This is a genomic window from Curtobacterium sp. VKM Ac-2852 (genome assembly GCF_013205045.1).
Classification (GTDB): domain Bacteria; phylum Actinomycetota; class Actinomycetes; order Actinomycetales; family Microbacteriaceae; genus Curtobacterium; species Curtobacterium flaccumfaciens.
Genome location: NZ_JABMLI010000001.1, coordinates 755,205 through 811,618 on the forward strand (window position 1 = coordinate 755,205; position 56,414 = coordinate 811,618).

52 protein-coding genes and 3 tRNA genes (2 of these 55 cut by a window edge) are annotated in these 56,414 nt (G+C 69.2%); 30 read left to right on the top strand and 25 right to left on the bottom strand.

Annotated features, from left to right (window positions below):
- The 4 genes in view from HQQ79_RS03725 to HQQ79_RS03740 are tightly spaced (at most 24 nt apart) and all read right to left on the bottom strand, a layout consistent with a single transcriptional unit that may run on beyond the window.
- Window positions 1–788, bottom strand: the 5' portion of a protein-coding gene (locus HQQ79_RS03725; protein WP_173032543.1) for an ABC transporter permease. 145 nt of this gene lie to the left of the window's left edge; the window shows 788 of its 933 coding nt (coding positions 1–788); the start codon lies at window positions 786–788; its stop codon lies beyond the left edge, outside the window.
- The gene (locus tag HQQ79_RS03730; RefSeq protein ID WP_216852163.1) at window positions 785–2,005 is read right to left on the bottom strand and encodes a spermidine/putrescine ABC transporter substrate-binding protein; all 1,221 of its coding nucleotides are present in this window, start codon (window positions 2,003–2,005) and stop codon (window positions 785–787) included. The genes HQQ79_RS03725 and HQQ79_RS03730 overlap by 4 nt, the downstream gene beginning before the upstream one ends.
- A complete protein-coding gene (locus HQQ79_RS03735) occupies window positions 2,002–3,189 on the bottom strand; it encodes an ABC transporter ATP-binding protein (RefSeq protein ID WP_173032544.1) in 1,188 nt (395 codons plus the stop codon). Before HQQ79_RS03735 ends, HQQ79_RS03730 begins: the two co-directional genes overlap by 4 nt.
- Window positions 3,190–3,213: 24 nt before the next feature.
- Complete coding sequence (locus HQQ79_RS03740) at window positions 3,214–4,668, bottom strand: gamma-aminobutyraldehyde dehydrogenase (RefSeq protein WP_173032545.1); 1,455 nt, start codon at window positions 4,666–4,668, stop codon at window positions 3,214–3,216.
- A gap of 145 nt (window positions 4,669–4,813) precedes the next feature.
- Here HQQ79_RS03740 and HQQ79_RS03745 point away from each other — a divergent pair, with 145 nt between their 5' ends.
- The 9 genes from HQQ79_RS03745 (at window position 4,814) to HQQ79_RS03785 (ending at window position 15,566) form a co-directional block, all read left to right on the top strand.
- Entirely contained in the window at window positions 4,814–5,284 is a 471-nt protein-coding gene (locus tag HQQ79_RS03745) for an Lrp/AsnC family transcriptional regulator (protein ID WP_173033097.1), read from the top strand.
- Window positions 5,281–6,723: an aspartate aminotransferase family protein gene (locus HQQ79_RS03750; protein WP_173032546.1), complete on the top strand. Its 1,443-nt coding sequence runs from the start codon at window positions 5,281–5,283 to the stop codon at window positions 6,721–6,723. The genes HQQ79_RS03745 and HQQ79_RS03750 overlap by 4 nt, the downstream gene beginning before the upstream one ends.
- 2 nt (window positions 6,724–6,725) lie before the next feature.
- Window positions 6,726–8,090 (top strand): FAD-dependent oxidoreductase, encoded by a 1,365-nt coding sequence (locus HQQ79_RS03755; RefSeq protein WP_173032547.1) that lies wholly within the window; start codon window positions 6,726–6,728, stop codon window positions 8,088–8,090.
- Window positions 8,090–9,433, top strand: coding sequence for an NAD(P)/FAD-dependent oxidoreductase (locus HQQ79_RS03760; RefSeq protein ID WP_173032548.1), 1,344 nt, complete (start codon window positions 8,090–8,092; stop codon window positions 9,431–9,433). The genes HQQ79_RS03755 and HQQ79_RS03760 overlap by 1 nt, the downstream gene beginning before the upstream one ends.
- A 43-nt stretch (window positions 9,434–9,476) precedes the next feature.
- The gene (locus tag HQQ79_RS03765) at window positions 9,477–10,130 is read left to right on the top strand and encodes a DUF1345 domain-containing protein (protein WP_173032549.1); all 654 of its coding nucleotides are present in this window, start codon (window positions 9,477–9,479) and stop codon (window positions 10,128–10,130) included.
- Window positions 10,131–10,589: 459 nt separating this feature from the next.
- Window positions 10,590–11,624 carry a nitrilase-related carbon-nitrogen hydrolase gene (locus HQQ79_RS03770; protein WP_173032550.1) on the top strand — a complete coding sequence of 345 codons (1,035 nt, stop codon included), beginning with the start codon at window positions 10,590–10,592 and terminating at the stop codon, window positions 11,622–11,624.
- On the top strand, window positions 11,621–12,631 hold the full coding sequence (locus HQQ79_RS03775) for an agmatine/peptidylarginine deiminase (protein ID WP_173032551.1): 1,011 nt from the start codon (window positions 11,621–11,623) through the stop codon (window positions 12,629–12,631). Before HQQ79_RS03770 ends, HQQ79_RS03775 begins: the two co-directional genes overlap by 4 nt.
- A gap of 133 nt (window positions 12,632–12,764) precedes the next feature.
- Window positions 12,765–14,177: an APC family permease gene (locus HQQ79_RS03780; protein ID WP_051597034.1), complete on the top strand. Its 1,413-nt coding sequence runs from the start codon at window positions 12,765–12,767 to the stop codon at window positions 14,175–14,177.
- A gap of 21 nt (window positions 14,178–14,198) precedes the next feature.
- Window positions 14,199–15,566 carry an NAD-dependent succinate-semialdehyde dehydrogenase gene (locus HQQ79_RS03785; protein ID WP_173032552.1) on the top strand — a complete coding sequence of 456 codons (1,368 nt, stop codon included), beginning with the start codon at window positions 14,199–14,201 and terminating at the stop codon, window positions 15,564–15,566.
- Window positions 15,567–15,646: 80 nt separating this feature from the next.
- Here the strand turns inward: HQQ79_RS03785 and HQQ79_RS03790 are convergent, their stop codons facing one another.
- The 4 genes from HQQ79_RS03790 to gabT form a co-directional block, all read right to left on the bottom strand.
- The gene (locus HQQ79_RS03790) at window positions 15,647–15,805 is read right to left on the bottom strand and encodes a hypothetical protein (protein WP_155896911.1); all 159 of its coding nucleotides are present in this window, start codon (window positions 15,803–15,805) and stop codon (window positions 15,647–15,649) included.
- Between the two features lie 60 nt (window positions 15,806–15,865).
- Window positions 15,866–17,236 (bottom strand): NAD(P)/FAD-dependent oxidoreductase, encoded by a 1,371-nt coding sequence (locus HQQ79_RS03795; RefSeq protein WP_173032553.1) that lies wholly within the window; start codon window positions 17,234–17,236, stop codon window positions 15,866–15,868.
- Window positions 17,233–18,693, bottom strand: a complete 1,461-nt coding sequence (locus HQQ79_RS03800) for an NAD-dependent succinate-semialdehyde dehydrogenase (RefSeq protein ID WP_216852252.1) — start codon at window positions 18,691–18,693, stop codon at window positions 17,233–17,235. The genes HQQ79_RS03795 and HQQ79_RS03800 overlap by 4 nt, the downstream gene beginning before the upstream one ends.
- A gap of 95 nt (window positions 18,694–18,788) precedes the next feature.
- Window positions 18,789–20,150, bottom strand: a complete 1,362-nt coding sequence (gene gabT, locus HQQ79_RS03805) for a 4-aminobutyrate--2-oxoglutarate transaminase (protein WP_173032554.1) — start codon at window positions 20,148–20,150, stop codon at window positions 18,789–18,791.
- A gap of 92 nt (window positions 20,151–20,242) precedes the next feature.
- Here gabT and HQQ79_RS03810 point away from each other — a divergent pair, with 92 nt between their 5' ends.
- Both HQQ79_RS03810 and HQQ79_RS03815 read left to right on the top strand, forming a co-directional pair.
- Entirely contained in the window at window positions 20,243–21,778 is a 1,536-nt protein-coding gene (locus tag HQQ79_RS03810; RefSeq protein WP_173032555.1) for a PucR family transcriptional regulator, read from the top strand.
- 20 nt (window positions 21,779–21,798) lie between these two features.
- Window positions 21,799–22,416, top strand: coding sequence for a TetR/AcrR family transcriptional regulator (locus HQQ79_RS03815; RefSeq protein ID WP_173032556.1), 618 nt, complete (start codon window positions 21,799–21,801; stop codon window positions 22,414–22,416).
- On the opposite strand, the gene HQQ79_RS03820 is transcribed toward HQQ79_RS03815, so the two are convergent.
- A complete protein-coding gene (locus tag HQQ79_RS03820; protein WP_254066141.1) occupies window positions 22,399–22,731 on the bottom strand; it encodes an NUDIX domain-containing protein in 333 nt (110 codons plus the stop codon). The two genes, HQQ79_RS03815 and HQQ79_RS03820, sit on opposite strands and share 18 nt — an antisense overlap.
- Before the next feature lie 86 nt (window positions 22,732–22,817).
- Between HQQ79_RS03820 and HQQ79_RS03825 the strand changes: the two genes are divergently transcribed.
- Entirely contained in the window at window positions 22,818–23,297 is a 480-nt protein-coding gene (locus HQQ79_RS03825) for a hypothetical protein (protein WP_173032557.1), read from the top strand.
- Between the two features lie 76 nt (window positions 23,298–23,373).
- Here the strand turns inward: HQQ79_RS03825 and HQQ79_RS03830 are convergent.
- A tRNA-Leu gene (locus HQQ79_RS03830) sits at window positions 23,374–23,460 on the bottom strand.
- 86 nt (window positions 23,461–23,546) lie between these two features.
- Between HQQ79_RS03830 and HQQ79_RS03835 the strand changes: the two genes are divergently transcribed.
- The 7 genes from HQQ79_RS03835 (at window position 23,547) to pknB (ending at window position 32,678) form a co-directional block, all read left to right on the top strand.
- Window positions 23,547–24,227 carry a DUF3662 and FHA domain-containing protein gene (locus tag HQQ79_RS03835; RefSeq protein WP_138802202.1) on the top strand — a complete coding sequence of 227 codons (681 nt, stop codon included), beginning with the start codon at window positions 23,547–23,549 and terminating at the stop codon, window positions 24,225–24,227.
- The gene (locus HQQ79_RS03840; RefSeq protein WP_110861913.1) at window positions 24,224–24,775 is read left to right on the top strand and encodes an FHA domain-containing protein; all 552 of its coding nucleotides are present in this window, start codon (window positions 24,224–24,226) and stop codon (window positions 24,773–24,775) included. The genes HQQ79_RS03835 and HQQ79_RS03840 overlap by 4 nt, the downstream gene beginning before the upstream one ends.
- 6 nt (window positions 24,776–24,781) lie before the next feature.
- Complete coding sequence (locus tag HQQ79_RS03845) at window positions 24,782–26,134, top strand: Stp1/IreP family PP2C-type Ser/Thr phosphatase (protein WP_071248673.1); 1,353 nt, start codon at window positions 24,782–24,784, stop codon at window positions 26,132–26,134.
- The gene (locus tag HQQ79_RS03850) at window positions 26,131–27,564 is read left to right on the top strand and encodes an FtsW/RodA/SpoVE family cell cycle protein (RefSeq protein WP_027466931.1); all 1,434 of its coding nucleotides are present in this window, start codon (window positions 26,131–26,133) and stop codon (window positions 27,562–27,564) included. The genes HQQ79_RS03845 and HQQ79_RS03850 overlap by 4 nt, the downstream gene beginning before the upstream one ends.
- On the top strand, window positions 27,561–29,015 hold the full coding sequence (locus tag HQQ79_RS03855) for a penicillin-binding protein 2 (protein ID WP_027466930.1): 1,455 nt from the start codon (window positions 27,561–27,563) through the stop codon (window positions 29,013–29,015). The genes HQQ79_RS03850 and HQQ79_RS03855 overlap by 4 nt, the downstream gene beginning before the upstream one ends.
- Entirely contained in the window at window positions 29,012–30,760 is a 1,749-nt protein-coding gene (locus HQQ79_RS03860; RefSeq protein ID WP_173032558.1) for a serine/threonine-protein kinase, read from the top strand. Before HQQ79_RS03855 ends, HQQ79_RS03860 begins: the two co-directional genes overlap by 4 nt.
- Before the next feature lie 121 nt (window positions 30,761–30,881).
- Entirely contained in the window at window positions 30,882–32,678 is a 1,797-nt protein-coding gene (pknB, locus tag HQQ79_RS03865; RefSeq protein WP_301602450.1) for a Stk1 family PASTA domain-containing Ser/Thr kinase, read from the top strand.
- Between the two features lie 80 nt (window positions 32,679–32,758).
- Here the strand turns inward: pknB and HQQ79_RS03870 are convergent, their stop codons facing one another.
- Window positions 32,759–33,403, bottom strand: a complete 645-nt coding sequence (locus HQQ79_RS03870) for an aminodeoxychorismate/anthranilate synthase component II (protein WP_111057335.1) — start codon at window positions 33,401–33,403, stop codon at window positions 32,759–32,761.
- Window positions 33,404–33,484: 81 nt separating this feature from the next.
- On the opposite strand from HQQ79_RS03870, the gene HQQ79_RS03875 reads away from it, so the two are divergent.
- Window positions 33,485–33,739, top strand: a complete 255-nt coding sequence (locus HQQ79_RS03875; protein WP_027466926.1) for a cell division protein CrgA — start codon at window positions 33,485–33,487, stop codon at window positions 33,737–33,739.
- Between the two features lie 339 nt (window positions 33,740–34,078).
- Here HQQ79_RS03875 and HQQ79_RS03880 read toward each other — a convergent pair whose 3' ends face one another.
- A complete protein-coding gene (locus HQQ79_RS03880; protein ID WP_254066060.1) occupies window positions 34,079–34,720 on the bottom strand; it encodes a rhomboid family intramembrane serine protease in 642 nt (213 codons plus the stop codon).
- Window positions 34,721–34,958: 238 nt separating this feature from the next.
- Complete coding sequence (locus tag HQQ79_RS03885) at window positions 34,959–35,498, bottom strand: peptidylprolyl isomerase (protein ID WP_027466924.1); 540 nt, start codon at window positions 35,496–35,498, stop codon at window positions 34,959–34,961.
- 115 nt (window positions 35,499–35,613) lie between these two features.
- Between HQQ79_RS03885 and HQQ79_RS03890 the strand changes: the two genes are divergently transcribed.
- Window positions 35,614–36,189, top strand: coding sequence for a hypothetical protein (locus HQQ79_RS03890; protein WP_051597033.1), 576 nt, complete (start codon window positions 35,614–35,616; stop codon window positions 36,187–36,189).
- A 465-nt stretch (window positions 36,190–36,654) separates the two neighbouring features.
- Here the strand turns inward: HQQ79_RS03890 and HQQ79_RS03895 are convergent.
- The 10 genes from HQQ79_RS03895 to dnaA form a co-directional block, all read right to left on the bottom strand.
- Window positions 36,655–36,727, bottom strand: a tRNA-Ala gene (locus tag HQQ79_RS03895).
- A 56-nt stretch (window positions 36,728–36,783) separates the two neighbouring features.
- Window positions 36,784–36,860: transfer RNA gene (locus HQQ79_RS03900), tRNA-Ile, on the bottom strand.
- Between the two features lie 75 nt (window positions 36,861–36,935).
- Complete coding sequence (locus HQQ79_RS03905) at window positions 36,936–37,343, bottom strand: DUF3566 domain-containing protein (RefSeq protein ID WP_027466922.1); 408 nt, start codon at window positions 37,341–37,343, stop codon at window positions 36,936–36,938.
- Window positions 37,336–39,993 (bottom strand): DNA gyrase subunit A, encoded by a 2,658-nt coding sequence (gene gyrA, locus HQQ79_RS03910; protein ID WP_138802195.1) that lies wholly within the window; start codon window positions 39,991–39,993, stop codon window positions 37,336–37,338. Before gyrA ends, HQQ79_RS03905 begins: the two co-directional genes overlap by 8 nt.
- Window positions 39,994–40,107: 114 nt before the next feature.
- The gene (gene gyrB, locus HQQ79_RS03915) at window positions 40,108–42,111 is read right to left on the bottom strand and encodes a DNA topoisomerase (ATP-hydrolyzing) subunit B (RefSeq protein ID WP_071248645.1); all 2,004 of its coding nucleotides are present in this window, start codon (window positions 42,109–42,111) and stop codon (window positions 40,108–40,110) included.
- A 133-nt stretch (window positions 42,112–42,244) separates the two neighbouring features.
- Window positions 42,245–42,745 (bottom strand): DUF721 domain-containing protein, encoded by a 501-nt coding sequence (locus HQQ79_RS03920; protein ID WP_027466919.1) that lies wholly within the window; start codon window positions 42,743–42,745, stop codon window positions 42,245–42,247.
- The gene (gene recF / locus HQQ79_RS03925) at window positions 42,745–44,037 is read right to left on the bottom strand and encodes a DNA replication/repair protein RecF (RefSeq protein ID WP_173032560.1); all 1,293 of its coding nucleotides are present in this window, start codon (window positions 44,035–44,037) and stop codon (window positions 42,745–42,747) included. The genes HQQ79_RS03920 and recF overlap by 1 nt, the downstream gene beginning before the upstream one ends.
- 31 nt (window positions 44,038–44,068) lie before the next feature.
- The gene (gene gnd, locus HQQ79_RS03930) at window positions 44,069–44,956 is read right to left on the bottom strand and encodes a phosphogluconate dehydrogenase (NAD(+)-dependent, decarboxylating) (protein WP_173032561.1); all 888 of its coding nucleotides are present in this window, start codon (window positions 44,954–44,956) and stop codon (window positions 44,069–44,071) included.
- 71 nt (window positions 44,957–45,027) lie between these two features.
- On the bottom strand, window positions 45,028–46,173 hold the full coding sequence (gene dnaN, locus HQQ79_RS03935) for a DNA polymerase III subunit beta (RefSeq protein ID WP_027466916.1): 1,146 nt from the start codon (window positions 46,171–46,173) through the stop codon (window positions 45,028–45,030).
- A gap of 407 nt (window positions 46,174–46,580) precedes the next feature.
- Complete coding sequence (gene dnaA / locus HQQ79_RS03940; RefSeq protein WP_027466915.1) at window positions 46,581–48,035, bottom strand: chromosomal replication initiator protein DnaA; 1,455 nt, start codon at window positions 48,033–48,035, stop codon at window positions 46,581–46,583.
- Window positions 48,036–48,549: 514 nt separating this feature from the next.
- Here dnaA and rpmH point away from each other — a divergent pair.
- The 9 genes from rpmH (at window position 48,550) to HQQ79_RS03985 (ending at window position 54,111) form a co-directional block, all read left to right on the top strand.
- Window positions 48,550–48,687 carry a 50S ribosomal protein L34 gene (rpmH, locus tag HQQ79_RS03945; RefSeq protein ID WP_022889115.1) on the top strand — a complete coding sequence of 46 codons (138 nt, stop codon included), beginning with the start codon at window positions 48,550–48,552 and terminating at the stop codon, window positions 48,685–48,687.
- Window positions 48,688–48,734: 47 nt separating this feature from the next.
- On the top strand, window positions 48,735–49,085 hold the full coding sequence (gene rnpA, locus HQQ79_RS03950; protein ID WP_173032562.1) for a ribonuclease P protein component: 351 nt from the start codon (window positions 48,735–48,737) through the stop codon (window positions 49,083–49,085).
- Complete coding sequence (gene yidD / locus HQQ79_RS03955) at window positions 49,082–49,462, top strand: membrane protein insertion efficiency factor YidD (protein WP_071248636.1); 381 nt, start codon at window positions 49,082–49,084, stop codon at window positions 49,460–49,462. Before rnpA ends, yidD begins: the two co-directional genes overlap by 4 nt.
- Window positions 49,463–49,470: 8 nt before the next feature.
- Window positions 49,471–50,439, top strand: coding sequence for a membrane protein insertase YidC (yidC, locus tag HQQ79_RS03960; RefSeq protein ID WP_071248633.1), 969 nt, complete (start codon window positions 49,471–49,473; stop codon window positions 50,437–50,439).
- A 48-nt stretch (window positions 50,440–50,487) separates the two neighbouring features.
- Window positions 50,488–50,940, top strand: a complete 453-nt coding sequence (locus HQQ79_RS03965) for a R3H domain-containing nucleic acid-binding protein (RefSeq protein WP_051597096.1) — start codon at window positions 50,488–50,490, stop codon at window positions 50,938–50,940.
- Window positions 50,937–51,596 (top strand): 16S rRNA (guanine(527)-N(7))-methyltransferase RsmG, encoded by a 660-nt coding sequence (gene rsmG / locus HQQ79_RS03970; RefSeq protein WP_051597032.1) that lies wholly within the window; start codon window positions 50,937–50,939, stop codon window positions 51,594–51,596. Before HQQ79_RS03965 ends, rsmG begins: the two co-directional genes overlap by 4 nt.
- Window positions 51,597–51,677: 81 nt before the next feature.
- Window positions 51,678–52,571, top strand: a complete 894-nt coding sequence (locus HQQ79_RS03975; protein ID WP_027466910.1) for a ParA family protein — start codon at window positions 51,678–51,680, stop codon at window positions 52,569–52,571.
- A complete protein-coding gene (locus tag HQQ79_RS03980; RefSeq protein WP_110862696.1) occupies window positions 52,571–53,539 on the top strand; it encodes a ParB/RepB/Spo0J family partition protein in 969 nt (322 codons plus the stop codon). The genes HQQ79_RS03975 and HQQ79_RS03980 overlap by 1 nt, the downstream gene beginning before the upstream one ends.
- A gap of 239 nt (window positions 53,540–53,778) precedes the next feature.
- The gene (locus HQQ79_RS03985) at window positions 53,779–54,111 is read left to right on the top strand and encodes an RES domain-containing protein (RefSeq protein ID WP_173032564.1); all 333 of its coding nucleotides are present in this window, start codon (window positions 53,779–53,781) and stop codon (window positions 54,109–54,111) included.
- 90 nt (window positions 54,112–54,201) lie between these two features.
- On the opposite strand, the gene HQQ79_RS03990 is transcribed toward HQQ79_RS03985, so the two are convergent.
- Together HQQ79_RS03990 and HQQ79_RS03995 are read right to left on the bottom strand one after the other, a co-directional pair.
- A complete protein-coding gene (locus tag HQQ79_RS03990) occupies window positions 54,202–55,164 on the bottom strand; it encodes a D-alanine--D-alanine ligase (protein WP_173032565.1) in 963 nt (320 codons plus the stop codon).
- A gap of 61 nt (window positions 55,165–55,225) precedes the next feature.
- Window positions 55,226–56,414: the 3' portion of a PLP-dependent aminotransferase family protein gene (locus HQQ79_RS03995; protein WP_071248622.1), read on the bottom strand. The gene runs 116 nt beyond the window's last position; 1,189 of the gene's 1,305 nt are visible here — the last part of the coding sequence; its start codon lies beyond the right edge, outside the window; the stop codon is at window positions 55,226–55,228.

The window sequence follows — 56,414 nt, forward strand, 5'->3', positions numbered from 1 at the left end:
CCGATCGTGTACGTGTTCGTGCCGCCGAGCAGGGCCGAGTTCACCGGGTCGCCGACGCTGTCGATGAAGACGAGCAGCACCCCGGCGAAGATGCCCGAGCGGGACAGCGGCAGCGTGGTGTGCCAGAACGCCCGGAACTTGCCGGCGTACAGGTCGTTGGCGGCCTCGCCGAGTCGTGGGTCGATGCGCTCGAGGGCGGCGTAGATCGGCAGCACCATGAAGGCCAGGTCGTTGTAGGCGTCGCCGAAGATGACCGCGCCGCCGGTGCCGAGGATGTGGAAGTCCTTGCCGGCCAGCCCGAGCGCCTGCAGCGTCGTGACGACCGGGCCCTGCGACGCGAGCACGAACGCCCACATGTCGGTCCGGATGATGAACGACACCAGGAAGCTGATGAACACAAGCATGAGCAGCGGGTTCTTCCACCGCGGGGACACCCGGAACGCGATGAAGTACGCCACCGGGTACCCGACGACGATGCAGGCGATCGTGGCGGCGGCGCCGTACCAGAGCGACCGGAGCAGGAACGTCAGGTAGGGCACCTGCGGGTCGACGAACAGCGAGCCGTAGATCCCGAAGTTCCAGGTGAACGTGTAGCCGTCGTCCGGGTTGCCGGTCATGAGCGAGACGATCAGCCCGGACACCAGCGGGATGACGAAGAACACGCAGAGGTACGCGGTGCCGACGAGCGCCAGGAAGAACGGTGTGCTCCGACGGCGTCCCCGCCGCACCGGCGCCGGGCCGTCGGAACCACCGGGAGCGAGCTCCGGCGCCACTCCGACCGCGCTCACGACTGCACCACCGCGTTGAAGATGCCGTTCCACTCCGAGTACTCGTCGTAGTTCTGGAACACCCGGAACTCGTGCGACTGCTCCAGCACGTCCTCAGAAGGGAACACGAGCGGGCTGTCCGCCACGGTGGCGTCGTCGAGTTCGTCCCGCACGTAGTCCTCGGCCGCGGGCACCGGGCAGACGTAGTTGACCCAGTCCTCGACGATCCCGGCGACCTTCGGCGTGTAGTAGAAGTTCATCCACTCGAGCGCCGACACCGGGTTCGCGGCCTGCCGTGGGATGAGCATGTTGTCGTGCCAGGTCATCTGCCCTTCTTCCGGCGTGACGAACTCCAGGTCGGGGAACCCGGACTGCTGCGCCTGGAACACGTCGCCCGACCACGCCTGGGTGATCCAGGTGTCGCCGTTCTCCAACCGGTTGATGTAGCTCTGGTCGTAGAAGCCCGTGACGCTCGGCCGCAGTTCGCGCAGCCAGGCCTGGGCCTTCCGCCAGTCGGCGGGCGTCGAGGTCTCCGGGTCGATGCCGAGCGCGAGCAGTCCGAGCGACCCGAGTTCGGTGTTGTCGCTCATCAGCCCGATGCGGCCCGTGAAGGCCGGGTCCTGCAGGTCCTTGAGCGAGGTGATCTTCCGCCCGGTGTACTTCGGGTTGTAGGCGAGCCCGGTGAACCCGGTCTGCCAGACGACGGAGTGCTTGTTGCCCGGGTCGTAGATGGGGTCCTTGACGGAGTCCGAGGCGTTCGCGGCGAAGTTCGGCAGCCGCGAGTGGTCGAGTTCGCACACGAACCCGTTCTTGATCATCTGGGTCAGCTCGAACCCGTTCGTCATGACGACGAGGTCGTAGCCGGTCGCACCGTGCGCCCGCAGGATCGGGGAGACGGTCGCGTAGAAGGTCGCGTTGTCCTGGATCACCGCCTGGTAGTCGACCGCGATGCCGGTCTCCTGCTTGAACAGCGCCAGGGACTCGGACTTGCCGTGGTCGGAGTCGATGTACAGCGGCCAGTTCGCGAAGTTGAGGGTGCCGGTCGCCTTCGCGTCCTTCCAGAACGCCGCCCAGTCGACGGTGTCCTCGGCGCCGGCGGCGGCGGAGCCCTTGATGCTGCAGCCGGTGAGCAGGGCGGCCAGCGCGGCGGCCCCGCCGCCGGCCAGCAGGCCGCGTCGGCTGACGCGGGCCGACGTCAGCCCGCGCAGCAGGTCCGGACCGGGCAACGCGCCGGTCACGCGAGCGATCCTGCCGTGGCGGGGACGGCCTGGAGGCCCGGGTCGTCCTGGGTGGTGACGGTCGCGCCGGACGCGGGGTGCGCCTCCAGGCCGAACCCGTGGTCGACGCCCCACGTGAGCCAGACCTCGGTGCCGGTCGCGATCCGCGGCCCGCCCTTCGAGTTCTGCGCGAACACCGAGACGCGCCCGGCGCCCGGCACGTCGACCAGGTACTGGGTGCTGACGCCGGAGAACGAGACGTCCACGACCCGACCGGGGCCGAGGATGTTCCGTCCGGCCTCGGGGGTCGGTTCGGCGGTGCGGATCTTGAGCTTCTCGGGCCGGACGCCGACGACGACGCGACCGGTCGTGGCGACGGCTCGGTCGGCCGGCACCGCGATGGAGCCGGCCGCGGTGGCGACGACGAGCAGGCCGGCGTCGTTGCCGCGGACCTCGCCCTCGAGCAGGTTCGACTGGCCGAGGAAGTTCGCGACGAACGCGGTCCGAGGCAGCTCGTACAGGTCCTGCGGGCTGCCCATCTGCTCGATCCGGCCGCCGTTCATGACGGCGACCGTGTCGGCCATCGTCATCGCCTCTTCCTGGTCGTGGGTGACGTGCAGGAACGTGAGCCCGACCTCGGCCTGGATCGTCTTCAGCTCGAGCTGCATCTGGTGGCGGAGCTTCAGGTCGAGGGCGCCGAGGGGCTCGTCGAGCAGCAGCAGGGCCGGCCGGTTCACGATCGCGCGGGCCAGGGCGACGCGCTGCTGCATGCCGCCGGAGAGCTGGGCGGGCCGCTTCGACGCCGACCCCTCGAGCTCGACGAGCCGCAGCGCTTCCGTGGCCTTCGTCATCGGGTCCGGGATCCGGCGGCGCTTCAGCCCGAACGCGACGTTGTCGAGCACGCTCATGTGGGGGAACAGCGCGTAGTTCTGGAACACCGTGTTGACGGGCCGCTGGTACGGCTTCGTGTCGGTGACGTCCTGGCCGCCGATGGTGATGGTGCCGCTCGTGGGTTCCTCGAGCCCGGCGACGAGCCGCAGGGTCGTCGTCTTGCCGCAGCCCGACGGTCCGAGCAACGCGAAGAACGAGCCGGCGGGCACCGTCAGGTCGAGGCTGTCCACCGCGGTGTGGCCGGGGAAGGACTTCGTGATCTGGTCGAGCCGGAGATCGGCTCCCGATTCGGCGAACGTTCCGGTCATTGCCATGGTGCCTCCAGGGGGTGGTCGGCCTCAGCCGATGTAGGACATGACGTGCTTGATGCGGGTGTAGTCGTCGAAGCCGTACTGGGACAGGTCCTTGCCGTACCCGCTGTGCTTGAACCCGCCGTGCGGCATCTCGGCGACGATCGGGATGTGCGTGTTGATCCACACGCAACCGAAGTCCAGGTCGCGGGCGAAGCGCATGGCACGCGCGTGGTCGGTCGTCCACACCGAGCTCGCCAGGCCGTACTCGACGCCGTTCGCCCACGTCAGGGCCTGCTGTTCCGTCGAGAACCGCTGCACGGTCTGCACGGGGCCGAAGATCTCCTGCTGCACGGCCCGGTCGTCCTGGCGCAGGCCGGCGACGATCGTGGCCTCGTGGAAGTACCCGCGGTCACCCTGTCGTGCGCCGCCGAGCTCGATCGTCGCGTGGTCGGGCAGCGTGTCCAGGAACGACTGCACGTGCGCGAGCTGGTTCGCGTTGTTGACGGGGCCGTAGTGACCGTCTGACCCGGTTCTCGCGTTGACGCGTGCCTCTGCTGCGAGCGCTGCGACGAACTCGTCGTGGATGCCCTGTTGCACGAGCAGCCGGGTGGCGGCGGTGCAGTCCTGTCCGGCGTTGAAGAACCCGGCGGCGACGATCCCGGCCACCGCCGAGGGGATGTCGGCGTCGTCGAACACGATCACGGGTGCCTTGCCGCCGAGCTCCAGGTGAGTGCGCTTGAGGTCCCCGGCGGCCGCACGGGCGACTTCCATGCCGGCACGGACGGACCCGGTGATGGACACGAGCTGCGGGGTGGGGTGGTCGACCATCGCGGCGCCGGTGGTGCGGTCCCCCACCACGACGTTCAGGACCCCCGGCGGCAGGAACTCGGCGGCGACCTCGGCGAGCAGCAGGGTCGACAGGGGTGTCGTGTCGCTCGGCTTGAGCACGGTGGTGTTCCCCGCGGCGAGCGCCGGCGCGAACTTCCACACCGCCATGTTGAGCGGGTAGTTCCACGGGGTGACCTGGGCGACGACACCGATGGGTTCACGCCGGACGAACGAGGTGTGGTCGGCCAGGTACTCGCCGGCGCTCCGGCCCTCGAGGTTCCTGGCGGCCCCGGCGAAGAAACGGATCTGGTCGACGGAGAGCAGGATCTCGTCCTCGACCAGGGTGGCGCGGGGCTTCCCGGTGTCGAGCGACTCGAGGTCGGCGAACTCCGACGCCCGCTGCTCCATCGCGTCGGCGATCCGGAACAGGGCGAGCTGCCGTTCGCCGGGGGTGGTGCGGCGCCAGGTCTCGAACGCGGTCGCGGCCGCATCGAAGGCGGCGTCGACGTCGGCGGGGGTGGACACCGGGGACGTGCCGTAGACGTGCTCGTCGGTCGGGTCGACCAGGTCGAACGTGGTGTCGGCGGTCGACTCGACCGAGGCACCCCCGACGAAGTTCCGCAGGACCCGGGTGTCGGTGTCCGCCGTCGCCGTGCTCTGTGCGTCCAGCATGGCGGTGATACTGACACGGATTCCGGCGGCACGGAAGAAGGATCCGGAGGTTGTGGAGAACCGTAACAACGGAAATCGTCGCGAAACACGGTGTTCACAACGGAATCCCTTGCGCACCCCGAACCTCGCTGCCATGCTGTCCGGCATGGCGGCAGCACCACGACGTCCGGGACCGATCGACGACACCTCGAAGCGGATCATCGAACAACTCCAGGCGGACGGGCGCCGCCCGTACGGCGAGATCGGCAAGGCCGTCGGTCTCAGTGAAGCGGCGGTCCGACAGCGCGTGCAGAAGCTGACCGAGACCGGCGTCATGCAGATCGTCGCGGTCACCGACCCGATGCAACTGGGCTTCCACCGCCAGGCGATGATCGGCATCCGGGTCAGCGGCGACACCCGAACCGTCGCCGATGCCCTGGAACAGCTGCCGTCGGTCGACTACCTCGTGATGACCGCCGGCAGCTTCGACCTGATGGTCGAGGTCGTGTGCGAGGACGACGACGACCTGATCGAACTGCTCAACGGCACCATCCGGGCCATCCCGGGCGTCGCCGGCACCGAGACCTTCGTCTACCTGCAACTCCGCAAACAGCTCTACGACTGGGGAACGCGATGACCATCTCCGACCAGAAGACCGAACAGCCCACCCGCCTCGGCTCGTACGACCCGTTCGCACCGGTCGACGACGCCGACCTGCAGCGGAAGTCCCGGGACCACCTGTGGATGCACTTCGCCCGGCACGGTGCGAACCAGGCCGGCGCCGACGTGCCGATCATGGTGCGCGGCGAGGGCCACCACGTCTACGACAGCCACGGCAAGGGGTACATCGACGGGCTGTCCGGCCTGTTCGTCGTCGCCGCCGGGCACGGGCGGAAGCGCCTGGCCGAGATGGCCGCGAAGCAGGCGGAGACGCTGAGCTTCTTCCCGATCTGGTCGTACGCGCACCCCGCGGCGATCGAGCTCGCCGACCGGCTGGCCGAGCACGCCCCCGGTGACCTCAACAAGGTCTTCTACTCCACCGGCGGCGGCGAGGCGGTGGAGACCGCCTTCAAGCTCGCGAAGTACTACTGGAAGCTCCAGGGCAAGCCGATGAAGCACAAGGTGATCTCCCGTGCGGTCGCCTACCACGGCACCCCGCAGGGCGCCCTGGCGATCACCGGCATCCCGGCGATGAAGGAGATGTTCGAGCCCCTGACCCCCGGTGGCTTCCGGGTACCGAACACGAACTCGTACCGCGCCGAGGAGATGGGCTTCCCCGGCGGCACCGAGGAGCAGTTCGGCTTCTGGGCGGCGGAGCGGATCCGCGAGATGATCGAGTTCGAGGGCCCCGACACCGTCGCCGCGGTGTTCCTCGAGCCGGTGCAGAACTCCGGCGGCTGCTTCACCCCGCCGCCCGGGTACTTCCAGCGGGTGCGCGAGATCTGCGACGAGTACGACGTGCTGCTCGTCTCGGACGAGGTCATCTGCGCGTTCGGCCGGATCGGCACGATGTTCGCCTGCGACGCCTACGGCTTCGTGCCGGACATGATCACGTGCGCCAAGGCGATGACCTCCGGGTACTCCCCGATCGGCGCGACGATCATCAGCGACCGACTGTTCGAGCCGTTCTCCAAGGGGGACACGACCTTCTACCACGGCTACACGTTCGGCGGGCACCCGGTGTCGGCCGCCGTCGCGATGGAGAACCTCGACATCTTCGAGGAAGAGGGGCTGCTCGCCAACGTGCAGCAGAACGCCCCGCTCTTCCGCGCCGAGCTCGACACCCTGCTCGACCTGCCGATCGTCGGTGACGTCCGCGGAGACGGCTACTTCTACGGCATCGAGCTCGTCAAGGACAAGGCCACCAAGACGACCTTCGACGACGACGAGTCCGAGCGGCTGCTGCGCGGGTTCCTGTCGAAGGCATTGTTCGACGCGGGGCTGTACTGCCGGGCCGACGACCGCGGTGACCCCGTCGTGCAGCTCGCACCGCCGCTGACCATCGGGCAGCCGGAGTTCCGCGAGATGACGTCGATCCTGCGGAGCGTCCTGTCCGAGGCCTGGACGAAGATCTGACCGTGGGCGGCTACCGGGGCGTCTCGTTCTGGCTCGACCAGCTCGCGTCCACCGGACGCGACGACCTGACGCCCCGGCCGCCGCTCGACGGAGACACGACGGCCGACGTCGTGATCGTGGGCGGTGGACTGACGGGTCTCTGGACCGCGTGGTACCTGCACCGGGCCGACCCGGGCCTCCAGATCGTCGTCCTGGAACGCGAGATCGCCGGCTTCGGCGCGTCCGGTCGGAACGGCGGCTGGTGCTCGGCGCTGTTCCCGCGGTCCGCCTCCGCGATCGCCGAGGAGCACGGGCGCGACGCCGCCCTGGCGCTCCGGGCCGCCATGCGCGACACCGTCGACGAGGTCGGCCGCGCCGCGGCCGAAGCCGAGGTCGACTGCGACTACGTGAAGGGCGGGACCGTCCTGTACGCACGCTCCGCCGTGCAGGAACGCGCCGCCCACGACGAGGTCGCGTCCTCCGCGGCATGGGGCGACGACCTGACGTGGCGGCCCGCTCGAGCGGGCGACGCCGCCGGAACGGCGGGTGTCGCGTGGACCCCGGACTGCGCGCGCGTGCAGCCCGCCGCGTTGGTGCGTGGCCTCGCGGCCGCCCTGGAGGCCCGTGGCGTCCGGATCGCGGAGCACACGCCCGTCTCGTCCTGGGATCGCGGGCGTGTGGTCACGTCGCGCGGCACCGTCACGGCGGGCGCTGTGGTGATCGCGGTCGAGGGCTACGGCGCCCAGCTGGAGCAGACGAAGCGGCGGATCCTGCCGCTGTACTCGCTCATGATCGCGACGGCCCCGCTGCCGGCGTCCGCGTGGGAGCGCATCGGACTCGAGCACGGGCAGACGTTCTCCGACTACCGGCACCTGCTCGTGTACGGGCAGCGCACGGCCGACGACCGGCTGGCGTTCGGTGGCCGCGGAGCCCGCTACCACTGGGGGTCCGCGATCACGCCCGGGTACGACCGGGTGCCGCGGGTGTTCGAGCACCTGCGGAGGGCCCTGGTCGACCTGTTCCCCGTCGTCGCGGACGCCCCGGTCACCCACACGTGGGGCGGACCGCTCGGGGTCCCGCGTGACTGGTGCGCCTCGGTGACCTGGGACGGCCACGTCGGCAGCGCCGGCGGGTACGTCGGTGACGGTCTGTCGACGACGAACCTGGCCGGACGGACCCTCGCCGACCTCGTGCGCGGCGAGTCGACGGCACTGACCGCACTGCCGTGGGTGAACCACCGATCGCCCGACTGGGAGCCCGAGCCGTTGCGGTTCCTCGGGGCGAACGCGGGACTCGTCGCGACCGACCTGGCCGACCGCGAAGAGGCGCTGACCGGGCGGCCGAGTCTGGCGGCCCGGCTGATGGCACCGCTGACCGGAGGACACTGATGGCTGCTGGTCTCGACGCCGACGTCGTGGTCGTCGGGGCGGGGATCGCCGGGCTCGCCGCCGCCCGGGCGCTCGCACTCGGCGGGCAGCGGGTCGTCGTGCTCGAGGCCCGCGACCGGATCGGCGGGCGCACCTGGACCGATGCGTCGCTCGGGGTTCCGGTCGACCTCGGCGCCTCGTGGATCCACGGGGTCGACGGCAACCCGCTCTGGGCCCTGGCGCCGGCGTTCGGCATCGACACCGTGGAGTTCACGGTCGGCAGCTTCCAGTTCGACGGGCGGCCGATCGCGTGGCACGACCCGTCCGGCGCCGCACTCTCCGCCGAGGACACGTCGGCGTTCGTGGCGGACCTGCACACCGTCGACGCGGCCCTCGACGCCGTCGTCGCGGGGGCGCCCCCGCCCTCGACCTACGCGGCCGCCGTCGACACCGTGCTGCGGTCGCTGCAGTGGCAGGGCGATCGGGCCGCACGGGTCCGCGAGTACACGGCCCACCGCTCCGAAGACCTCTGCGGTGCCCCCGTGACCGTCCTCGACGCGCACGGCCTCGACGAGGAGCACGTCCCCGGTGACGAGGTGGTGTTCCCCGGCGGCTACGCCCAGTACGCCCGCGCGCTGGCCGGGGGTCTCGACGTCCGGCTGTCGTCGGTCGTGCGGTCGGTGACCCAGGCCGGCGACTCGGTGACGGTGGGGCTCACCGACGGCACCACCGTGGTGGCACGGCAGGTCGTCGTCACGGTGCCGCTCGGGGTGCTGCAGGCCGGCGACGTGGTCTTCACTCCGCCCCTGTCCGCACCGGTGACCGGAGCGCTCGACCGGCTCGGGATGGGCACCTACGACAAGGTGTTCCTGCGGTTCCCCTCACGGTTCTGGGGCGACTCGTGGGTGGTCCGGCAGCAGGGGTCCGCCGGGGTCGACTGGCACTCCTGGTACGACATGTCCCGGGTGACCGGTGCGCCGGTGCTCGCTGCCCTGGTCGGTGGTGCCGGAGCCCGTCGGCTCGAGACCCTGCCGGACGCCATGGTCGTCGATGAGGGGGTGGTGGCGCTGCGGAAGATGTTCGGCGCGTCCGTCCCCCGGCCCGAGGCGTTCCGGATCACCCGGTGGGCCGAGGACCCGTTCTCGCGGGGCTCGTACTCGTACCTGCACGTCGGGGCGTCACCCGACGACCACGACCTGCTCGGCACCCCGTCCGGCCGGGTGCAGCTCGCCGGCGAGGCCACCTGGAGCGACGACCCGGCGACCGTGCACGGTGCGCTGCTGTCCGGACTGCGGGCAGCCGGGCGGTTGCTCGGCACCCAGGTCGAGCCGCTCTCGCTCGCCGACCCGCTGTCCACGCCCTGAGCGCCACACCCCCGCGGGTGTCGGCCCGTGCGACACTCGCTCCGTGACCCCGACGAGGACCCGACCGAGACACGAACACCGGGCACCGGTCGCCGTCGCGGTCCTGGTGAACCTGGCGCTGAGCCTGTTCCTGCCGGACGAGGTGCTGTTCTTCCCGTCGTGGGTGGTGCCCGTCCTGGGCGTCCTGCTGCTCGCCCCGCTCATCGTCTTCAACCCGCGGCGTCTGACGCGCGAGACCACCTGGTCACGGTGGCTGTCGTTCGCGCTCGCGGCCCTGCTCACCGTCGCCAGCCAGCTCACCGTCATCCGGACCATCACCGAGCTGCTCGGCGGGCACGCGGACGGTGCGGCCGTGCTGCTCACCGCGCTGCAGGTCTGGGTGAGCACGATCATCGTGTTCGGGCTCGTCTACTGGGAGCTCGACCGCGGGGGTCCGGTGGCACGGCGTCGCCCCGAGCTGTGGGCGGGTGCCGAGGCGGACTTCCAGTTCCCGCAGGAGACCGACCCGAAGACCGCGGACTGGCGGCCGGTCTACCTCGACTACCTCTACGTGGCGATGACGAACATGATGGCGTTCAGCCCGACGGACACGATGCCCATGACCGTCCGGGCGAAGATGATCATGGCCTACCAGGCGCTCAGCGGGTTCATCCTGCTGGCACTGGTCATCTCGCGCGCGGTCAACATCATCAGCTGAGCCTCCCGACACGACCCGACGGGCACCCCGCGCGAGATGCGTGGGGTGCCCTGGGGCTCAGCCCTTGCGCCACAGCTCGAGCAGGAACCGGGCCACGGTCACGAGCAAGCTCGCGATCCCCAACCACGGCACTCGACGGCCGCGACGCGGTTCGATGTCGTTCGACATCGGACCACCTTCGTGTCAGCGCCGGCGGACACGAGAAGCGCAGGCCGAGGGACGCAACTCGCTCGACGAGCGCGTTACACTGGCTCCGAGTTTCAGGCTCGGGACCCAGTTCGTCCCTCGTTCTCCACTCGGAGGACAAATCGAAGCCCACCACTGTTGCTGCAGTGGTGGGCTTCTTCTCTGCCCGGGCCCGCGTCCCGGCGACGACACGGAACCCGAGACCAGCATACTGATATTCGCGGGTCGAAACCGGGGTCTTGCGTCAATTGATCGTGTGATCAACAATGGCGCATGGACGTCGTCACCGCACCCTCGCTCCCGTCGCCGCTGCACGCCGACACCGGCGCACCCCGCCGGTCCCTCCGCGTCGCCCTCGTGCAGGTGCGGTGGCTCCCCGACCCGGACGAGCACCGGGCCCAGCTCGCCGACGGCATCGCGACCGCCGCAGCGCACGGAGCCACCGCGGTGTTCCTGCCCGAACTGACGCTGCGCCGCTACCCGGGCGACTCCCCGGCGAGCGGGACCCCGAAGGACCTCGCCGAGTCGCTGCAGGACGGTCCGACCGTCGCCTTCGCCCGTGCCCAGGCGATCGAGCACGGGGTGTTCGTGCACGCCTCCCTGTACGAGCGGCCGGATGACGACGACCAGCCCGACGACCCGCGCGGGTACAACACCGCCGTCCTCGTCGGGCCCGACGGCACCCTGGTCGGCCGGACCCGGAAGACCCACATCCCGATCAGCGCCGGCTACCACGAGGACACGTACTTCCGCCCGGGGACGGACGAAGACGCCTTCCCGGTGTACGAACCCGCCGGACTCGGTGCGCGCCTCGGGCTGCCGACGTGCTGGGACGAGTGGTTCCCCGAGGTCGCCCGTTCCTACGGCCTCGCCGGGTCCGAGGTGCTCGTGTACCCGACGGCGATCGGCTCCGAACCGACCTTCCCCGACTTCGACACCGCGCCGATCTGGCAGCGGGTGATCGTGGCGAACGGCATCACCGCCGGGCAGTTCATGGTCGTGCCGAACCGGTGGGGTGACGAGGGCGACATCACGTTCTACGGCTCGTCCTTCATCTCGGACCCGTTCGGCCGGGTGCTCGTCGAGGCGCCCCGTGACGCGAGCGTGGTGCTCGTCGCCGACCTCGACCTCGACGCCGGGACGGAGTGGCTCCGGCTGTTCCCCTTCTACCTGACCCGGCGACCCGACCTGTACGCCGGGCTCGTCGACCCCGTCGACGAGCAACGCCACGCGTACGGCGCACGCGACGCGATCGACGCGGCCCTGGCCGTGGAACCGGCCACCGCCGGGCGCGAGGCGCGCGCATGACGTGGGTGATGCCTCCCGAGACGGCTCCGCAGGAACGCACCTGGATGGCGTTCCCGCGCCCCGGCCTGACGCTCGGCGACGACGCGGCGAGTGCCGAGGGCGCGCGCACGGCGTGGGCGACCACGGCCAACACGATCAGCGAGCACCAGCCGGTGACCGTCGTCGTGGACCCCGTCGCACGCGCGGATGCCGGTCGCCTGCTGTCGTCCGGCGTGGACGTGCTCGAGGCGCCCCTCGACGACTTCTGGATGCGCGACATCGGTCCGACGTTCGTCGTCGACGACGACACCGGGCGACTCGGCGCAGTCGACTGGGTCTTCAACGGCTGGGGGGCGAACCCGTGGTCGACCTGGACGCGTGACGCCGAGGCCGCCGCGACGGTCGCCCGTGCTGCGGGAGCCACACGGATCCCGTCGTTGCTCGTCAACGAGGGCGGGGCGATCCACGTCGACGGCACCGGCACCGTGCTCGTGACGGAGACGGTGCAGCTCGACCCGCGTCGGAACCCGTACGCCGACCGGGAGCGCGTCGAGCTGGAGCTGGCGCGCACGATCGGCGCCACACGGGTGATCTGGCTGCCCCGCGGTCTGACGCGCGACTACGACGGCTTCGGCACCCGGGGCCACGTCGACATGGTGGCGACCTTCGCTGACCCGGGCACGGTCCTGCTGCACGCCCAGCCGGATGCGGGCCACCCGGACCACCTGGTCGTGCCCCAGATCCGGCGAGCGCTCGAGCAGGCGACCGACGCGACGATCATCGAGTTGCCCGCCCCCTCGACGCTGTCGGACGACGGTGGACCGGTGGACTGGAACTACGTGAACCACGTCGTGGTGAACGGTGCCGTGATCGCCTGTGCGTTCGGCGACCCGGTCGCTGACGACCGCGCCAGGGGCATCCTCGCCGAGGCGTACCCGGGCCGACGGGTCCGCTCGATCGACGCGCGACAGGTGTTCGCGCGCGGCGGCGGGCTGCACTGCATCACGCAGCAGCAACCGGTGGCCTGAACCACCGCCGCGGTGTACAGCCGGTACCGATCACCTGTACACCGCGGCCGGTCCGCCCACTGCCGACCCGTCGGTATGGTGCTCCGAACTGATCCGGGCGACGCTGCCCGGCCCCGAAGAGCAGGGAAGTCACATGGCATCACCGATCGCGGTCACCGCGCCGGCAGCACCGGTGCGCGGCGGGTCGCTGAAGCGGAGCCTCGGGCTCTGGGCGATCGTCGGACTCGGCCTCGGCTACATGACCCCGACGGTCGTGTTCGACACCTTCGGCATCGTCTCCGGGCAGACCGACGGCGCGGTGCCGAGCGCCTACCTCATCGCACTCGTCATCATGGCGCTCACCGCGATCAGCTACGGGAAGATGGTGCGCGTCTACCCCGCGGCCGGTTCCGCGTACACGTACGTCCGGGAGTCGATGCACCCGAACCTCGGCTTCATGGTCGGCTGGGCGTCACTGCTCGACTACCTGCTTCTGCCGATGGTGAACGCCCTGATCATCCGGCTCTACCTGGAGCAGGTGTTCCCGGGGCTGCCCCCGTGGGTGACCGTCGTCGTGTACACGGTGTTCGTGACGACGGTGATCTGCCTGTCGATGCGCGGCACGTCGAACCTCAACATGGTGCTGCTCATCGGTGCGGTCCTGGCGATGATCGCGTTCGTGGTCTTCACCGTGATCGAGCTCACCCACGGTGCCGGTGCGGGCACGATCGTCAGCGCCGAACCCTTCGTCCACGACGGCGTGACGATGTCGGCCCTGCTCACCGGGGCGACGGTGGTGTGCTTCTCGTTCATCGGCTTCGACGCCGTGACGATGTACACGGAAGAGGCGAAGTCGATCCGCATCATGCCGAAGGCGATCATGCTGACCGTCCTGCTCGGCGGCGCGATCTTCCTGGTCTCCGCCTACTTCGCCCAGCTCCGCTTCCCCACCAACGCACCGTTCGGCGAGTTCACCGACGACCCGCTCCCCCAGATCGGCCTGCTCGTCGGCGGTCCGGTGTTCCAGGCGGTCCTGGTGTCGGCCGGGTTCGTCGCCGCACTCGCCTCGGGTCTCGCGTCGCACGCCAGCGTCGCCCGCATGCTCATGGTGATGGGTCGGAACAACGTGCTGCCGAAGCGGGTCTTCGGCTACGTGCACCCCCGTACGCACACCCCGGTGTTCAACGTCGTCTTCGTCGGCGCGGTCACCCTGCTGGCGATGAGCTTCTCGCTCGACACGATCGCGGCCTACATCAACTTCGGCGCGCTCATCGCGTTCACCTTCGTCAACGCCACCGTGATCGTGCACTTCGCGATCCGGAACGGACGCCGTCACACGGCGGGCGACCGCTGGCGCTACATCGTGCTGCCGGGGGTCGCGATGCTCCTGACCGGGGTGCTCTGGTCGCAGCTCCATGCCGACGCCCTGATCGCAGGAGGAGTGTGGGCGGCGATCGGGTTCGTCTACCTGCTCGTCATCACGAAGGGCTTCCGGGTCGCACCGAAGGGCTTCGACGAGAACCAGCCCGTCACCGGTGTGAACAAGCAGCTGACCGACCAGGCCTGACCGCCACCACGAGAGGACGCCATGTACGCCGTCACCGACCCCACCACGGGCACGACCCTCGAGACCTACCCGACCATCACGGACGCCGAGCTGCACGACGCCGTCGCAGCCGCCGACCGCACCCACACCGAGTGGTCACGGACGACGACCGTCGCCGACCGCGCGGCCCTGCTCCACCGCGTCGCGGACCTGTACCGGGAGCGGCACGCCGAGCTCGCCGCCACGATCGTGCGCGAGATGGCGAAGCCGATCGACCAGGCCGAGGGCGAGGTCGACTTCTGCGCCGACATCTACGACTACTACGCGGAGCACGCCGAGGCGTTCCTGGCCGACCAGCCGATCACCCTGGCTGACGGGTCCGAGGGGTCCGCGTTCATCCGCAAGGCCTCCATCGGCGTCGTGCTCGGCATCATGCCCTGGAACTTCCCCGCCTACCAGATCGCCCGGTTCGCCGGACCGAACCTGGTCATCGGCAACACCGTCCTGCTCAAGCACGCACCGCAGTGCCCGGAGTCCGCCCTGGCCATCGAACGGATCTTCCACGATGCCGGCTTCCCGGACGGCGCCTACACGAACGTGTTCGCGACGAACGACCAGGTCGCCGACGTCATCGCCGACCCCCGCGTGCAGGGCGTCTCGCTCACCGGTTCGGCACGCGCCGGTGCCGCGGTCGCCGAGATCGCCGGCCGGAACCTGACGAAGGTGGTGCTCGAACTCGGCGGCTCCGACCCCTTCATCGTGCTGTCCACCGACGACCTGGACGCCGTCGTCGAGTCCGCCGTCACCACACGGCTCGAAGGCAACGGCCAGGTCTGCAACGCCCCGAAGCGGTTCCTGGTGGTCGACGGCCTGTACGACGAGTTCCTGGCGAAGTTCACCGCGGCGATGTCGGCGGTCGAACCGACCGATCCGAGCGTGCCCGGTGCCGAACTCGGTCCGTTGTCGTCCCCGGCCGCGGCCGACCGGCTGCAGGAACAGCTCGCTGCCGCCGTCGAGCAGGGTGCGACCGTCGTCACGGGCGGCGACCGCCGGGGCAACGCCTTCCTGCCGACGATCCTGACCGACGTCACACCGGACAACGACGCCTACCGCGAGGAGTTCTTCGGCCCCGTCGCCGCCGTGTACCGCGTCGCCGACGAGGACGAGGCGATCGCCCTGGCCAACGACACCCCGTACGGCCTCGGCTCGTACCTGTTCACCACCGACGCCGACCAGGCACTCCGGGTCGCCGACCGGATCGAGGCCGGCATGGTCTACGTGAACATCGTCGGCGCGGACAGCCCGGAGCTGCCGTTCGGTGGCGTCAAGGGCAGCGGCTTCGGCCGCGAGCTCGGCCCCCTGGGGGCCGACGAGTTCGTGAACAAGAAGCTGATCCGCATCGGCTCCTGACGCCCCGGACCCGGGTGACGGACGGACGGGAGGCGCGGTGCCAGCTGGCACCGCGCCTCCCGTCCGTCCGTGGGTCGCCGCTACTGCTGCGGGTCGGCGGGCTCGCCGCCGGAGTCCGTGTCGCTGTCCTGCTGCGGGTCCTCCGTCGCGTCGCCCGTCGGCGACCCGTCCGGCAGGTCCTCGGTGTACTGCTCCTGGTCCTTGGTGGGGTCGCTGGACCCGTTCGCTGCGTCACTCATGGCCCGGACGGTACGCGTCGGCGCCTGGACGGGGCACACAGCCGTAACCCGCCGAGGTGATTACGGTGCCGCAGTGGGCTGTGGAACGACCGCCAGGATCTCCTCGGCGACCTCGCGCCCGATGCGCACGGCACCGTCGACGTGCTGGTAGCCCTGCCCGGCCAGGTCGCTCGAGGCGAACCGGATCGGACCGACCGCGGCGCGCTGGTCGGCGCCGTAGCGGACGAGCCCGCCCAGGTCGAAGCTCGCCGCGTAGGCGCCGCGCGTCCACTCCTCGGTGCCCCAGTCGCTCTCGTAGTAGACGACGGGCGACAGGGCCTCGTCGCCGTAGTAGTGCGCCAGCGAGGCGAGCACCCGGGCCCGGCGTTCCTCGGTCGACAGCGCGAACAGGTCGTCCGCGTGCTGGTCGGAGACGAACCCGACCAGGGTCCCCTGCTCGGAACCGTGCGAGGTGTTGTCGTACGCCTCGTGCACGACCTCGTACGGGCTGAACGCGGTGCCGGACAGGCCCGCAGCACGCCAGAAGGGACGGTCGTAGACGGCGTGCACCTTGATCACGAAGCCCATCGACAGGTGCTGGTGCAGCTGGTGCTGGCGTCGGGGCAGCGGCGGCTCGTACGAGATCCGCGAGTACAGGGGCGGCGGCACCGCGACGAGTGCCTGTCGGGCGTGCACCTCGATGCCACCGTCGGCGAGCGCGACGACCCCCTCGTCGCCCCACCGCAGCGTCCGGACCGGAGCGTTCAGGTGCACGTCGTCGCCGAGGCGCTCGGCGAGCCGCTCGGACACCTGCTGCATGCCGCCGACGACCCGCTTGTCGAGGATGAAGTCGGCGTCGACCAGGTTGGTGAAGCTCCCGGCCGACGCCGCCATCAGCAGGGCCTGCAGCGCCGAGAACGCGTGCGCGGGCTTCGTGAGCATCGCGCCGGCGATGAACAGCTCGACGTTGTCGGTCGCGACCCGATCCGGGCTGAGGTCGTGCAGCCAGGCGCGGAACGAGACCTCGTCGAGGGCGGCCGCCTCCGGGGTCTCCCAGGGGCGGGCCGGGTCGACCTTCGCGACGTACTCGTCGACGACGGCGACGAGCCGTTCGATCTCGTTCGCCGTGGCCTCGGGCAGGGGGAAGATGTCGCCGGTGTACTCGGTCCGGGTGCCGTCGGCGTCGACGTAGACGCTGGAGCCCTCGCGGTACCGGTCGTACGTCTGCAGGCCGAGCTCGTCGAGGGTCTCGAGCAGTGCGGTCTGGTCGGGCGAGACCCACTGCCCGCCGATCTCCAGGGTCACCCCGTCGATGTCGTTCGTCCAGGTGCGGCCCCCCACGCGGTCGCGGGCCTCGAGCACGGCGACCCGCAGGCCGGCGCCCCGCAGGCGGTTCGCGGCGGTGAGACCGGCGACACCGGCTCCGATGACGACGACGTCCTTCTCGATCATCGAGCTGCTCCCTGTGCGGTCGTGGTGCTGTCGGTGTGCCGGAACGGGTCCGGGGTGAGCGTGTACATGGTCTCGAGGTACTCGGCGATGCCCTCGCCGCCGCCCTCGCGACCGAGGCCGGACTGCTTCACGCCGCCGAACGGGGCCGAGGCGTTCGACACGACCCCGGTGTTCAGCCCCAGCATGCCGGTCTCGAGCCGCTCCATCAGGCGCTGCCCGCGTGCCGGGTCCTCGGTGAATGCGTAGCCGACCAGACCGTACTCGGTGTCGTTCGCGGCGGCCACGGCCTCGTCCTCGGAGCGGAACGTGCGGATCGCGAGCACCGGCCCGAAGATCTCGTCGTCGAGGATCGCACTGCCGGGTCGCACGTCGGTCAGGACGGTCGGTGCGTAGAAGGTGCCGGGCCCGTCGACCGGGTGTCCGCCGGTCCGGAGCGTCGCCCCGCGCTCGACCGCGTCGGTGACCAGGCGGTGCGCCTTGTCCACGGCTCGGGCGTCGATGAGCGGCCCGATGGCCACGCCGTCCTCGGTCCCCCGGCCGACCCGCATCGCGGTGACCCGCTCGGTGACCCGGCGGGTGAACTCGTCGGCGACGTCCTCGTGCACCAGGAACCGGTTCGCGGCGGTGCAGGCCTGGCCGGTGTTCCGGAACTTCGCGGCGAGCGCGCCCTCCACCGCCAGGTCGAGGTCGGCGTCGGCGAACACCAGGAACGGGGCGTTGCCGCCGAGTTCCATGCTCGTCCGGAGCACGTTCTGTGCCGCCTGGCCGAGCAGTGTGCGTCCGACCGGCGTGGAACCGGTGAAGGACAGCTTGCGCAGGCGCCGGTCGGCGATCACGGGTGCGGAGACGTCGGCGGCCCGGGTGGTCGGGACGACGTTGACGACGCCGGCGGGCACACCCGCCTCGACGAGCAGGTCGGCGAACAGCAGGGTGGTCAGCGGCGTCAGTTCGGCCGGCTTCACGACGACGGTGCAGCCTGCGGCGAGCGCCGGTGCGATCTTGCGGGTCGCCATCGCCAACGGGAAGTTCCACGGTGTGATCAGGAACGCGGGTCCGACGGGCTTGTGAGAGACGGTGGCGCGGCCGGTCCCCTCGGGGTTGGTGCCGTACGAACCACCGATCCGGACCGCTTCCTCCGAGAACCAGCGGAGGAACTCGCCGCCGTACGCGACCTCGCCGCGGGCCTCGGCCAGGGGCTTGCCCATCTCCAGCGTCATCAGGAGCGCGAACTCCTCGCGTCGCTCCTGCAGCAGGTCGAAGGCGCGGCGCAGCACCTCGGCGCGCTGCCGCGGGGGCGTGGTCGCCCAGCCGTGCCGTGCGGCGACGGCAGCGTCGAGCGCCTTCCGGCCGTCCTCGGGCGAGGCGTCGGCGATGTGCAGGAGTGTTTCGCCGGTCGCAGGGTCGACGACGGCGAAGGTACCGCCGTCGGCCGCCGGCTGCCAGACACCGTCGACCAGGAGGCCCGTGGGGACGCGGTCGAGCACCGCCTGTTCGGCGGCTGGTCCGGTGGCGTCGGGGACGCTGGGCCACGCTGTGGCGGGGATCGTCGCGCTCACGACGCGGCCAGCCCGTCGAGGACGACGGTCAGGCCGTCGCGGAGCAGGTCGTCGTCGATCGACAGCGGCGGCAGGAAACGCACGACGTTGCCGTACGTGCCGGCCGTGAGGGCGATGACGCCGTGCTCGAACGTGTACCGCACCACCCGTCCGGTGAGCCCGGGGTCGGGATCACCGGTGGCCGGGTCGACGAGCTCCATCGCGACCATCGCACCGCGGCCGCGGACGTCGCCGATGCGGGGGTCGTCGGCCTGCGCGCTGCGCAGGGCGTCGAGCAGGACCGTGCCGATCGCCCCGGCGCGCTCGACGAGTCCGTCGTGCTCGAAGGCGTCGATGGCCGCGAGGGCCGCGGCGCAGGCGATCGGGTTGCCGCCGTACGTCCCGCCGAGGCCGCCGACGTGGGCGGAGTCCATGATCGCCGCACGCCCGGTCACACCGGACAAGGGGAGTCCGCCGGCCATGCCCTTCGCGGTCGTGACGACGTCGGGCACGATCCCCTCGTGCTCGCTGGCGAACATCGCGCCGGTGCGGGCGAACCCGGTCTGCACCTCGTCCGCGATGAACACGACGCCGTTCGCGGTGGTCCACTCGGACAGCGCGGTGAGGAACCCCGGTGCCGGGACGACGAAGCCGCCCTCGCCCTGGATCGGTTCGATCAGGACCGCGGCGGTGTTCTCGGCTCCGACCTGCTTCTCGATCTGGCTGATCGCACGCTTCGCCGCCTCGGGCCCCGACAGCCCGTCGTGGAACGGGTACGACATCGGGACGCGGTAGACCTCGGGTGCGAACGGTCCGAAGCCGTTCTTGTAGGGCTGGTTCTTGGCGGTCAGCGCCATCGTCAGGTTCGTGCGGCCGTGGTAGGCGTGGTCGAAGACCACGACGGCCTGCCGACCGGTGTGCTTCCGGGCGATCTTGACGGCGTTCTCGACGGCCTCGGCCCCGGAGTTGAACAGCGCCGTCCGCTTCTCGTGGTCGCCGGGGGTCAGACGGTTGAGTGCCTCGGCGACGGCGACGTACCCGTCGTAGGCGGCGATGGTGAAGCACGTGTGCGTGAAGGCGGCGACCTGCTCGGTGACCGCAGCGACCACGCCGGGGTGGGCGTTGCCGACCGACGTCACGGCGATCCCGGACCCGAGGTCGACGAACGAGTTGCCGTCGGCGTCGACCACGACGCCGCCACCGGCCGCGACGACGGCGATGGGCACGGCGACCCCGACCCCGGCCGCGACGGCACCGGCCTTCCGGGCGAGCAGCTCCTGCGATCGCGGGCCGGGGACTGCGGTGACGAGCCGTCGTTCCTGGGGCAGCGAGGGGCCGCCGGTGGTCGCTCGGGTCGCGGACGCTGCGGTGGAGGACATGCCGCGATGGTAGGAGCCACCACCGCGCACTCGTACTGTCCACGGCGTACATCGGCCCCCGGCCAGATCGACCCGGTGGATAGGGTGACCGCATGCCCGCAACGCTGCGCTCCCTGCTGCACCGGCGTGAACTCCACCTGCGCCCGCTCACCGACGCGGACGAGCACGCCCTCGATGCCCCGCTGTCCTGGCTGCACAGCTCGGATCTCGAGGACCCGACGCCGTTCCTCGCCGAGGGACAGGGACTGCTCACGACCGGCACGCAGTTCGGTGCCGAGGCCGAGGTGCGCGACGACGTCGCCGAGGCCTACGTCCGGCGGCTCGTGGACGGCGGTGTCGTGGCGCTCGGGTTCGGCACCGAGGTGGTCCGGGCTGGCACCCCCGACGCCCTGGTCGCCGCCTGCACCCGGAACGGACTGCCGCTGTTCGAGGTGCCCTACGAGACCTCCTTCATCGCGGTCGCGCAGGCCAACGCCGAAGCGGTCGCCCGGGACGCCAACGCACGCGGTGCCTGGGCCCTCGCGGCGCAGCGGGCCATCTCGCTCGCCGCGATGCGACCGGACGGACTCGGCGCGACCATCGCCGAGCTGTCCCGGCAGCTCGACGGGTGGGTCGGCCTGTTCGACGTCTCCGGGCGGCTCGACCGCGGACACCCCGCCGACGGGCTGCCCGCTGCCGACCTCGACCTCCTGCGGTCCGAGGCGCTGCGGCTGCTGCGCTCCGGGCAGCGGGCGAGCCTGCCGGTCGCCACGGACCGGGGCGTCGGGTACACCCTGCAGACGCTCGGCAGCGGCGGGCACCTGAGCGGCGTCCTCGCGATCGCGAACGGCGGAGCCCTCGACCGGGCCGGACGCGAGGTCGTCACGGCCGTGATCGCCCTGGCCGGCCTCGCTTTGCAGCAGAACCGCGAGCTCGCCCGTGCCCGCGGACTCCTGCGCACCGGACTCCTCACGATGCTGTCCGTCGGCGAACCCGAGGTGGTGCAGGCGACGTCACGCGAGGTGTGGGGGCCGCTGCCCGCCGAACCCGTCCGGATCGCGGCCGTCGACGTCCCCGACCACGAACTGGACACCGTGGTGGACCTGCTCGAACTGTGGGTGCAGGACCGTCCGGGGCACCTGTTCTTCGCGGTCGACGACGCCCTGTTCCTCTGCGTGAACGCGGACGACACCGGGATCGTCGCCGAACTCGTCGACCGCTTCGACCTGCGCGCCGGCCTGTCCGACGGCGCCGCGTACCGGTCGTTCGGACGCGCCCGCACCGAGGCCGTGCAGGCACTCGACCGACGCCGTGAAGGACGCCCGGGCACCACCGAGTTCGGCGACCTCGCCCGAGAGGGGGTGCTCGCCCACCTCGCCCACGTCGACGTGGACGCCGGTGCAGTCGCCCGCGCGTTCCTCGCCCCGCTGCTCGACCACGACCGCACGGCCGGCACCGAGCTCACGCGCACCGTCCGGACCTGGCTGCAGGAGAACTGCGAGTACGACCGCACCGCACGGGTCCTCGGCATCCACCGGCACACCGCCCGCGCCCGGGTGGAGCACGCCGGTCGGCTCCTCGACCGTGACCTCTCCGTCTTCTCGACCCGGGCCGACCTCTGGGCAGCCTTCGTGGTCGACGGCGCGTGACGCGCGGATACGGTGGGACGATGCCGTCGACACCGGCCCGCCGGCGCTTGAGCCCGGCCGAACGCGGATCCCAGATCACGGCGGCCGCCGTCGACCTGGCGCGTGCCGAGGGCCTCGCGGCGGTGACGCTCCGCGGGGTCGCCGCCGTGATCGGGGTCGCGCCGTCGCTCGTCGCCCACTACCGCCCGAGCATGGAGGACCTGGTCGGTGAGACGTTCCGCACCGTCGCGGTGGCCGAGGTCGCCGAGGTCCGCGCGATCGTCGCCGCTGCGCCCGACCCCGTCTCCGGCCTCCGCACCCTGCTCGACTGCATCGCCGATCCCGCGCGCGACGACGTCGCCACCCTGTGGGCCGACGCGTGGAGCATCGGCCGCACGAACGCGGCACTGGCGACTGCGGCACGGGACGTCATGGACGACTGGCAGCTCCTCGCGACCACGGTCGTCGGCGACGGGGTGCGCGCGGGCGTGCTGCACACCGACGACCCGGACGGCGTCGGACGCCTGCTCTTCGCGCTCGTCGACGCCACCAACGGGTACGCCCTGGTCGACTACCTCGACCGCCCGACCCGCGAGGGCCTGGTCCGCACGACGATCGCGCGAGCGGTGGGCCTGGACGGGTCAGCCCTGTCGGGGTGACCCCCGCCGCAGCGCCACCCACTGCAGCAGCATGATCGTCTTGCCGTCGGCGATCCGACCGTCCGCCACCATCGCGAGCGCCTCGTCGAGCTGCACCTCGAGCACCTCGATGTCCTCGCCCTCGTCCTCCACGCCGCCACCGGCCTCGACCCGGTCGGCCGGGGTGTACGCGCCGAGGGAGAAGTGGACCCGTTCGGTGACCGAACCGGGGCTCATGAACACGTCGCCCAGGTGCTCGAGCGCACCGAGCCGGATGCCGAGCTCCTCGACCGCTTCACGCCGCACCGCGGTCTCGGGATCGTCCTCGTCGAGCAGTCACCGTAGCGGGGCACCTCGGCAGGACTCCGTCCGCTCGGTACGCTCGACGTGCCGCACCAGGGAGCGGCAGAGGGCGGTGCAGCATGACCAGGACTTTCATCCTCCGACGACCGGACCGACCGCAGGTGGTCACCGTGTCCTTCGTGCTGTGGCTGGTGTGGGTGGCAGCCTGCGTCGTCGCCACCGTGCTCCAGTTCTTCGCGACGGACGCCGCGGTCGGCCAGGCACCGGTCCTCGCCGGGATCGTCGCCCTGGCGCTCTGGGCCCTGGTGACGTGGGCGGTGTTCCGGATGGCCGGAGGCTCCCGCGTCGCGCGCATCGTGCTCGTCGTCGTCGCGGCCTTCCGCGCGGTCCTGAGCCTCACCGGCGGCGAACTCGCGGTCCTGACGATCGCGCTGTCGGTCGTCGCCGCGGTCCTGCTCTTCCTGCCCAGCGCGCGCCCGTTCTTCGCCTCGCAGGAAGGACGGAGAGCCGACCACGGGTTCGACGGAACCGGCGTGTCGGGGCGGGGCCGTGCCTCCAGGCCGGATGCCGACCACACGACGGGCGCCGACCGGGCCTGACAGCCGGGAACCGCGGACGACTCCCGAGAAACACGAAAGGCCCCGGATTCCTCCGGGGCCTTTCCTGTTCTTCGCCTGGTGCGCGAGGGGGGACTTGAACCCCCACGCCGTTTCCAGCACACGGACCTGAACCGTGCGCGTCTACCAATTCCGCCACTCGCGCCAGCCCCGAAACACTACCACGCACAGACGGGTGTCAACGCCAACCACTACCATGCAGTGGTTGACGACCGACGACACGGGAGACGCATGGGCCTGCTGGACAACTTCGAGCGAGGGTTGGAACGCGCCGTCAACGGCGCGTTCGCGAAGACCTTCCGCTCCGGGGTGCAGCCCGTCGAGATCTCGAGCGCCCTGCGGCGCGAGCTCGACACGAAGGCTGCAGTGGTCTCCCGCGAGCGCATCCTCGTGCCGAACGAGTTCACCGTGCGCCTGGCACCGCCGGACTGCACGCGCATGAACGACGTCGGTCGCCCGCTCATCGACGAACTGACCCAGATGGTGCACCAACACGCCGTCGCGCAGAACTACTCGTTCTCCGGCCCGGTCACCATCCGGCTCCAGCAGGACGGCACGCTCTCGACGGGCATCCTGCAGGTCGACTCCACCACCGTGCAGCGCGACGTGGCCTGGGTCCCGGTGCTCGACATCGGCTCGCAGCGACACCGACTGCACCGCGGGCGCACGGTGATCGGGCGCGGCAGCGACGCCGACATCACCATCGCGGACACCGGGACGAGCCGGAAGCACGTCGAGGTGCTGTGGGACGGCAAGCACGCCCAGGCCACCGATCTCGGCTCCACGAACGGCTCGAAGCTGAACGGTCAGCACTTCCAGCAGGCGATCGTGGAGCCGGACTCCACCATCGAGATCGGTCGTACCCGTATGGTGTTCCGGGTGATCCCGGAGAACGACGGAGGTGCTCGATGACCACAGGCCTGACCCTGCTCGTCCTGCGCTTCGCGTTCCTCGCGGTGCTCTGGCTGTTCGTGTTCGTGATCGTGTTCGCCCTGCGCAGCGATCTCTTCGGCCAGCGCGTCCGCACGATCCCGACCGATCCCAAGTCGGCGCCGTCCGGACCGAGCACCCCCACCGTCCCGGCTGCGGCGGCCCCCGGCCCCGCCTCGAGCGGTGCGTTCACCGACGTGATCGGGCAACCCGGTGGTGCGCAACGGCCCGCCTCGCCGGCAGCGTCCCGCCTGGTCATCACCGAGGGTGCGCGCGAGGGCATGGAGATGCCCCTGGGTGGCGGCCCCATCACGATCGGACGGTCGAGCGAGTCGAACGTCGTGATCCGTGACGACTACACCTCGACCAACCACGCCCGCCTCGACCTCCGCGCCGACGGCTGGCTCCTCACCGACCTCGAGTCCACGAACGGCACCTTCGTCAACGGTCAGAAGGTGAGCGCTCCCGTCCTCGTGGCAGAGGGCACGCCCATCACGATCGGGACGACGACGTTCGAGCTGCGGCGGTAACCCGGCATGACCGCTCGCACGCTGAGCGCCGCTGTGTCCCACGTGGGGCGCATCCGCGCGAACAACCAGGACTCCGGCTACGCCGGGGCGCACCTGTTCGCGGTGGCGGACGGCATGGGCGGCCACGCCGGCGGTGACGTCGCCTCGGCGATCGCGATCCGGCGCATCCGCGAGGTCGACCGCGAGTTCCCGTCGGCGCACGACGCCGAGTTCGCGCTGCAGTCGGCCCTCATCGCGGCGAACCAGCTGATCACCGAGACCGTGTTCGAGCACCAGGAGCTCACCGGCATGGGCACCACGGTGTCCGCGATGATCCGCGTCGGCGAGCAGATCGCGATCGCACACATCGGCGACTCCCGCATCTACCGTCACCGCGACGGCGAGCTGCAGCAGATCACGTCCGACCACACCTTCGTCCAGCGGCTCGTCGACAGCGGCCGGATCACGCCGGAGGAAGCCGCGGTCCACCCGCGTCGCTCCGTGCTGATGCGCGTGCTCGGTGACGTCGACGCAGCACCCGAGGTCGACACGGCGATCATGGACATCCAGCCGGGCGACCGCTGGCTGCTCTGCTCCGACGGCCTGTCCTCGTACCTGGCCGAAGAGCGCATCCGCCACGCCCTCGCCTCGAACATGGACGCCAACCAGGTCACGCAGCGCCTGGTGAAGGAGACGCTCGACCACGGCGCCCCCGACAACGTCACCGTCGTGGTGATGGACGTCACGGACACCGAACCCGAGGACGACGACGACGCGGCCACCACGGTCGGCTCCGCTGCGGCACCGCTCACCTTCGAGGCGTCGACCGGCCGCAAGCCGATCCGCCTCCCCACGATCCTGCTGCACCCGCTCAAGGTCACCACCGCGCCCGAGGACTCGCACTTCGAGCCCGAGTCCGACCAGTTCTTCGCCGAGCTCATCGCCGAGGACCGCCGTCGCCGCATCCGCCGTCGGGTGTCCTGGACCGTCGCGCTCGTGGTCGCGGTCGCCGTGCTCGTCGGCGCGGTGTTCGTCGGCTGGCGGATCACGCAGGACCACTACTACGTCGGCACCGACCGCGGCACCGTCGCGATCTACAAGGGCGTGCAGCAGTCGATCGGGCCGTTGGCCTTGTCCGACGTGTACGAGGACACCGACATCACGGTCTCGTCGCTGCCGGACTACACCCGCGAGAACGTCCGCTCGACGATCAACGCGCAGTCCCTCACCGACGCCCGTGACATCGTCGACCGCCTGCGCAAGGCCGCCGCGACCGGCGAGGACCAGGCCGGTACCGGTGGGGACGGCGACGCCAGCTCGTCACCGTCGCCCTCGCCGACCCGATCGCCGTCGCCGAGCCCGACGCGGAGCCCGCGATGAGCAACGCCACGGCCGCCCAGTCCTTCACCCAGGCGATCACGATCAAGCTCCGGGAGCCCGCCCGCGCGCGGAACCTCGAGCTCTTCCTGCTCGTCATCGCGTGCGGCATCTGCGCGGGTGCGATGGTGCTCGTGCAGCTCGGCACCAAGGGCCGGCTGTTCGACCAGTCGGTGCTCTGGGTCGGCGGCGGCATCCTCGGGCTCGCACTCGTCATGCACGTCGTGCTGCGGGTCGTGGCGAAGAACGCCGACCCCTTCATCCTGCCGATCGCGCTCGTCCTGAACGGCATCGGCATCGCCGAGATCTACCGCATCGACGTCCACAACGGCCTGTCCGGCTGGGACGCCATCGGCGTGAAGCAGATCGTCTGGACGATGCTCGCGATGGTCCTGGCGATCATCACGCTCGTCGCCGTCCGCAACCACCGGTTCCTGCAGCGGTACCGCTACATCTTCATGGCGCTGACGATCGTCCTGCTGCTCCTGCCGATGCTGCCGGGCATCGGCACGAACATCGGTGGCGCGCGGGTCTGGATCAAGATCGGCCCGTTCTCGTTCCAGCCCGGTGAACTCGCGAAGATCACCATGGCGCTGTTCTTCGCCGGGTACCTCGTCACCGCCCGTGACTCGCTGTCGATCGTCGGCAAGAAGTTCCTCGGCATGACGTTCCCGCGTGCCCGTGACCTCGGTCCGATCCTGGTGATGTGGGGCGCCGCGATGGCCGTCCTCGTGTTCCAGCGCGACCTCGGCACCGCCCTGCTGTACTTCGGCCTGTTCCTCGTGATGATCTACGTCGCCACGGCACGCATCAGCTGGGTCGCGATCGGTCTCACGCTGTTCATCGGCGGCGCCCTCGTCGCACAGAGCGTCCTGGAGTACGTGCGCGGCCGCTTCGAACAGTGGCTCGACCCGTTCAACCAAGAGGTCTTCAGCCGCGACACCCAGGCGAGCTACCAGCTCGTGCAGGGCCTGTTCGGGTTCGCGAACGGCGGGATCACCGGAACCGGGCTCGGGCAGGGTAGGCCGTACATCACGCCGGTCGCCAACGCCGACTACATCGTCGCGTCGCTCGGTGAGGAGCTCGGCCTGATCGGCGTCTTCGCGATCCTCGCCCTCTTCATCGTGTTCGCATCGCGTGGCATCCGCGTCGGGTTCATGGCGCAGGACGACTTCGGCAAGCTGCTCGGTGTCGGCTTCGGCTTCATCATCGCCCTGCAGGTGTTCGTGGTCGTCGGCGGCATCACCCGGATCATCCCGGTGACGGGCCTGACGACGCCGTTCATGGCCGCCGGTGGTTCGTCACTCATCGCCAACTGGATCATCGCCGCGATGCTGCTGCGCCTGACCGACTCGATCCCCGCCGAACAGCGTGTCCAGCAGGGCGCGCTGCCCGCCGCGAGCGGGCGGACCAGGAAGGAGCGTCGTCGATGAACCGACAGCTCCGCGGTGTCTCGACCGTCATCGTGCTCATGTTCGTCGCACTCTTCGTGTCGACGACGTCGATCCAGTTCTTCGCAGCCGACTCGTTGCGCGCCGACTCCCGGAACTCCCGAACCATCTTGGACAGTTACTCAACCAAGCGTGGCGCGATCCTCGTCGACGGCAGCCCGATCGCCGAGTCGACCCCGGTGGACGACCAGTACCAGTACCAGCGGAAGTACACGAACGGCGACCTGTACTCGGCGGTGACCGGGTACTTCACGATCGGGCAGGGCAACACCGGCATCGAGAGCGCGGAGAACACCGTGCTGTCGGGCAACTCCGACGCCTCGTTCTTCCAGAACCTCAACTCGATCCTCACCGGCCAGGACGTCCAGGGCGACAACGTCAACCTGACCATCGACCCCGACGTGCAACAGGCCGCGTACGACGCACTCGGCACCAACAGCGGTGCCGTCGTCGCGATCCAGCCGAAGACCGGCAAGATCCTCGCGATGGTCTCGAAGCCGAGCTACGACCCGAACTCGCTCACCTCGCACGACACGGCCGAGGTGAAGCGGCAGTACGACGCCCTGCTCGGCGCCGACACCGCCCCGTTGCAGAACCGCGCCATCGGCGGTGACCTGTACACACCCGGGTCGGTGTTCAAGCTCGTGGTGGCCTCCGCGGCACTCGAGGGCGGCAAGTACAACCTCGACTCCACGTTCCCGAACCCGTCGCGACTGCAGCTACCGGGGACGAGCTCGTACATCAACAACGCCGAGGGTGGCACCTGCGGCGGTGGCGACAAGGTCAAACTCCGCACGGCCATCCAGTACTCCTGCAACATCCCCTTCGCGGAACTCGGCCAGAAGCTCGGGTACGACGCGATCAAGAGCATGGCCGACAAGTACGGCTTCGGCGACGCGATCGAGGTCCCGATGGCTGCCACCGCGAGCCAGTACCCCGACGTCGACTCGACGGCCCAGCTCATGCTGAGCGCCTTCGGCCAGGCCAGCGTCCGGGTCTCCCCGCTGCAGATGGCGATGGTGTCGGCCGGCATCGCGAACGGCGGCAAGGTCATGCAGCCGTCGCTCATCGACTCGATCACCACGAGCGACCTGAAGACGGTCGAGTCCTTCTCCCCGAAGCAGTACAGTGATCCGCTGTCACCCTCCGAGTCCGCTGACCTCACCGAGGCCATGCAGAGCGTCGTGAACGCGGGGACCGGTACCAATGCCAAGATCGACGGTGTCGACGTCGCCGGCAAGACCGGCACGGCCGAAGGTGGCACCGGCGATCCTTACACGCTCTGGTTCACGGGGTTCGCCCCCGCCAAGGACCCGGAGGTCGCCGTGGCGGTTGTCGTCGGCAACGGCGGCGGGCTCGGGCAGTCCGGAGTAGGCAACACGGTCGCGGCCCCGGTCGCGAAGAAAGTCATGGAGGCGGTGCTGAACAAATGAGACCCACCAGCGGACTCACCTTCGGTGGGCGGTACCAGCTCTCCTCCCGGGTCGCCATCGGCGGCATGGGTGAGGTGTGGCAGGCGACCGACCTCGTCATCGGCCGAACCGTCGCACTCAAGATCCTCAAGGACGAGTACCTCGGTGACCCCGGCTTCCTCGAGCGCTTCCGCGCCGAGGCCCGGCACGCTGCCCTCGTCAACCACGAGGGCATCGCCAACGTCTTCGACTACGGCGAGGAGGACGGCAGCGCCTACCTCGTGATGGAGCTCGTCCCCGGCGAGGCCCTGTCGACCATGATCGAGCGCGAGCACACGCTCCCGGTCGACAAGGTTCTCGACATCGTCGCGCAGACCGCGAACGCCCTGCAGGCCGCGCACGCGGTCGGCCTGGTGCACCGCGACATCAAGCCCGGCAACCTGCTCATCACGCCCGACGGGCGCGTCAAGATCACCGACTTCGGCATCGCGCGCATCGCCGACCAGGTCCCGCTCACCGCGACTGGTCAGGTGATGGGCACGGTGCAGTACCTGTCGCCCGAGCAGGCGAGCGGCCACCCCGCCTCGCCGTCGACCGACATCTACTCGCTCGGCATCGTCGCGTACGAGGCCCTGGCGGGTCGTCGTCCGTTCACCGGCGAGTCGCAGGTCGCGATCGCGATGGCACACATCAACGAGCAGCCGCCGCCGCTGCCCGGGGACATCCCGGAGCCCGTATCGGCCCTGGTCATCTCGTGCATCGCGAAGAAGCCGGCCGACCGTCCCGCGACGGCCGCCAACCTCGCCCGTGCAGCACAGGCGCTGCGTCGTGGTGACGTCGCCGCAGCCACCGTGGCCGTCCCCGCGATCGCGCAGAACGGCACCGTCGCGTTCAACCCGCCGCAGGGCCAGGGGAACGACGCCGCGACCGCACTCATCGGCACCCAGGCCGGCGCGGTGGCCGGCGGCCCGGGCACCCCCGGCTCGCCCGTCTCCGACGATTCCGAGGAGCCGAAGAAGAAGCGCGCCTGGATCTGGTGGGTCGTCGGTGTCGTCGTCGTGCTCGCCATCGCAGCCGTCATCGGAGCCGTCGCCCTGAACGGTGCAGGCGATCCGGACCCCGCTCCGACGAAGAGCTCGAGTTCCCCGAAACCGAGCCGGACCCCGACGCCGACGCCGACCTCCACCCCCTCACCGAGCCGGGTGACGGTGTCCCTGGCGGACTACACCGGCGTGCAGGCGACGGACGCCCAGGCGCGCCTGCAGCAGCTCGGGCTCGAGGCGACGATCGTCGACGGAGACCCGGCTGCCAACGCCGGTCAGGTCGGCACGGTGCAGTCGCTCGACCCCACCGGCAACCTCGAACCCGGCACGCTCGTGACCATCAAGGCGTACACCGCGGTGCCGACCGTCACGACCGCGCCCGATGCCCCGACCGCCGGGACGGTCTCGTCGGACGGCAAGGTGACGTTCTCGTGGAACGCCTTCACGGCGTGCCCGGCCGGCCACTCGTTGAGCGGGTACAACTACACGATCAACAACGGCACCGACGGGAAGAACCAGTCCACCGGCACCGTGACCACGACCTCGATCGAGGTCACCGGCGCCGAACCGGGCACGATCTCGCTCTCGTACACGGCGAAGTGCGGCGACCTGACCTCGCCGAGCTCGTCCACCACGAGCGCCACGTGGGAGGCCACCGACGAGCCGACCACCGACCCGACCGAGGGCAACAACCCCAGCCAGGGTCCGCAGGACCCGAACTGAACGCCCCCCGGACGGGGACTGTCGACACCGTTCGGTAACGGTTCGGTCGAGCGCGCGGTGACCAGCCTCCCACCAGGTGGGGCTGCCGTACACTAGCCCGGACCGACAGACGGAGGAGTACGTGCCAGAAGGTGTGACCGCGGGGATCACGCTCCTCGCGAATCGCTACGAGATCGGTGACGTCATCGGTCGAGGCGGCATGGCGACCGTGCACCTCGGCAACGACACCCGCCTCGGCCGCAAGGTCGCGGTGAAGCTCCTCAAGCCGAGCCTCGCGAACGACCCGGTCTTCCGCACGCGGTTCCGCCAGGAAGCCCAGGCCGCTGCGCGCATGGCACACCCGACCGTCGTCCGCGTCTACGACGCCGGCGAAGAGACGGTGTCCGAGCCGTCGGGTGCCGAGGTGCAGGTCCCCTTCATCGTGATGGAGTACGTCGAGGGGCGGCCGCTCTCCGACATCATCGCCGAGGGTGCCGTCGCCCCGGACGAGGCCGTTCGCATCACCGAGGGCATCCTCACGGCGCTCGAGTACTCGCACCGGGCGGGCGTCGTGCACCGCGACATCAAGCCGGCCAACGTGATGGTCACGCACAGCGGCCAGGTCAAGGTCATGGACTTCGGCATCGCGCGGGCCATCACCGACACCTCGGCCACGGTCGCGCAGACCACGTCGATCCTCGGTACCGCGTCGTACTTCTCCCCGGAGCAGGCCCGCGGCGAGACCGTGGACGCCCGGACCGACCTGTACTCGACCGGCGTCGTGCTCTTCGAGCTCCTCACCGGTCGCGCGCCGTTCCTCGGTGACACGCCGGTCGCGGTCGCGTACCAGCACGTCAGCGAGCAGCCCGTCGCGCCGTCCACCATCACCCCCGCGGTCTCCCCGGCGCTCGACGCGGTCACACTCCACGCCCTCGTCAAGGACCGCACCCGCCGGTTCCAGAACGCCGCCGAGTTCCGCTCGGATCTGCAGCAGGCCGCAGCCGGACACGTCCCGGCATCGACGAAGAAGTTGCAGCAGAACGCCGCGAACGACGCCTCGACGGTGTTGTTCGGGGTTGATCCGCGCATGACCTCGAACGCCGCGTCGGCCTTCCGTGAGCTCGACGACGACACCGCCGAACACCGTCCGCAGCGCACGCAGAACCGCCCGCCCGTCGCGTGGATCTGGGTCGGCGTCCTGCTGACGGTCGCCGTCGTCGTCGGGGTCGTCTTCTTCGTGGCGAACCTGCAGCCGGGCAAGCCGCCGGTGTCGTCCTCGGTCTCGGTGCCGAACGTCGCCGGGTTGTCCTACGACGCCGCCGCCGCCGCGTTGGAGAAGCGCGACCTGAAGGCGGTCCAGGTCGAGGAGAACTCCGACGACGTCGACAAGGGAACGGTCATCCGCACCGACCCTGGTTCAGGGATCAACGTCGGACGCAGCCAGAGCGTGAACGTCATCGTGTCCTCGGGTCCGGAACCCGTTGCCATCCCCGAGCTGAGCGGCCAGTCACAGGCAGCAGCACAGCAGGCGTTGGACAGTGCGGGCTTCACGCTCGGCGCCATCACGTCCGGGTACTCGCCCGATGTCCCCTCCGGCACCGTGATGAGCTCCGACCCGGCGTCAGGCTCGATCCAGACCAAGGGCTCCGCGGTGAACCTCACCGTCTCCAACGGCAAGGTGCAGCTGCCGAACGTGACGAACCAGCCGTACACCGAAGCCAAGGCGTCCCTCGAGCAACTCGGATTGACGGTCGCTCCGGCGCCGTCGAACTCGTGCACGGGCGGCCTGGTCACCCAGCAGAGCACCCCGCAGGGCGACATCGCCCAGGGCAGCACCGTCACCTTGGCCTACTGCGCGGCACCGAACGAGCCGGCGAAGAACCCGACCCCGAGCGGCGACAAGGGCGACCGCGGCGGTGACGGTGACGACGGACGCTGATCCGTCCGCCGCGCCCACGACCGGTCAGACGGCAGAGCCCCGAGCGTGATCGCCAGGTCCGCGTACGGCGGACAGGTGCGTCAGGCGCGGTGCGTGGCGATGAGTGGCCCGAGGTCAGCGGCGCGCGCAGCGGCTCCGGTCAGGCCGGTGGTCTCGAGCCAGTTGCCGACCATGCGGTAGCCGCCCTCGGTCAGGACCGACTCCGGGTGGAACTGCACGCCGAACACGGGGTGCGCACGGTGCTGGACGCCCATGATGACCCCGCCCTCGGTGCGCGCGGTGACGGTGAGCTCGTCGGGGACGGTGCCGTCGACGATGGCGAGCGAGTGGTAGCGCGTGGCCGTGAAGGGGTGCGGGACACCGGCGAAGAGCGCGCTGTCGTCGTGGTCGACCTCGGAGGTCTTGCCGTGCATGAGCTCCTCGGCGTGCGTCACCGTGGCACCGAGGGCCTCAGCGATGGCCTGGTGCCCCAGGCAGACACCCAGCAGGGGGGTCTCGGCAGCGATGGCCGCGTGCACCGTGGGGATCGAGACGCCCGCAGCCGCTGGCGTTCCCGGACCCGGGGACAGGAGCACGCCGTCGTACTCGGCGATCCGGTCGGCGATCTCGGACTCGGGGAAGGCATCGTTGCGCACGACGTCGGTCTCGGCGCCGAGCTGCTGCACGTACCCGTTGAGCGTGTAGACGAAGCTGTCGTAGTTGTCGACGACGAGGATCCTGGTCATGGCGGTTCACCGTACTCGTGGGGGATGTGTGCGGCGGTCCGCGGGCCGATCCACACACGTGGTCACGGTAGGATACCGGCCATGGCCAAGGACAAGGACCGCACCAAGCCCGCCCGGACGACCCGAGCTGACTCGGTCGACACCGCCGGGGACGCCCCGAACCCGGTGTGGTTCAAGCCGGTCATGTTCGGCTTCATGCTCATCGGTCTGGTGTGGGTGATCGTCTTCTACATCTCGAACGCCACGCTGCCGGTTCCGAGCCTCGGCTCGTGGAACATCGTGATCGGCTTCGGCATCATGTTCGTCGGCTTCCTCATGACCACCCGGTGGCGCTGACCCCCAGCCCGCTGTTCTCTCGACGCCCGTCGCACCGCAAGGTGCGGCGGGCGTTGTCGTTCTCCACAAGGTCGAGCACCAGAGGAACGCAGATCCTCGATGATCCGGCCGTTCTCCACACTTTTCCCCACTCTCCACACGATCATCCACACCCCCACCCCGGAGTTATCCACAGCTGAGTCCACAGTGGGGATAATCACACTGGTGTAACTCACCGACTTCTCCACACCTGTGGAAAACTCCCGGGGACGCTGTGGAGAGCTGTGGATGAGCAGGAGCGGGTGCCCTGGGAACGACGAACGCCCCGCCGCAGTGCGACGGGGCGTTCGAGGGGATCTGTCAGACGCCCCACACGCCGAGGCCACCGATGCTGATGAACGCTGCGTAGATCGCCAGGATCAGCACGACGGCCTCGGCGATCAAGAGTCCGGCTTGCAGCCCTCGCTTCCGCACGTTGCGCGTCTTCGAGAACACGTACCCGGTCACGAAGCCGATGACGATCCCACCGACGTGCGCTTGCCACGAGATCTGTGTCCCGGGCAGGAACCCGATGAGGAGGTTGAGGCCCATCACCACGAGCAGCTGGACCGCGTTGTAGCCCAAGCTGCGCTGGATGATGAAGAACGCAGCGAACAGACCGAAGATCGCTCCGGAGGCACCGACCACCGGCGTCCCGGGAGTCAGCCACGCCACGGCGAGATCACCGCCCAGTCCCGCGAGGAAGTAGAGGGCGAGGAACCGCCACGTCCCGAGCATGTTCTCGAGGATCCGTCCGAAGATGAAGACGGCGAACATGTTGAAGGCGATGTGCAGGAACGACGAGTGCACGAACAACCCGGTCACGAGTCGCCACGGCTGCGTGCCGATGGCCGGCGTGTAGAAGGCGAGCCAACTCGTGAGCGCCCGCCCGCTCACCTGGTCGAGCAGCCAGATGACGACCGAGATCGCGATGATGACGACCGTGGCCTTCTGGTCGAGCATGGCGAAGCGCCGCCGAGCGACCGTGAACCCACTCGGGGCTCCGGACGCTCGGCGGTTCGCTGCGAACTGTGCGCGCTGTTCACGAACGCACTCCGGGCAGTGCACCCCGACCGCCGCCGGCGTCTGGCACTCCGGGCAGATCGTCCGCCCACAGCGCTGGCAGAGGACGAAGCTCTGCCGGTCCGGATGCCGGTAGCAGGTGTTGTTCGGGTTGTACGCCTGGTCGGTCACGTGAGGGTCAGACGCCTTCGACGTCGATGCTCTGGATGACGACGTCCTCGACGGGCTTGTCGCGACCGTCGGTCGGAACACCCTCGATCGCGTCGACGACCGCGCGGGACTCGTCGTCGGCGACCTCACCGAAGATGGTGTGCTTGCCCTGCAGCCACGGCGTCGCCACCGTGGTGATGAAGAACTGCGAGCCGTTGGTGCCGCGGCCGCCCTGGATGCCGGCGTTCGCCATGGCGAAGATGTAGGGGTTCTGGAACGTGAGCTCCGGGGAGATCTCGTCGTCGAAGCGGTAACCCGGGCCACCGATGCCCTGGCCGAGCGGGTCGCCGCCCTGGATCATGAAGTCCTTGATGATGCGGTGGAAGATCACGCCGTCGTAGAGCTTGTCGGTCGAGACCTTGCCCGTGCCGGGGTGGGTCCACTCCTGCTGGCCCGTGGCGAGGTCGACGAAGTTCTTGACGGTCTTCGGTGCGTGGTTGCCGAACAGGTTGACGCGGATGTCGCCCTTGTTGGTGTGGATCGTTGCGACAGCGGTGTGCAGAGACATGTTCCGATTCTCGCATGTACTCCTGACCGCGGACGGATTGCACAGCTGCGGTTCCGTGACCTGTCAGGCAGTGTGGTGGCAGGATGGGGGCACGCCGATCCGATGGAGGTACCAGATGACGACGATCGAGATCCCGCGAAAGCGTCGGAAGCAGATCAAGAAGCTCAAGGGCCAGACCGCCTCGCTCCTCGGCGAGCAGCGCAAGGTCCTCGAGCACGCGAACGCGATCCTGGCTGAGGCCCGGTCGAACGCCGCGGACGCAGCTCGCAAGGACATCGCACCCCGCGTGCAGAACGCGATCGACAACGGGATCCGTCCCGCGTTCGCAACCGGCGTGCACGCTGCCACCTCGGCAGCGCAGAGCGCTTCGCACAAGTTCCAGTCCGAGGTGGTCCCCGGACTCGTCTCGACCGCTGGTTCGGTGCTCAGCGTGACCGATCTCGCGAAGGACCCCCGGGTCAAGAAGATCGTGAAGAACGCGCAGAAGAAGAGCAAGAGCGCGAAGAAGGCCGCTGCGAAGTACGTCCCGTCGCAGCAGAAGAAGGGTCTCGGCTTCGGCGGAGTCGCACTCATCATCGTCGGCGTCGTCGCCGTCGCCGGTGCTGCGTACGCCGCGTACCAGACGCTCCGCGCCGACGACGACCTGTGGGTCGCCGACGACGCCGACACGGCGGAGAAGCCCGCCGCCTGACCTCCCGGTTCGTACGAAGGGCCCCGGCTGTTGCCGGGGCCCTTCGTCGGTCCCGGGCCTGGCATGCGTACACCAGCACCACATGCCCTGAACGCGCCCACCCACCGGCCTGGAGGCCCGCGCTGGCCTGGCCCCGCGCCTCCCGTCCGGCACTGATCGCGCAATGCGCGGGCGCGACGCCGGGTGGTCGTAACCTGTCGCCCACTCGGCCCGCAGACGACACTTCGTGCCACCACGCCGCCGCGCACGCGGCATGTCGTGACCACTCAACGAAGACGGCAGCGCATGGCGAGCCCGGCCGTCGCATGGCGGACCCAGCCACCGCGGAGCGGCGCCGAAGGCACGGAGACAAGCACGACGACCGGGCTCCCCGCGACGATCGCGCCGCAGGGGCGGCGGCGCGCACGGGCACAGAACGAAGCCCCTGGGCAGACGACGAAGTCGGCAACCAGGGGCTGATGCGAGTGGAGCCTGGGAGAATCGAACTCCCGACATCCTGCTTGCAAAGCAGGCGCTCTACCAACTGAGCTAAGGCCCCGAGTGCCACCGAGGTGCTCGGCGACGGGATGGAATTGTCGTGCTGTTCCGGAGAACTGGTGGGGCTACAAGGACTTGAACCTTGGACCTCTTCGTTATCAGCGAAGCGCTCTAACCGCCTGAGCTATAGCCCCTCAGACCGGATGAAAGCCTACCGTACGATCCCGCCGGAACGAAATCGAGCAGTGGGCCCATCCGACCCGGGTGTGTCAGTTGTTCGTGAAGCCCACGAGCAGACCGCCCGTGATCCGCACACTGAGGTTGTAGAGCACGCTCACGATGGCGCCGAGCACGGTGCCGACGACCACGTTGAGGATGCCCACGACGATGGAGAACCCGAGGACCTGGCCCAGCGAGAACTGGTCCATGATCGAGTAACTGTTCTGTCCGGTGACGTCCTTCAACAGGGCGTCGACCTGGGTGAACACACCCGTCTGGTTCAGGATGACCCACACCAGTGCCGTGGCGACCACGATCACGATGCTGCCGGCCAGGGCGATGAGGAAGCTCAGCTTCACCATCGACCAGAAGTCGACGTAGACCAGCCGCAACCGCACCTGGCGGGTGCCGACGGGTCGCTTCGCCTTCTTCTGGAGCTTCTCGGCGACACTACTCATTGCTTGACTGGTCCTCTCCGGCCTCGTCTGCGACGGGCTCGGTGTCGATGGGATCAGTGGAATCCGGGGCCGCTTCGGCAGGGCTGACCGTCTCCACCGGGCCCGCGGGCTCGATCTCGGCGTCGTCCTGGTCGTCCAGGTTCCGCTCGGTGTTCCGGGCCACCGCGATGATCCGGTCGTTCTCCGCAAACCTCGCGAAGACGACGCCCATCGTGTCACGGCCCTTGGCAGGGACCTCGGCCACGGCAGACCTTACCACCTTGCCCGATTGCAGCACGACGAGCACCTCGTCGTCCTCGCCGACGATGAGAGCGCCCACAAGGTCGCCGCGGTCGACCGCCAACTTGGCCACCTTGATGCCCAGACCACCACGGCCCTGCACGCGGTACTGGTCGACCGCGGTGCGCTTGGCGTAGCCGCCCTCGGTCATCACCCAGACGAAGCCGTCGTCGGACACGACCCGGGCTGCGAGCAGGGAGTCGCCGTCGCGGAAGGACATGCCCTTCACGCCCGAGGTCGAGCGACCCATCGGACGCAGGGTGTCGTTCGTCGCCGTGAACCGGAGCGACATGCCCTGGCGGGACACCAGGAGCAGGTCGTCGTGCTCGTCGACGAGCAGCGCCTGGCGGAGCTTGTCGCCGTCGCGCAGGTTGATCGCGATGATGCCGCCAGTGCGGTTCGTGTCGTACTCGGTGAGCGCGGTCTTCTTCACCAGGCCGTGCTCGGTCGCGAGGACCAGGTACTGCGCAACCTCGTAGTCGCGGATGTCCAGCACCTGCTGGATCTGCTCGTCGGGCTGCATCGCGAGCAGGTTCGCGACGTGCTGGCCCTTCGCGTCGCGGCCGGCTTCCTGCAGCTCGTACGCCTTCGCGCGGTAGACCCGGCCCTGGTCGGTGAGGAACAGGAGCCAGTGGTGCGTCGTCGTGACGAAGAAGTGCTCGACGATGTCGTCGGCGCGGAGCTGGGCGCCACGGACACCTCGGCCACCGCGGTGCTGCGAGCGGTACTGGTCGCTGCGCGTGCGCTTGACGTAGCCACCGCGGGTGATGGTGACGACCATCTCCTCTTCGGGGATCAGGTCTTCCATCGACATGTCGCCGTCGTAGCCGAACATGATCTCGGTCCGGCGGTCGTCGCCGAAGCGGTCGACGATCTCGCTCAGCTCGTCGCGGATGATCGAGCGCTGACGGCTCTCCGACCCGAGGATGTCCTGGAAGTCGGCGATCTTGCGCTCGAGCTCTTCGGCCTCGTCGTGGATCTTCTGACGCTCGAGGGCGGCGAGACGACGGAGCTGCAGCTCGAGGATCGCGCGCGCCTGGATCTCGTCGACGGACAGCAGGTCCATCAGGCCGGTGCGCGCCTCTTCGACGTCGGGCGAGCGACGGATGAGCGCGATGACCTCGTCGAGGGCGTCGAGCGCGGCCAGGTAGCCGCGCAGGATGTGGGCGCGCTTCTCGGCCTCGCGCAGACGGAACTGCGTCCGGCGGACGATGACGTCGACCTGGTGCGCGACCCACGCCGAGATGAAGCCGTCGAGCGGCAGGGTGCGGGGCACCCCGTCGACGATCGCGAGCATGTTCGCGCCGAAGTTCTCCTGCAGCTGGGTGTGCTTGTACAGGTTGTTCAGCACGACCTTGGCGACGGCGTCGCGCTTCAGCACGATCACCAGGCGCTGCCCGGTGCGGCCGGAGGTCTCGTCACGGATGTCGGCGACACCGGCGAGCTTGCCGTCCTTGACGAGCTCGGCGATCTTGATCGCCAGGTTGTCCGGGTTGACCTGGTACGGCAGCTCGGTGACGACGAGGCAGGTGCGACCCTGGATCTCCTCCACCGAGACGACGGCACGCATCGTGATCGAGCCACGGCCGGTGCGGTAGGCGTCCTGGATGCCCTTGGTGCCGAGCACCTGCGCACCGGTCGGGAAGTCCGGGCCCTTGATGCGCTGCATGAGCGCGGCGAGCAGCTCTTCGCGGGTGGCGTCGGGGTTGTCGAGCGCCCACTTGGCACCCTCGGCGACCTCGCGCAGGTTGTGCGGAGGGATGTTCGTGGCCATGCCGACCGCGATGCCGACCGAGCCGTTGACGAGCAGGTTCGGGAACCGGGCCGGCAGGATCGCCGGCTCCTGGGTGCGGCCGTCGTAGTTGTCCTGGAAGTCGACGGTGTCCTCGTCGATGTCGCGGACCATCTCGAGCGCGAGGGGCGCCATCTTCGTCTCGGTGTACCGCGGGGCGGCGGCGCCGTCGTTGCCCGGCGAACCGAAGTTCCCCTGGCCGAGCGCGAGCGGGTACCGGAGCGACCACGGCTGCACCAGGCGGACGAGGGCGTCGTAGATCGCCGAGTCACCGTGCGGGTGGAACTGGCCCATGACGTCACCGACGACGCGGGAGCACTTCGAGAACGCACGGTCCGGGCGGTAGCCGCCGTCGAACATCGCGTAGATCACACGGCGGTGCACCGGCTTGAGGCCGTCGCGGACCTCCGGCAGGGCACGACCGACGATGACCGACATCGCGTAGTCGAGGTACGAGCGCTGCATCTCGAGCTGCAGGTCGACCTGCGAGATGCGGTCACCGGAGACGACGATGTCCCCGCTGTCGCCGTGGACGATCTCGGGCAGCTCGTCGGCGCCGTTCTCGTTGTCGTCAGCCATGTGGCTTCGTTCCCTTTCTGGACAGCCTGGAGGCTGTGGTTCCGTTGGTCGCGCCGGGCGCGACCACAGGTGGTCAGGACTGGTCGACGCGGCTCACGCCGCGCCTCCTGGCCGTTAGATGTCGAGGAAGCGGACGTCCTTGGCGTTCTGCTGGATGAACTGGCGACGTGCGTCGACGTCTTCACCCATCAGCGTCGAGAAGACGCTGTCCACCGCAGCCGCGTCCTCCAGCGTGACCTGCAGGAGCGTGCGGGTGTCCGGGTTCATCGTGGTGTCCCAGAGCTCCTTGTAGTCCATCTCGCCGAGGCCCTTGTAGCGCTGGATCCCGTTGTCCTTCGGGATGCGCTTGCCGGCTGCGAGGCCCGCCTGCATCAGGGCGTCGCGCTCCCGGTCGCTGAAGACGTACTCGTGTGCCGAGTTCGACCACTTCAGGCGGTACAGCGGCGGCTGCGCGAGGTACACGTAGCCGTGCTCGATGAGCGGACGCATGTAGCGGAACAGCAGCGTGAGCAGCAGCGTGGTGATGTGCTGGCCGTCGACGTCGGCATCGGCCATCAGCACGATCTTGTGGTACCGGGCCTTGTCCGGGTCGAAGTCCTCACCGATGCCGGCACCGAACGCCGTGATCATCGACTGGATCTCCTGGTTGGCGAGGGCGCGGTCGAGCCGGGCCTTCTCGACGTTCAGGATCTTGCCGCGCAGGGGCAGGATCGCCTGGGTCATCGGGTTGCGGCCCTGCACGGCGGAACCACCGGCGGAGTCACCCTCGACCATGAAGATCTCCGACACCGTCGGGTCCTTCGACTGGCAGTCCTTCAGCTTGCCGGGCATGCCGCCCGACTCGAGCAGCCCCTTGCGGCGGGTGGTCTCGCGCGCCTTGCGGGCGGCCAGACGTGCCTGCGACGCCTGGATCGCCTTGCGGACGACGTCGCGCGCCTGCGTCGGGTTGCTCTCGAACCAGTGGGTCAGCTCGGTGCCGACGACGCGCTGCACGAACGACTTCGCCTCGGTGTTGCCGAGCTTGGTCTTCGTCTGTCCCTCGAACTGCGGCTCGCCGAGCTTCACGGAGATGACGGCCGTCAGCCCCTCGCGGATGTCGTCACCCGTGAGGTTGTCGTCCTTCTCCTTGATGATCTTCGTCTCGCGCGCGTAGCGGTTGACGAGGGTCGTGAGCGCGGCGCGGAAGCCCTCTTCGTGGGTGCCGCCCTCGTGCGTGTTGATCGTGTTCGCGAAGGTGTGGACGCTCTCCTGGTACGAGGTGTTCCACTGCATCGCGACCTCGAGCGCGATCTTGCGCTCCGGGTCCTCGGACTCGAAGCCGATGACGTCCGGGTGGACGAGGTCGGCCTTCTTCTGCGCGTTGATGTACTCGACGTAGTCGGCGAGACCGCGCTCGTACATGAACGTGTCGTTGCGCGCCTCTTCCCCTTCTTCCGGGGTGCGCTCGTCGCGCAGGTTGATCCGCAGGCCCTTGTTCAGGAAGGCCATCTGCTGGAACCGGGTGCGCAGGGTCTCGTAGTCGAAGACGACGGACTCGAAGATCTCGGCGTTCGGCCAGAACGTGATCGTCGTGCCGGTCTCGTCCGTCGCTTCGTCCTGGGAGACGGGCGCGACGGGGACACCGTCGGTGTAGCTCTGGCGCCAGACGTGGCCCTGCCGACGGACCTCGACGTCGAGCTCGGAGCTCAGCGCGTTCACGACGGACGAACCGACGCCGTGCAGACCACCGGAGACGGCGTAGCCGCCACCGCCGAACTTGCCGCCGGCGTGCAGGACGGTGAGGACGACCTGCAGGGTCGAGACCCCTTCGGCCGCGTGGACGTCGACCGGGATGCCACGGCCGTTGTCGACGACGCGGACGCCACCGTCTTCACGGATGCTCACGTCGATGGTGTCGCAGTACCCGGCGAGGGCTTCGTCGACGGAGTTGTCGACGATCTCCTGGACCAGGTGGTGCAGACCGCGGGGGCCCGTCGAACCGATGTACATACCGGGGCGCTTGCGGACGGCCTCGAGCCCCTCGAGCACCTGAATCTGGTCTGCGCCGTAGGACGGTTCGCTCTGCGGGGTCTCCGCGCCGAGCGGGTTCTGCCGGTCGTCTTCAGATTCTGCTGCCATGTCGAGCGTGCTCCTGCCTGCGCGCGGAACGCCCGCGCACTGCACCTCCCAGTCTACCGCAGAGCCCCCTCTTTCGAGGGCTCATCTGCCCCTCAGACGGGCTTTTCTGGCACTCCAGGATGATTTCGTCGCCTCAACCGTAGGTGTCGCGAGGACCGCGCCCCTGGACCGTCCTGGGGCCGCGTTTCCACGTGGGGGCGTCCGGGCCGGAAACCCTGATCGACTCGACCCCGGCTTCCGGGTGCCGTTCCGCGATGGTCGTCGTGACCGTCGCACGCATGAGTCGGAGCTGGGTCGCCCAGGCCGTCGAGTCGCACCGGATGACCAGTGCACCGTCCTCGATCGTGACCGGCCGGGAGTGCTTCGCCAGCTCCTCGCCGACCACGCTCGGCCAGTCCACGAAGAGCTCGGAACGGGCGAGGGGTTCCGTCCAGCCGAGCTCCTGGGCGAGCGAACCGACGATGTCTGCGAGGCCCTTCGGCTCGCGGCCGCGCCCGTACGGCACGGTGTCGGCGTCGAACTCGCGGGCACGGCGGCGGCGGGCATCGGTGCCGCGCTTGGACGGGTCGCCGAACACCGCGCGCAGGTGCCGGTACACCTGCGAGGGCTCGGTGGGCTTGCGGGGCTTCGGCATCAGGCGTCGGCTCCGGCGGGGGTCGGGTCGGGGGTGCCGGTCGGGTCCGTTGTGCCGGTGGCGTCCGTCGGGTCGGTGGCGTCCGTCCGGTCCGTCGCCGGACTGGAGGCCCGGGTCGCGTCCGCCTCGTCGGTCACGATCGTGCCCGCCTCGATCCGCACGGTGTGCGCCGCCAGCTTCGGGGGCACGTCGCCGAACACCGCGGCCGTGATGAGCACCTGCTCGTAGTCGGCGACGGCGTTCGCCAGTCGCTCCCGACGCGATTCGTCGAGCTCGGCGAAGACGTCGTCGAGGATGATGATCGGGTCGCCGAGGTTCGACTCCGCACGCAGGATCGAGGCGCTCGCGAGCTGGATGGCCAGCGCGAAGGACCACGATTCGCCGTGACTGGCGTACCCCCGGGCCGGTAACCCGTTGAGCTGGAAGAGAACGTCGTCCCGGTGCGGTCCCACGAGGGTGAGCCCGCGATCGAGTTCGTCCCGGCGACGTCGCTCGAGCGCGGCTGCGAAGGCCTCGGCCGCCGACGCGACCGTGACGGGCTCGTCGGGGGTCCCGAGGACGGGATCGGTGGCCGCCGCCGACTCGGGGTCGCCACCACGGATCGACAGGACACCGGTGATCGAGGCGTCGTGGTGCTCGCCAGCGACGGTCGCGTAGGCCTCGGCCACGAAGGGTGCGAGCCGCCGGGTCAGGTGGTCACGTGCCGCGACGATCTCGGCGCCGAGTCCGACGAGCCGGTCGTCCCAGACGTCGAGCGTCGACAGGGCGTTCGTCTTCGCGCCGGTGGCACGGGCTGACTTGAGCAGGGTGTTCCGCTGGCGGAGCGTGCGGTCGTAGTCGGCGAGCACGCCCTGCATCCGCGGCGCGATCTGGCCGAGCAGCTCGTCGAGCATCCGGCGCCGACCGGCCGGCTCGCCTCGGACGAGCGCCAGGTCCTCCGGCGCGAAGAGCACGCTCGTGCAGTAGCGCGGCAGCTCGCGCGGTTTGATCGCGGAGCGGTTCACCTGCGCACGGTTCGCGCCGGTGCGGTTGATCTGCACCTCGGCGAGGATGCTGCGTTCCTCGTGGGCGAGCCGTGCCCGGACGATCGCGGCGTCGCATCCCTGACGGACGAGGGCCGCGTCGGTGGGGACGCGGTGCGAGCCGAGCGTGGAGAGGTACCCGATCGCCTCGACCAGGTTGGTCTTGCCCTGTCCGTTGCGCCCGACGAACAGGTTCGGCCCGCGTGCGAGGTCGACGTCCGCCTCCCGGTAGTTCCGGAAGTCGGTCAGTTGGAGATGGTCGACGTGCACGCGGGCCGAGTCCGGGTTCCCCCGGGAAGTCCTAGGACTTCTTGACGGCGTGACCGCCGAACTGGTTGCGGAGCGCCGCGACGGCCTTCATCGTCGGCGAGGCGCTGCCCTGACGCGAGACGAAGCGCGCGAAGATCGACGCCGAGAGCGCCGGCATCGGCACGGCGAGCTCGATGCCCTCTTCCAGCGTCCAGCGGCCCTCGCCCGAGTCCTCGACGTAGCCCTCGAGCTCGTCGAGCTTCGGGTCCTCGTTCAGCGCGAGCACCATCAGGTCGAGCAGCCAGGAACGGACGACCGTTCCGCGCTGCCAGCCGGCGAACACGGCGGGGACGTCGGTGATCAGGTCCTTGGCCTCGAGGAGCTCGTAGCCCTCGCCGTACGCCTGCATGATCGCGTACTCGATGCCGTTGTGGACCATCTTCGCGTAGTGGCCGGCGCCGATCGGGCCGGCGTGCGAGAAGCCTTCTTCGCGGGGACCCTCGGGGCGCAGGGCGTCGAACACGGGCATCGCGAACTCGACGTCCGCGGCGTCACCGCCCACCATGAGGCCGTAGCCGTTGTCCTTGCCCCAGACGCCACCGGAGACGCCGACGTCCATGTAGCGGATGCCGTGCGCACCGAGCTGCTCGGCGTGCGTGGTGTCGTCCAGCCACTTCGAGTTGCCACCGTCGATGACCAGGTCGCCCTCGCCGAGGACGCCGGCCAGGTCGGTGATCACGTCGTCGGTGATCTTGCCGTGCGGGACCATGACCCACACGAGACGCTTGCCCTCCGGGAGGGCAGCGGCGAGGGCGCCGAGGTCGGCGACGTCCGAGACGGCGGGGTTGGCGTCGTACCCGGTGACCTCGATACCTGCGTTGCGGAGACGGGCACGCATGTTGTTGCCCATGCGACCAAGGCCGACAAGACCGATGTGCATGATTTCCTCTTCTGTTCGTCGTCGCGCTGATGCTGCCGGTGGTGTGCGCCAGCGCAGGTTGCCTGTTGCGCCTATCGCAGCAGCAGGTTCGGCTGCAGCAGGTACCGGTATCCATCGGTCGCTGCGGCCTCTTGCGAAGTCTGGCCGGTGATCAGCACCGGGCCCGGCTTGTTGGGGTTCTCCGTCTTGGTGAAGGAGATGCGGACGAACTCGGAGTGCACCGCGTTCAGTCCGTCCAGGAGGAAGGCGGGCTTCAACGAGACCACCGTTTCCTCGCCGGTCAACAACGCACTGATCGACTCTGACGCCTGCGCTTGTTCGGATCCGATCGCCTCGAGCGTGAGCCCGTCGACCGTGAAGGAGAACCGGAGCGCCGCTTCGCGCTCCAGGACGAGGGAGACCCGTCGGACCGCTTCGACGAGCTCCGCGGTGTTGATCACCGCGTGGTCGTTGACGGTCTCCGGGAAGAGCCGGCGGACCGGCGGGTAGTTGCCCTTGATGAGCAACGACGTCACGGTCTTGTCGTCGGCGTGGAACGCGATGAGCTCGCGGTCGGAGTTGCCGCTGATCGACACCGACACCGTGGATGCCGAACCGAACGTGCGGCCGACCTCCTGCAGCGTGCGGGCCGGGACCAGTGCGTGCAGGGGGTCTGAGCCGACTCGGCCGGAGTCCCACGCGATGGTGCGGACGGCGACGCGGTAGCGGTCCGTGGCGATGAGGGAGAGGTCGTTGTCGCCGACCTCGAGCTGCACGCCCGTGATGACGGGGGTGACGTCGTCGCGGCTTGCGGCGACGGCGACCTGGGACACCGCTTCGGAGAACGCGTCGCCGGGGATCACACCGGTCTGAGGCCCGATCTCCGGCAGCGTCGGGTACTCCTCGACCGGCATGGACAGCAGCGTGAAGTGCGCCGAACCGCAGGAGACGGAGATCTTGGCGTCCTCGGTGGTGAACGACACCGGGGCGTTCGGCAGTCGGCTCGCGATGTCGTTCAGCAGTCGACCGGAGACCAGGACCGTGCCCGGCTCGTCGATCTGGGCCGAGATGGACGTCTGCGCCGACACCTCGTAGTCGAACGACGAGAGCGTCAGACGATCTCCGTCGGCGTGGATCAGGACGCCCGAGAGGATCGGGAGGGTCGTGCGCTGCGGGAGGAGCTTCACTGCGAAGGAGACGGCTTCGGAGAAGACGTCCCGGTTGACCTCGAACTTCACAGCTGGAACCCCTGTCGATCGGCTTGGACTGTCCGGCCGCCCCATTCTGGCACAGGCGGACGGGGGCCGGATTTCTTGTCATCCCGCCGTCCACAAGGTTGTCCCGCAGAGATTGATCGTTAACCAGGAGTAATGGTGTTAACGCCTGTGCACACTGTGGATAACCCTGTGCATCCCGCTCCGCAGTAGGGAACTACACGCTTGTGACTTGTGAGCGGTGTGTGAGCGTTAACGGGATGAATGAATCTCATCTATCCACTTCCATCCCCAGTCTCCACAGGTGACCCCCCACCTGTGTACAACCGGGCGGCGTGTCCTCCACAGTTATCCACAGGCTATCCACACTGTGAGAACTCCGGCCCATGGAACCGTCTCAGATGGTGGATGGGGCCGGGAACGGGCCGATCTCAGCGGTAGCGGCGGTCCTGCTTGATGCGGCTGGTGAGCTCGGTGACCTGGTTGTAGATCGACCGACGCTCCTTCATCAGCTCGGTGATCTTCTTGTTCGCGTACATCACGGTGGTGTGGTCGCGGTTGCCGAACAGCTGCCCGATCTTGGGCAGGGACAGGCTCGTCAGCTCGCGGCACAGGTACATCGCGATCTGTCGTGCCGTGGCGATCGCCTGGGAGCGGGACGACCCGTACAGGTCGTCGACGGAGAGTTTGAAGTACTCAGCGGTGTGGTTGATGATGTCCGTCGGCGCGACGACGTTGTCCTCGTCGAGGGTGATCAGGTCCTTGAGGACCGTCTGCACCAGGGCCATGTCCACGGCCGTCCGGTTCAGGCTCGCGAACGCGGTGACCCGGATCAGGGTGCCCTCGAGCTCGCGGATGTTGCTCGACACCTTCGACGCCATGAACTCGAGGATGTCGTCGGGCACCTGCAGGTGGTCGGACTGTGCCTTCTTGCGGAGGATCGCGATGCGCGTCTCGAGCTCGGGTGCCTGCACGTCGGTGATCAGGCCCCACTCGAAGCGCGATCGCATCCGGTCCTCGAACCCGGTCAGGTGCTTCGGCGCGACGTCGGACGTGATGACGACCTGCTTGTTGTGGTCGTGCAGCGTGTTGAACGTGTGGAAGAAGGCCTCCTGCGTGGAGTCCTTCCCCTGCAGGAACTGGATGTCGTCGATCAGCAGGATGTCGATGTCGCGGTACCGCTGCTGGAACTGGTTCGAGCGGTTGTTCGCGATCGAGTTGATGAAGTCGTTGGTGAACTCCTCGCTCGACACGTACCGGACGCGGATCCCCGGGTAGAGGCTCTCGGCGTAGTGCCCGATGGCGTGGAGCAGGTGGGTCTTGCCCAGCCCCGAGTCCCCGTAGATGAAGAGCGGGTTGTAGGCCTTGGCCGGTGCCTCGGCGACTGCGACCGCTGCGGCGTGGGCGAACCGGTTCGACGACCCGATGACGAAGTTGTCGAAGTTGTACTTGGGGTTGAGTCGCGACTCGGGGCGCCCGCTGGTGCCGGGAGAGTCGATCTGGCTCGGCACGAACGGCGCCTCGATGTACTGGCGCGGCGCGGCACTCTGCTCGACGGCTTCCTGCACGGGCTCGGCGTACTCGGGGACGTTCGGGTCCACCCGCGGCTCCGAGGCCATGTCGGGGTTGACCGTGATCGCGAAGTTCGCGACCGAGTCGTCACCGATGCGCGCGACCGCCTCGGTGATCGGTATGCGGATGCGCTGTTCGAGCATGCCCCGGGTCAGGTCGTTCGGTACCTCGAGGTACAGGGTGCCGGCGAGCACGCCCTTCGGCTCGACGAGGTTCAGGAACCCGTGGAGCTGCGGCGTGATGCGGGGGTCCTCGGCGAGGAGTCCGAGTACGGATGACCAGAGGTCCTCGACGGGGTCGGCCGGCATCGTCATGTCGCGCTCGTCTCCAGGGGTCGTGTCGTGCGTTCGCTGCCGGACGAGGGTGCGTCCTGCGGGGTCGGACATGCCGTGGCGTCCTCGGCGACCGCACTCGGGACCAGGTCGTCGCCGGCGGATCGTCGGTGGCTCCGGGGGCTTCGTCGACGCCTCGTTGCCGCGGAGGTTCCCACAGGGTTGTCCACAGTGTTGTCCACGACCACCTCGAGCCGTCCGACAGGAGTACTTCCCTGTCGTACCGGCCATCGGGGGGATCGATCACACCACTGTAAAGGACCGGACCGAGTCCCACCGAACGGAAGTTGTCCCCAATGTGGAGAATGGGCTCGAGGGGCGCCGGACCCGGCGGCGACGGCGCGACCGCTCCGAGCGGGGTTTGACCTGCTCGCCGCTGTCACGTACCGTTAACCAGTTGACTGCGGCCCTTTGGTCGCGCCCATCTGCGTCGTTCGACACCCGGACGGCTACACATACGTGACGGCTCGCCGCGAGCAGCCGTGTGGAGAACATCATGAGCAAGCGCACCTTCCAGCCGAACAACCGCCGCCGCGCCAAGAAGCACGGCTTCCGCCTCCGCATGCGGACGCGTGCCGGCCGCGCCATCCTGTCGGCGCGTCGCGCCAAGGGCCGTACCGAGCTCTCGGCCTGATCAGGCTCATCGCCTGATCCGGTCCTCGGTCTGACCCCGGCGTCGCAGTGTTGGCCAACGCCAACCGCATCGTGCGCGGGGATGACTACCGGAACGTCGTGCGTCGTGGTCGCAAGAGCGCCACGGCGCACGTCGTCGTGTCCGTGGTCCGTCAGCCGGCGGATCGCAACGGACCGACGCGGTTCGGCTTCATCGTCGCGAAGACGGTGGGCAACGCCGTGACCCGGAACCTGATCAGGCGGCGGCTCAAGGCGATCGCGCACGACCTGCTCGTCGAGTGCCCTCAGGGCTTCGACGTGGTGGTCCGTGTACTGCCAGCCGCATCGCAGGCCGGATGGCCTACCCTGCTCGAAGACGTCACGCGCTCCTTCGCGCGCGGGGTGGAGAAGGCAGCATGAACCGCACTCTGTGGACCCGGCTTGCCTGGGTCATCGCGTTGCTCCCACGCAACGCGTGCGTCGTCGTGCTCCGGGCCTACCGTGCTGTGATCTCCCCGCTGTACGGCAACGTCTGCCGCTACCACCCGTCGTGCTCCCGGTACGCCCTCGAGGCGATCCAGCAGTACGGCGTCGTGCGCGGATCCGCCATGGGCGCCTGGCGCATCGCCCGTTGCAACCCCTGGGCTGCTGGCGGCATCGACGACGTCAAGGAACGCCGTCACCCGTTCGTCGTCAACCGGTTCGGGTTCGTCCTCGCGCCGATCCCGCAGCAGCCGCACCCCGCGGTCGGAACGGTTCGGCCGGTCCTGCTCCCCCAGCGCACTCGAAAGGCGTAGCCGTCCCCATGGACATCATCGGAACGATCCTCTGGCCGCTCAAATGGGTGGTCTCGGCCATCCTCGTCGGCTTCCACTGGATCTTCGAGAACCTCGGCATGGACCCGAACGAGGGCATCACGTGGGTGCTCTCGATCATCTTCCTGACGTTCGTCGTCCGCGCGGCGTTGATCCCGATCTTCGTCCGGCAGATCAAGTCGCAGCGCCGCATGCTCGAGGTCGCGCCGCAGCTGAAGAAGATCCAGGACAAGTACAAGGGCAAGAAGGACCAGTTCTCGCGTGAGGCCATGAGCCGCGAGACGATGGCGCTCTACAAGGAGACCGGGACCAACCCGCTCAGCTCCTGCCTGCCGCTGCTGCTGCAGATGCCGATCTTCTTCTCGCTGTACTCGGTGCTGCACGAGGCTCAGATCAACAAGACGGGCATCGGCCTGCTGACGAACGACCTCGCGGCGTCGTTCGGCAACGCGGCCCTGTTCGGCGCTCCCCTGCACGAGACGTTCACGAACGCCTCCGGGTGGGAGGTCCGTGCGATCGCGGGCTTCATGATCGTCGTGATGACGGCGTCGCAGTTCATCACGCAGCTGCAGCTCGTCGCGAAGAACATGTCGCCGGAGACCAAGGAGTCTCCGATGTACCGCCAGCAGAAGATGATGCTGTACATCCTCCCGCTGGTCTTCGTGATCTCGGGTCTGAGCTTCCCCCTCGGCGTCATGTTCTACTGGCTGGCCTCGAACCTCTGGACGATGGCGCAGCAGTACTTCGTCATCCGCAGCATGCCGACGCCCGGCTCCGAAGCAGCACTGGCTCGTGAAGCCCGCTTGGCCAAGAAGGCACAGCGTCGCGGGACCGCCACCCCGGTACTCGCCGAGGCCGGTGCCGGCGCCGGTGCAACGGAGATCGAGCCCGTGCGCGTCACCACCCAGCGTCAGCAGCCGGTCGGCAAGCAGCGCCAGAAGAAGAACGGGAAGAAGTAAGTGACCGAGCAGGACACCGCAGCCGCCGTCCAGGCGACGGACACCGAGATCGAGGACGCCCGCGACGAAGCGGACATCGCAGCGGACTACATCGAGGAGCTCCTCGACATCTGCGACCTCGACGGCGACATCGAGATCGAGGAACGCGCCGGTCGCGTGTACCTGTCGGTCACCGATGACGGCGAGGCACTCCGCGTGCTGTCGAAGCCCGACACCGTGACGGCGCTGCAGGAGCTGACCCGGATCGCCGTGCAGGCCGAGACCGGCGAGTTCAGCCGGCTGATCCTCGACGTCGGTGGCTCGCGGGACGCCCGTGCTGACGAGCTGCAGCGGCTCGTGGACACCGCCGTCGAGCGGATCGAAGCTGGTTCGTCGTCGGCTGCGCTCCCCCCGATGTCGTCCTACGAGCGCAAGCTCGTGCACGACCTGGTCGCTGAGAAGGGCTTCCACTCGGAATCCGAGGGTGAGGGTCGGGACCGCCACACGGTCGTCACCCGATGACGGACGCACCCGTCCCGACCGAGGCAGCGCCGGTGCTCGAGGCTGAGCCCGCGGCGGCTGCAGCACTCTTCGGTGACCAGATCGAGGGTGCGCGCTCGTTCACGAACGAACTTGCGCGACGGGGTGAGGAGCTGGGCCTGATCGGCCCGCTTGAGCTTCCGCGCTTGTGGACACGACACATCCTCAATTCTGCGCTGCTGGCGCCGCTCCTGGAGGCCCGTGGTCGCGTTGCCGACGTCGGCTCGGGTGCAGGGTTGCCGGGTCTCGTGCTCGCGATCGCCCGTCCGGACGTCGAGTTCGTTCTCATCGAGCCGATGGAGCGCCGGACGGATTGGCTTCGTGCCGAATCCGATCGTCTCGGCCTGCAGAACGTCACGGTACTCCGCGGCCGTGCTGAGGACGTCGCGGACGACGTCGTCGTCGACCAGGTCACCGCACGGGCCGTGAGTGCCCTGTCGAAGCTCATCCCGCTCACCGTGCCGCTGGTGCGCTCGGGCGGGCAGCTCATCCTGATGAAGGGTGCGCGGGTCGACGAAGAGATCGAGAAGGCCCGAAAGGTCATCCTCCGGAAGCGCCTCTCTGATGTCGAGGTGCTCGAGCTCGGAGAAGGTGTGGTCGACGAGACCACCCGCGTCTTCCGGGCTACAGTTGACTGACGCTGCGGCTCGGGCCGGGACCTCCGGCCGCCAGTGGCTCCGCGTTCCACGTGAAACATCGAACCGGGGAAGAGGCACTCGTTGAGTTCATCGACCGACTACGACGCGTCGACACCGCTCGCTCGCGAGATCGCCGACCTGAACCGTCGCCGGCGCGCGATCGCCACGCAGCAGTTCCCGCTGCCTTCTGAGACACGGATCATCACCGTCTCGAACCAGAAGGGTGGCGTCGGCAAGACGACGACGACGGTGAACCTGGCCGCTGGTCTCGCGCATGGCGGCGCTCGGGTGCTGGTGATCGACCTCGACCCGCAGGGCAACGCTTCGACGGCGCTCGGCGTGGACCACCAGGCGGAGGTCGCAAGCATCTACGACGTGATCGTCGATGAGGCACCGATGGCCGACACCGTGCAGGCCTCCCCCGAGTCGGACACGCTCTGGTGTGTGCCGGCCACCATCCACCTTGCGGGCGCCGAGATCGAACTCGTGTCACTGGTGGCCCGTGAGCAGCGCCTTCGGACCGCCCTCGACATGTACCTGCAGTCGCTGGATGAGCCCTACCACTACGTCTTCATCGACTGCCCGCCGTCGCTGGGCCTCCTGACGATCAACGCCTTCGTTGCCGCACAAGAGGTACTCATCCCGATCCAGTGCGAGTACTACGCGCTCGAGGGACTGAGCCAGCTGCTGCGGAACATCGAACTGATCGAACGGCACCTCAACCCGAACCTCCGGGTCTCGACGATCCTGCTGACCATGTACGACAGCCGGACGAACCTGTCGAACCAGGTGGCGAACGACGTCCGTGAGCACTTCGGCGATCAGGTGCTCAAGGCCATGATCCCCCGCTCCGTCCGAGTGAGCGAAGCACCGAGCTACGGCCAGAGTGTCGTCGCCTACGACGTGAACTCCACCGGGTCGCTGTCCTACCTGGAAGCGGCCGCCGAGATCGCAGCACGAGGAGCGAAGCACTGATGGCACCGAAGCGAACCGGGCTCGGCCGAGGCATCGGCGCCCTGATCCCGACAGCGACCGATCAGCAGGACCGTCCCGTCGACGTGTTCTTCCCGACCGGAGGCTCGCCGGCGTCCGCACCGACGGCAGACGAGCTGGTGGCCGTGCCGGGAGCACGACTTGCCAACCTCAACCCGCTGGACGTGATCCCCAACGCGCAGCAGCCGCGGAAGGAGTTCCGCGAGGAGGAGCTCCAGGAACTCGTCCACTCGATCCGTGAGATCGGCGTGCTGCAGCCCATCGTCGTTCGGCCCATCCCCGGCGCGACGGGTACCGAGCCCCAGTACGAGCTCATCATGGGTGAGCGTCGTCTGCGTGCCACGAAGGAACTCGGCCTGAGCACGATCCCGGCGATCGTGAAGGACACCCCCGACGACGCGATGCTGCGTGATGCACTGCTGGAGAACCTCCACCGTGCGCAGCTCAACCCACTCGAGGAGGCGTCGGCGTACCAGCAGCTCCTCGCGGACTTCGGGATCACCCAGGAACAGCTCGGGCAGCGCATCGGTCGATCGCGCCCGCAGATCACGAACACGATCCGACTCCTGCGGCTCCCCTCCCCCGTGCAACGGCGGGTGGCTGCAGGCGTGCTCTCTGCCGGACATGCTCGTGCCATCCTCGCCGCTCCGGACGCGGAGGCGATGGAGTACCTGGCCGAGAAGATCGTCAACGAGGACCTGTCCGTCCGTGCTGCTGAGGCGATCGCCCAGCAACTCTCCGCGAAGACGCCGCCGGCGAAGCCGAAGGCCGAGCCATCCAAGCGCCAGGCACACTTCAACGATCTCGCTGAACGGCTCGGTGATCGCCTGAACACGCGGGTGAAGATCGCGGTCGGTGCTCGCAAGAGTTCGGTCACGATCGACTTCGCGAACGGCGACGACCTCAACCGGATCCTCGGCGAACTCGGAGTGCAGGACCTCGAGGGCTGAACCCATCGCCGTGCGGCCGTGTGCGGCGTTTTGAGCCCCTGTAACCGCCAGGCTGGCCGCGGACATGGGTATGTCGTTTCGGCGGCTCCAGCGGCGCCCCAGCACGCTCGGTCATGGATGCCACAGCCGTGACCGCAGTCTCCGTCAGGTGAGAGGTGGTGTCGTGACCAACGACGGCTCCCCCTTGATGCCATCGGTCCGAGGGACGTTCTACCGGGCCGCTGACCCGAGCTTCCGCGATGATCGCCCACAATGACGTCCAGCCCGAGGCGGTGGACATCGTCGCGATCGACGTCGAAGCGTCCGGCATCGTCGACCTGCGCGATGTGAGCGCCGTGAAGGCAGTCGGCATCGACCTCGGGGACGCCTTGTCTCCTTGGCGGACGATCCCCGAGACCGGCAGGACGCCTCGGTCATCGACGGTGCGTGACCGCCTCATCGAAGTCGGTGCCGACGGCTTGATCGACCCTTCGCGGAAGAGCCCGGGCCTCTGGCACCTGGTGCTGTTCCGGTGGAACGTGGCGGACGCGCCGAGCGCCCGTCTGCTCGACACCCAACGCCTCGGCGAGTGAAGCGACGTTCCACGTGGAACATCGAAGCTCGCCGACAGAGCAGGCGGGACACGATGTGCCGGTGTTCCACGTGGAACATCGGCTGCAGGGTCAGGCGCGGTGGTCGCGGATCGCCTGCTCGGCGAGCTCGGCGTAGGTCCAGCCGAGATCGAAACCGGAAGCCGACAGCGCCTGCGGCAGCAGTGACGTCTCAGTGAGCCCGGGGAGGACGTTCGCCTCGAGGAACCAGGGCGTCCCCGCCCCGTCGATGATCAGGTCGACACGGGACAGGTGGCGGAGTCCCAGAGCTGCGTGCGCGGCGACCGCAGCCTCCGCGGCTGCTCCGGCGAACTCGTCCGAGAGCCGCGCGGGCGTGTAGAAGGTCGTCTCCCCCGCGTTGTAGCGAGCCTCGAACCCGTAGATCCCGTTCCGCGGCACGATCTCCACGGCGGAGAGCGCCACGGGGCCGTCTCCGGTGTCGATGATCCCCACGGCGACCTCGGTGCCGCGGATGAGCTGCTCGACCACGACGTCGTCGCAGTACGTGTACGCCGTCACCATGGCCCGGGGCAGGTCCTTGACGTCGTCGACCAGGGTGACGCCCTGTGCACTCCCGCCTCGCGCCGGCTTTACCGCGAGCGGCACCGGGTGCTCCGTCGCGATGGCCTCGAGGACACCGACGGCACCGAGCTCACGGAAGACGTCGTGGGAGAGCGTCACAGAACGAGGGGTGCGGACGCCGGCGCGGGCGACCAACGCTGACGCCGTGGGCTTGTCCCATGCCAACCGGGCCGACGTCGAACGTGAGCCGACGAACGGGATGTCCACGGCCTCCAGGATGCCCCGCAGGGCCCCGTCTTCACCGGAGGCGCCGTGCAGTGCCGGCCACACGACGTCCGGGCGTGAATTGGCGAGAGCCGGCAGGAGCATCGCGTCAGCGTCGCGCAGGTCAACGTGCCAGCCGTAGCCGGTCAGTGAGTCGGCGACCCGCCGGCCGGAGCGGAGGGAGACGTCGCGCTCGTGCGAGATGCCTCCGGCTACGACGACGACGTGACGACGGGTGAGCTCGGCCATTGCGGGGTCCTCCGGTGTGGAACTGCGGTGCTGTGCGAGCAGCACTGAGGAAAAGCGCTGATCAGGAGATGTTCGGCGGCGGTGCGCTGACCGACGACGTCTGGCGGACCACGGTGTTCGGTCGGGTCGTCGGGCCGAACGTCTCGATCAGTTCGAGTTCGTCGTTGACGACGTTGGCCAGGCGCTTGACCCCCACGCGGATCTGCTCCGGGGTGGGGTAGCAGAACGACAGACGGATGTGTCCGCCTCCGCGTCCGTCGGCGTAGAAGGCCGTCCCCGGGGTGTACGCCACGAGCTCCTTGACCGCGCGCGGCAGCATGCCCTTGGAGTCGAGGGACTCGGGGAGGGTGAGCCACACGAAGAAGCCACCGTTCGGCTTGGTCCAGGACAGGTCGGGAAGGAACTCCCCCAGCGCGGACAGCATGGCGTCACGGCGCTCGGCGTAGATGCCCCGGAAGGTGTCGACCTGGCCCTTCCAGTCCGCCGCGTCGAGGTACGCGTTCACGACGTACTGGCCGAAGGAGTTCGGCGCGAGCACGGCCGACTCGTTGGCGAGCACGAGCTTCTCGCGGATGGCGTGGGGTGCGAGGGCCCAGCCGACGCGGAAGCCCGGTGCGAGGGTCTTCGAGAAGGAGCCGAGGTACACCACGCCCTCTTCGTCGATCGATCGGATCGCCTGCGGCGCCGGCTCGTCGAACCAGAGGAGCCCGTACGGGTTGTCCTCGAGCACGAGGATGTTGTTCGACCGGCAGATGTCGAGCACCTCGATGCGGCGCTCGCGACTCATCGTCACGCCGGCCGGGTTGTGGAAGTTCGGGATCGTGTAGAGGAACTTGATCCGCTTGCCCTGGGTGCGGAGGTTCGCGATCGCCTCGCGCAGCGCCTCGGGGACGAGACCGAGCTCGTCCGTCGTCACGTGCACCGTCTCGGCCTGGTACGACCGGAAGACGCCGATCGCGCCGACGTAGGACGGCGACTCGGCGAGCACGACGTCACCCGGATCGATGAACAGCCGGGTGACGAGGTCGAGGGCGTGCTGCGAGCCCGTGGTGACCACGACGTCCTCGGCGCTGGCACGGATGCCCTCGAGGCTCATGACGTCCACGATGTGCTCGCGGAGGGACCGCAGGCCCTGTCCACCGCCGTACTGGAGGGCCATGGCGGAGTGCTCGGTCATGACACGGTCCAGGGAGCCCGTGACGAGCTCTCTGGGGAGCGCGGAGACGAACGGCATGCCGCCGGCCAGCGAG

Coding starts and splice junctions, on each gene's coding strand:
- HQQ79_RS03980 (WP_110862696.1), top strand. CDS start 52,571: ATGGCACCGAAGCGAACCGGGCTCGGCCGAGGCATCGGCGCCCTGATC.
- HQQ79_RS03880 (WP_254066060.1), bottom strand. CDS start 34,720: ATGCTCGACCAGAAGGCCACGGTCGTCATCATCGCGATCTCGGTCGTC.
- dnaA (WP_027466915.1), bottom strand. CDS start 48,035: ATGACGATGCCGGCCGACCCCGTCGAGGACCTCTGGTCATCCGTACTC.
- rpmH (WP_022889115.1), top strand. CDS start 48,550: ATGAGCAAGCGCACCTTCCAGCCGAACAACCGCCGCCGCGCCAAGAAG.
- HQQ79_RS03795 (WP_173032553.1), bottom strand. CDS start 17,236: ATGATCGAGAAGGACGTCGTCGTCATCGGAGCCGGTGTCGCCGGTCTC.
- yidD (WP_071248636.1), top strand. CDS start 49,082: ATGAACCGCACTCTGTGGACCCGGCTTGCCTGGGTCATCGCGTTGCTC.
- HQQ79_RS03985 (WP_173032564.1), top strand. CDS start 53,779: ATGATCGCCCACAATGACGTCCAGCCCGAGGCGGTGGACATCGTCGCG.
- HQQ79_RS03750 (WP_173032546.1), top strand. CDS start 5,281: ATGACCATCTCCGACCAGAAGACCGAACAGCCCACCCGCCTCGGCTCG.
- HQQ79_RS03840 (WP_110861913.1), top strand. CDS start 24,224: ATGACCACAGGCCTGACCCTGCTCGTCCTGCGCTTCGCGTTCCTCGCG.
- HQQ79_RS03835 (WP_138802202.1), top strand. CDS start 23,547: ATGGGCCTGCTGGACAACTTCGAGCGAGGGTTGGAACGCGCCGTCAAC.
- HQQ79_RS03745 (WP_173033097.1), top strand. CDS start 4,814: ATGGCGGCAGCACCACGACGTCCGGGACCGATCGACGACACCTCGAAG.
- gnd (WP_173032561.1), bottom strand. CDS start 44,956: ATGCACATCGGTCTTGTCGGCCTTGGTCGCATGGGCAACAACATGCGT.
- gyrA (WP_138802195.1), bottom strand. CDS start 39,993: ATGGCTGACGACAACGAGAACGGCGCCGACGAGCTGCCCGAGATCGTC.
- HQQ79_RS03740 (WP_173032545.1), bottom strand. CDS start 4,668: ATGCTGGACGCACAGAGCACGGCGACGGCGGACACCGACACCCGGGTC.
- HQQ79_RS03905 (WP_027466922.1), bottom strand. CDS start 37,343: ATGAGTAGTGTCGCCGAGAAGCTCCAGAAGAAGGCGAAGCGACCCGTC.
- HQQ79_RS03760 (WP_173032548.1), top strand. CDS start 8,090: ATGGCTGCTGGTCTCGACGCCGACGTCGTGGTCGTCGGGGCGGGGATC.
- HQQ79_RS03810 (WP_173032555.1), top strand. CDS start 20,243: ATGCCCGCAACGCTGCGCTCCCTGCTGCACCGGCGTGAACTCCACCTG.
- HQQ79_RS03870 (WP_111057335.1), bottom strand. CDS start 33,403: ATGACCAGGATCCTCGTCGTCGACAACTACGACAGCTTCGTCTACACG.
- HQQ79_RS03825 (WP_173032557.1), top strand. CDS start 22,818: ATGACCAGGACTTTCATCCTCCGACGACCGGACCGACCGCAGGTGGTC.
- gyrB (WP_071248645.1), bottom strand. CDS start 42,111: ATGGCAGCAGAATCTGAAGACGACCGGCAGAACCCGCTCGGCGCGGAG.
- gabT (WP_173032554.1), bottom strand. CDS start 20,150: ATGTCCTCCACCGCAGCGTCCGCGACCCGAGCGACCACCGGCGGCCCC.
- rsmG (WP_051597032.1), top strand. CDS start 50,937: ATGACGGACGCACCCGTCCCGACCGAGGCAGCGCCGGTGCTCGAGGCT.
- HQQ79_RS03770 (WP_173032550.1), top strand. CDS start 10,590: ATGGACGTCGTCACCGCACCCTCGCTCCCGTCGCCGCTGCACGCCGAC.
- HQQ79_RS03890 (WP_051597033.1), top strand. CDS start 35,614: ATGACGACGATCGAGATCCCGCGAAAGCGTCGGAAGCAGATCAAGAAG.
- HQQ79_RS03990 (WP_173032565.1), bottom strand. CDS start 55,164: ATGGCCGAGCTCACCCGTCGTCACGTCGTCGTCGTAGCCGGAGGCATC.
- HQQ79_RS03860 (WP_173032558.1), top strand. CDS start 29,012: ATGAGACCCACCAGCGGACTCACCTTCGGTGGGCGGTACCAGCTCTCC.
- HQQ79_RS03815 (WP_173032556.1), top strand. CDS start 21,799: ATGCCGTCGACACCGGCCCGCCGGCGCTTGAGCCCGGCCGAACGCGGA.
- HQQ79_RS03855 (WP_027466930.1), top strand. CDS start 27,561: ATGAACCGACAGCTCCGCGGTGTCTCGACCGTCATCGTGCTCATGTTC.
- HQQ79_RS03775 (WP_173032551.1), top strand. CDS start 11,621: ATGACGTGGGTGATGCCTCCCGAGACGGCTCCGCAGGAACGCACCTGG.
- HQQ79_RS03885 (WP_027466924.1), bottom strand. CDS start 35,498: ATGTCTCTGCACACCGCTGTCGCAACGATCCACACCAACAAGGGCGAC.
- HQQ79_RS03785 (WP_173032552.1), top strand. CDS start 14,199: ATGTACGCCGTCACCGACCCCACCACGGGCACGACCCTCGAGACCTAC.
- HQQ79_RS03850 (WP_027466931.1), top strand. CDS start 26,131: ATGAGCAACGCCACGGCCGCCCAGTCCTTCACCCAGGCGATCACGATC.
- HQQ79_RS03875 (WP_027466926.1), top strand. CDS start 33,485: ATGGCCAAGGACAAGGACCGCACCAAGCCCGCCCGGACGACCCGAGCT.
- HQQ79_RS03780 (WP_051597034.1), top strand. CDS start 12,765: ATGGCATCACCGATCGCGGTCACCGCGCCGGCAGCACCGGTGCGCGGC.
- HQQ79_RS03845 (WP_071248673.1), top strand. CDS start 24,782: ATGACCGCTCGCACGCTGAGCGCCGCTGTGTCCCACGTGGGGCGCATC.
- yidC (WP_071248633.1), top strand. CDS start 49,471: ATGGACATCATCGGAACGATCCTCTGGCCGCTCAAATGGGTGGTCTCG.
- HQQ79_RS03790 (WP_155896911.1), bottom strand. CDS start 15,805: ATGAGTGACGCAGCGAACGGGTCCAGCGACCCCACCAAGGACCAGGAG.
- HQQ79_RS03920 (WP_027466919.1), bottom strand. CDS start 42,745: ATGCCGAAGCCCCGCAAGCCCACCGAGCCCTCGCAGGTGTACCGGCAC.
- HQQ79_RS03735 (WP_173032544.1), bottom strand. CDS start 3,189: ATGGCAATGACCGGAACGTTCGCCGAATCGGGAGCCGATCTCCGGCTC.